The sequence below is a fragment of the Halocola ammonii genome, from assembly GCF_049334165.1.
Classification (GTDB): domain Bacteria; phylum Bacteroidota; class Bacteroidia; order Flavobacteriales_D; family Sanyastnellaceae; genus JBEGHD01.
On record NZ_JBEGHD010000007.1, the window covers coordinates 115,343 to 173,013 of the forward strand.

At 44.0% G+C, this 57,671-nt stretch carries 54 protein-coding genes (2 of these 54 running past the window's edge); 18 read left to right on the plus strand and 36 right to left on the minus strand.

The annotated features are described in order from the left end of the window. Together ABHV44_RS08795 and ABHV44_RS08800 are read right to left on the minus strand one after the other, a co-directional pair. Positions 1 to 506 carry the 5' end (the start) of a LysM peptidoglycan-binding domain-containing protein gene (locus ABHV44_RS08795; RefSeq protein WP_459074307.1) on the minus strand. The gene continues 943 nt to the left of window position 1, outside the view, so the window shows 506 of its 1,449 coding nt (coding positions 1–506); its start codon is at positions 504 to 506; its stop codon lies off the left edge, out of view. Positions 507 to 595: 89 nt separating this feature from the next. After that, positions 596 to 1,438, minus strand: a complete 843-nt coding sequence (locus ABHV44_RS08800) for a dienelactone hydrolase family protein (RefSeq protein WP_459074308.1) — start codon at positions 1,436 to 1,438, stop codon at positions 596 to 598. A gap of 170 nt (positions 1,439 to 1,608) precedes the next feature. Here ABHV44_RS08800 and ABHV44_RS08805 point away from each other — a divergent pair, with 170 nt between their 5' ends. Further along, complete coding sequence (locus tag ABHV44_RS08805; RefSeq protein WP_459074309.1) at positions 1,609 to 2,160, plus strand: RNA polymerase sigma factor; 552 nt, start codon at positions 1,609 to 1,611, stop codon at positions 2,158 to 2,160. 23 nt (positions 2,161 to 2,183) lie between these two features. Further along, on the plus strand, positions 2,184 to 3,014 hold the full coding sequence (locus ABHV44_RS08810; RefSeq protein ID WP_459074310.1) for an anti-sigma factor: 831 nt from the start codon (positions 2,184 to 2,186) through the stop codon (positions 3,012 to 3,014). 14 nt (positions 3,015 to 3,028) lie between these two features. Here ABHV44_RS08810 and ABHV44_RS08815 read toward each other — a convergent pair whose 3' ends face one another. The 3 genes from ABHV44_RS08815 to ABHV44_RS08825 form a co-directional block, all read right to left on the minus strand. Beyond that, entirely contained in the window at positions 3,029 to 3,502 is a 474-nt protein-coding gene (locus tag ABHV44_RS08815) for a ribonuclease H-like YkuK family protein (protein ID WP_459074311.1), read from the minus strand. A 137-nt stretch (positions 3,503 to 3,639) separates the two neighbouring features. Continuing rightward, on the minus strand, positions 3,640 to 5,046 hold the full coding sequence (locus ABHV44_RS08820; RefSeq protein WP_459074312.1) for a PP2C family protein-serine/threonine phosphatase: 1,407 nt from the start codon (positions 5,044 to 5,046) through the stop codon (positions 3,640 to 3,642). 99 nt (positions 5,047 to 5,145) lie between these two features. Continuing rightward, positions 5,146 to 5,586: a YqaA family protein gene (locus ABHV44_RS08825; protein ID WP_459074313.1), complete on the minus strand. Its 441-nt coding sequence runs from the start codon at positions 5,584 to 5,586 to the stop codon at positions 5,146 to 5,148. A 48-nt stretch (positions 5,587 to 5,634) separates the two neighbouring features. Here ABHV44_RS08825 and ABHV44_RS08830 point away from each other — a divergent pair, with 48 nt between their 5' ends. The 6 genes from ABHV44_RS08830 (at position 5,635) to ABHV44_RS08855 (ending at position 11,257) form a co-directional block, all read left to right on the plus strand. After that, complete coding sequence (locus ABHV44_RS08830; protein WP_459074314.1) at positions 5,635 to 5,889, plus strand: CBU_0592 family membrane protein; 255 nt, start codon at positions 5,635 to 5,637, stop codon at positions 5,887 to 5,889. 64 nt (positions 5,890 to 5,953) lie between these two features. Next, positions 5,954 to 6,622, plus strand: a complete 669-nt coding sequence (locus ABHV44_RS08835) for a Crp/Fnr family transcriptional regulator (protein ID WP_459074315.1) — start codon at positions 5,954 to 5,956, stop codon at positions 6,620 to 6,622. A 97-nt stretch (positions 6,623 to 6,719) separates the two neighbouring features. Next, positions 6,720 to 7,511: a sulfite exporter TauE/SafE family protein gene (locus tag ABHV44_RS08840; RefSeq protein WP_459074316.1), complete on the plus strand. Its 792-nt coding sequence runs from the start codon at positions 6,720 to 6,722 to the stop codon at positions 7,509 to 7,511. Positions 7,512 to 7,736: 225 nt separating this feature from the next. Further along, the gene (locus ABHV44_RS08845; RefSeq protein ID WP_459074317.1) at positions 7,737 to 9,143 is read left to right on the plus strand and encodes an MBL fold metallo-hydrolase; all 1,407 of its coding nucleotides are present in this window, start codon (positions 7,737 to 7,739) and stop codon (positions 9,141 to 9,143) included. A 232-nt stretch (positions 9,144 to 9,375) separates the two neighbouring features. Continuing rightward, a complete protein-coding gene (locus ABHV44_RS08850) occupies positions 9,376 to 10,461 on the plus strand; it encodes a 3-oxoacyl-ACP synthase III family protein (protein WP_459074318.1) in 1,086 nt (361 codons plus the stop codon). A 328-nt stretch (positions 10,462 to 10,789) separates the two neighbouring features. After that, a complete protein-coding gene (locus tag ABHV44_RS08855) occupies positions 10,790 to 11,257 on the plus strand; it encodes a DinB family protein (protein ID WP_459074319.1) in 468 nt (155 codons plus the stop codon). 113 nt (positions 11,258 to 11,370) lie between these two features. Here the strand turns inward: ABHV44_RS08855 and ABHV44_RS08860 are convergent, their stop codons facing one another. Genes ABHV44_RS08860 through folK form a run of 4 tightly spaced genes read right to left on the minus strand, consistent with a single transcriptional unit; the run spans position 11,371 to position 13,987 of the window. Continuing rightward, the gene (locus tag ABHV44_RS08860; RefSeq protein WP_459074320.1) at positions 11,371 to 12,336 is read right to left on the minus strand and encodes a phosphotransferase; all 966 of its coding nucleotides are present in this window, start codon (positions 12,334 to 12,336) and stop codon (positions 11,371 to 11,373) included. Continuing rightward, on the minus strand, positions 12,323 to 12,826 hold the full coding sequence (locus ABHV44_RS08865) for an AAA family ATPase (protein WP_459074321.1): 504 nt from the start codon (positions 12,824 to 12,826) through the stop codon (positions 12,323 to 12,325). Before ABHV44_RS08865 ends, ABHV44_RS08860 begins: the two co-directional genes overlap by 14 nt. Positions 12,827 to 12,873: 47 nt before the next feature. Then, entirely contained in the window at positions 12,874 to 13,506 is a 633-nt protein-coding gene (locus ABHV44_RS08870) for a deoxynucleoside kinase (protein WP_459074322.1), read from the minus strand. Then, a complete protein-coding gene (folK, locus tag ABHV44_RS08875; protein ID WP_459074323.1) occupies positions 13,496 to 13,987 on the minus strand; it encodes a 2-amino-4-hydroxy-6-hydroxymethyldihydropteridine diphosphokinase in 492 nt (163 codons plus the stop codon). The genes ABHV44_RS08870 and folK overlap by 11 nt, the downstream gene beginning before the upstream one ends. A 451-nt stretch (positions 13,988 to 14,438) precedes the next feature. Here folK and sppA point away from each other — a divergent pair, with 451 nt between their 5' ends. Together sppA and ABHV44_RS08885 are read left to right on the plus strand one after the other, a co-directional pair. After that, a complete protein-coding gene (gene sppA / locus ABHV44_RS08880) occupies positions 14,439 to 16,268 on the plus strand; it encodes a signal peptide peptidase SppA (RefSeq protein ID WP_459074324.1) in 1,830 nt (609 codons plus the stop codon). Between the two features lie 180 nt (positions 16,269 to 16,448). After that, complete coding sequence (locus ABHV44_RS08885) at positions 16,449 to 18,206, plus strand: lysophospholipid acyltransferase family protein (RefSeq protein WP_459074325.1); 1,758 nt, start codon at positions 16,449 to 16,451, stop codon at positions 18,204 to 18,206. On the opposite strand, the gene ABHV44_RS08890 is transcribed toward ABHV44_RS08885, so the two are convergent. The 16 genes from ABHV44_RS08890 to dnaK form a co-directional block, all read right to left on the minus strand. After that, a complete protein-coding gene (locus ABHV44_RS08890; RefSeq protein ID WP_459074326.1) occupies positions 18,193 to 19,233 on the minus strand; it encodes a glycosyltransferase family protein in 1,041 nt (346 codons plus the stop codon). The genes ABHV44_RS08885 and ABHV44_RS08890 overlap by 14 nt on opposite strands. A gap of 11 nt (positions 19,234 to 19,244) precedes the next feature. Then, entirely contained in the window at positions 19,245 to 20,042 is a 798-nt protein-coding gene (locus tag ABHV44_RS08895) for a UDP-2,3-diacylglucosamine diphosphatase (RefSeq protein WP_459074327.1), read from the minus strand. 207 nt (positions 20,043 to 20,249) lie between these two features. Beyond that, positions 20,250 to 21,254, minus strand: coding sequence for a geranylgeranylglycerol-phosphate geranylgeranyltransferase (locus tag ABHV44_RS08900; RefSeq protein WP_459074328.1), 1,005 nt, complete (start codon positions 21,252 to 21,254; stop codon positions 20,250 to 20,252). Positions 21,255 to 21,335: 81 nt separating this feature from the next. Then, entirely contained in the window at positions 21,336 to 21,782 is a 447-nt protein-coding gene (locus ABHV44_RS08905; RefSeq protein ID WP_459074329.1) for a GNAT family N-acetyltransferase, read from the minus strand. A gap of 8 nt (positions 21,783 to 21,790) precedes the next feature. Then, positions 21,791 to 22,903 carry a chorismate mutase gene (locus ABHV44_RS08910; protein ID WP_459074330.1) on the minus strand — a complete coding sequence of 371 codons (1,113 nt, stop codon included), beginning with the start codon at positions 22,901 to 22,903 and terminating at the stop codon, positions 21,791 to 21,793. Positions 22,904 to 23,528: 625 nt separating this feature from the next. Next, a complete protein-coding gene (locus ABHV44_RS08915; protein ID WP_459074331.1) occupies positions 23,529 to 24,629 on the minus strand; it encodes an imelysin family protein in 1,101 nt (366 codons plus the stop codon). After that, a complete protein-coding gene (locus ABHV44_RS08920) occupies positions 24,630 to 26,069 on the minus strand; it encodes a di-heme oxidoreductase family protein (RefSeq protein ID WP_459074332.1) in 1,440 nt (479 codons plus the stop codon). A gap of 23 nt (positions 26,070 to 26,092) precedes the next feature. Beyond that, positions 26,093 to 27,337, minus strand: coding sequence for an imelysin family protein (locus tag ABHV44_RS08925; RefSeq protein ID WP_459074333.1), 1,245 nt, complete (start codon positions 27,335 to 27,337; stop codon positions 26,093 to 26,095). A gap of 78 nt (positions 27,338 to 27,415) precedes the next feature. After that, positions 27,416 to 28,312 (minus strand): cation diffusion facilitator family transporter, encoded by an 897-nt coding sequence (locus ABHV44_RS08930; RefSeq protein ID WP_459074334.1) that lies wholly within the window; start codon positions 28,310 to 28,312, stop codon positions 27,416 to 27,418. After that, positions 28,313 to 28,603 (minus strand): hypothetical protein, encoded by a 291-nt coding sequence (locus tag ABHV44_RS08935; RefSeq protein ID WP_459074335.1) that lies wholly within the window; start codon positions 28,601 to 28,603, stop codon positions 28,313 to 28,315. A 104-nt stretch (positions 28,604 to 28,707) separates the two neighbouring features. Continuing rightward, positions 28,708 to 31,032, minus strand: a complete 2,325-nt coding sequence (locus ABHV44_RS08940) for an efflux RND transporter permease subunit (RefSeq protein ID WP_459074336.1) — start codon at positions 31,030 to 31,032, stop codon at positions 28,708 to 28,710. An 81-nt stretch (positions 31,033 to 31,113) separates the two neighbouring features. Then, positions 31,114 to 32,199, minus strand: coding sequence for an ArsO family NAD(P)H-dependent flavin-containing monooxygenase (locus tag ABHV44_RS08945; protein WP_459074337.1), 1,086 nt, complete (start codon positions 32,197 to 32,199; stop codon positions 31,114 to 31,116). Further along, positions 32,200 to 33,045, minus strand: a complete 846-nt coding sequence (locus ABHV44_RS08950) for a 5'-nucleotidase, lipoprotein e(P4) family (protein WP_459074338.1) — start codon at positions 33,043 to 33,045, stop codon at positions 32,200 to 32,202. Between the two features lie 130 nt (positions 33,046 to 33,175). Then, positions 33,176 to 34,000 (minus strand): mechanosensitive ion channel family protein, encoded by an 825-nt coding sequence (locus tag ABHV44_RS08955; RefSeq protein ID WP_459074339.1) that lies wholly within the window; start codon positions 33,998 to 34,000, stop codon positions 33,176 to 33,178. A 102-nt stretch (positions 34,001 to 34,102) separates the two neighbouring features. Continuing rightward, complete coding sequence (gene mscL / locus ABHV44_RS08960; RefSeq protein WP_459074340.1) at positions 34,103 to 34,522, minus strand: large-conductance mechanosensitive channel protein MscL; 420 nt, start codon at positions 34,520 to 34,522, stop codon at positions 34,103 to 34,105. Between the two features lie 127 nt (positions 34,523 to 34,649). Beyond that, positions 34,650 to 36,572, minus strand: coding sequence for a molecular chaperone DnaK (gene dnaK / locus ABHV44_RS08965; RefSeq protein WP_459074341.1), 1,923 nt, complete (start codon positions 36,570 to 36,572; stop codon positions 34,650 to 34,652). 248 nt (positions 36,573 to 36,820) lie between these two features. Here dnaK and ABHV44_RS08970 point away from each other — a divergent pair, with 248 nt between their 5' ends. From ABHV44_RS08970 to ABHV44_RS08995, 6 genes are all read left to right on the plus strand, one after another. Next, positions 36,821 to 37,840 (plus strand): ligase-associated DNA damage response exonuclease, encoded by a 1,020-nt coding sequence (locus tag ABHV44_RS08970; protein ID WP_459074342.1) that lies wholly within the window; start codon positions 36,821 to 36,823, stop codon positions 37,838 to 37,840. Continuing rightward, on the plus strand, positions 37,837 to 39,426 hold the full coding sequence (locus tag ABHV44_RS08975) for an ATP-dependent DNA ligase (RefSeq protein ID WP_459074343.1): 1,590 nt from the start codon (positions 37,837 to 37,839) through the stop codon (positions 39,424 to 39,426). Before ABHV44_RS08970 ends, ABHV44_RS08975 begins: the two co-directional genes overlap by 4 nt. A 20-nt stretch (positions 39,427 to 39,446) precedes the next feature. Beyond that, complete coding sequence (locus ABHV44_RS08980; protein ID WP_459074344.1) at positions 39,447 to 39,983, plus strand: hypothetical protein; 537 nt, start codon at positions 39,447 to 39,449, stop codon at positions 39,981 to 39,983. A gap of 63 nt (positions 39,984 to 40,046) precedes the next feature. After that, a complete protein-coding gene (locus ABHV44_RS08985) occupies positions 40,047 to 40,844 on the plus strand; it encodes a helical backbone metal receptor (RefSeq protein WP_459074345.1) in 798 nt (265 codons plus the stop codon). Positions 40,845 to 41,099: 255 nt separating this feature from the next. Beyond that, positions 41,100 to 43,352: a patatin-like phospholipase family protein gene (locus ABHV44_RS08990; RefSeq protein ID WP_459074346.1), complete on the plus strand. Its 2,253-nt coding sequence runs from the start codon at positions 41,100 to 41,102 to the stop codon at positions 43,350 to 43,352. 71 nt (positions 43,353 to 43,423) lie between these two features. Further along, on the plus strand, positions 43,424 to 44,485 hold the full coding sequence (locus tag ABHV44_RS08995; protein ID WP_459074347.1) for a Gfo/Idh/MocA family protein: 1,062 nt from the start codon (positions 43,424 to 43,426) through the stop codon (positions 44,483 to 44,485). Positions 44,486 to 44,494: 9 nt separating this feature from the next. Here the strand turns inward: ABHV44_RS08995 and ABHV44_RS09000 are convergent, their stop codons facing one another. From ABHV44_RS09000 to ABHV44_RS09020, 5 genes are read right to left on the minus strand one after another with little or no spacing between them, the layout of a single operon-like run. Next, complete coding sequence (locus ABHV44_RS09000) at positions 44,495 to 45,577, minus strand: glycosyltransferase (protein WP_459074348.1); 1,083 nt, start codon at positions 45,575 to 45,577, stop codon at positions 44,495 to 44,497. 32 nt (positions 45,578 to 45,609) lie between these two features. After that, a complete protein-coding gene (locus ABHV44_RS09005; protein ID WP_459074349.1) occupies positions 45,610 to 46,707 on the minus strand; it encodes a glycosyltransferase family protein in 1,098 nt (365 codons plus the stop codon). Next, entirely contained in the window at positions 46,700 to 47,623 is a 924-nt protein-coding gene (locus ABHV44_RS09010) for a hypothetical protein (protein ID WP_459074350.1), read from the minus strand. The genes ABHV44_RS09005 and ABHV44_RS09010 overlap by 8 nt, the downstream gene beginning before the upstream one ends. Continuing rightward, positions 47,602 to 48,192 (minus strand): acyltransferase, encoded by a 591-nt coding sequence (locus tag ABHV44_RS09015; protein WP_459074351.1) that lies wholly within the window; start codon positions 48,190 to 48,192, stop codon positions 47,602 to 47,604. Before ABHV44_RS09015 ends, ABHV44_RS09010 begins: the two co-directional genes overlap by 22 nt. A gap of 52 nt (positions 48,193 to 48,244) precedes the next feature. Beyond that, positions 48,245 to 49,495: a lipopolysaccharide biosynthesis protein gene (locus ABHV44_RS09020; RefSeq protein WP_459074352.1), complete on the minus strand. Its 1,251-nt coding sequence runs from the start codon at positions 49,493 to 49,495 to the stop codon at positions 48,245 to 48,247. A gap of 342 nt (positions 49,496 to 49,837) precedes the next feature. On the opposite strand from ABHV44_RS09020, the gene ABHV44_RS09025 reads away from it, so the two are divergent. Further along, positions 49,838 to 50,806 carry a peptidoglycan bridge formation glycyltransferase FemA/FemB family protein gene (locus tag ABHV44_RS09025; RefSeq protein ID WP_459074353.1) on the plus strand — a complete coding sequence of 323 codons (969 nt, stop codon included), beginning with the start codon at positions 49,838 to 49,840 and terminating at the stop codon, positions 50,804 to 50,806. Here ABHV44_RS09025 and ABHV44_RS09030 read toward each other — a convergent pair. The 6 genes from ABHV44_RS09030 to ABHV44_RS09055 form a co-directional block, all read right to left on the minus strand. Further along, positions 50,803 to 52,548: a SpoIIE family protein phosphatase gene (locus ABHV44_RS09030; protein ID WP_459074354.1), complete on the minus strand. Its 1,746-nt coding sequence runs from the start codon at positions 52,546 to 52,548 to the stop codon at positions 50,803 to 50,805. The genes ABHV44_RS09025 and ABHV44_RS09030 overlap by 4 nt on opposite strands. A 128-nt stretch (positions 52,549 to 52,676) precedes the next feature. Then, a complete protein-coding gene (locus ABHV44_RS09035; RefSeq protein ID WP_459074355.1) occupies positions 52,677 to 53,324 on the minus strand; it encodes a response regulator in 648 nt (215 codons plus the stop codon). Positions 53,325 to 53,463: 139 nt separating this feature from the next. Continuing rightward, positions 53,464 to 54,108 (minus strand): response regulator, encoded by a 645-nt coding sequence (locus ABHV44_RS09040; RefSeq protein WP_459074356.1) that lies wholly within the window; start codon positions 54,106 to 54,108, stop codon positions 53,464 to 53,466. A 5-nt stretch (positions 54,109 to 54,113) separates the two neighbouring features. Beyond that, positions 54,114 to 55,625, minus strand: coding sequence for a sensor histidine kinase (locus tag ABHV44_RS09045; protein WP_459074357.1), 1,512 nt, complete (start codon positions 55,623 to 55,625; stop codon positions 54,114 to 54,116). A gap of 2 nt (positions 55,626 to 55,627) precedes the next feature. Then, positions 55,628 to 56,062: a response regulator gene (locus ABHV44_RS09050; RefSeq protein WP_459074358.1), complete on the minus strand. Its 435-nt coding sequence runs from the start codon at positions 56,060 to 56,062 to the stop codon at positions 55,628 to 55,630. Positions 56,063 to 56,167: 105 nt separating this feature from the next. Continuing rightward, complete coding sequence (locus tag ABHV44_RS09055; RefSeq protein WP_459074359.1) at positions 56,168 to 56,899, minus strand: hypothetical protein; 732 nt, start codon at positions 56,897 to 56,899, stop codon at positions 56,168 to 56,170. 140 nt (positions 56,900 to 57,039) lie between these two features. Here ABHV44_RS09055 and ABHV44_RS09060 point away from each other — a divergent pair, with 140 nt between their 5' ends. Further along, positions 57,040 to 57,671, plus strand: the 5' portion of a protein-coding gene (locus ABHV44_RS09060) for a ligase-associated DNA damage response DEXH box helicase (RefSeq protein ID WP_459074360.1). It continues 1,795 nt past the right edge of the window; only the first 632 of its 2,427 coding nucleotides appear in the window; it begins with the start codon at positions 57,040 to 57,042; its stop codon lies beyond the right edge, outside the window.

Sequence of the window (57,671 nt, forward strand, 5' to 3'; positions counted from 1 at the left end):
CGCTCGTCAAAGTCTTTGTTGACCACCAAACCGTATTTGCGGGCTGTGATGAAATCGAGCTTCCAGGCACCGGCTTCGCTGTAATTAGTTTCAAATTGGTTGTTGAATCCAGTTAAGATCAACGGTAAAAAGCGATACTCGGTGCTGAGTCCAGCTGCGGAGAGCTTTTCTGAAATCTGAGGAAAGTAGTAATCGGCAAGCGCATCGAGAAGGATGAAACGGTCACAGTCGTTGCGCATCAAAATGTTGAGCGACTTCTTGGAGTAATCTTCGGTATCTTCGATTGCAAACTCGAGCTCCGATTTTTTGGTGGCTGTTCGTTGAAAAGAGGGCGGACAATTGTCGTTCTCAAAAAACTCAGGAAATTCTCTTTTGAAGTCTGTAGTCAACCGTGTCTTCATGGCATCTTCCATGATCGCTTCGCGGCCCTCAAGCCACTGCGACTGGCCGCAGAGTTGCGCCACGCAAAAAACAAAACAAACGATTAGGATCACCCGATTTTTCATGTTGGCCCAAAAATAAAAGAAGCACCCCGCAGGATGCTTCTCTCAGTTCAAAAGATATGAACGTGTCTTTGTAAAAGGAATTGCAATGCCTATTCAAATTGCGATTGCAAAAATGAAATGCTGAGGTCGTAGGCTTCCTCTGTTGCTTCCTTGTCGTAAACAGGATTGCTCGGGTTGGCAAATGCGTGATCGGCATCAAAAAAGTGAACGGTGAGCGATTTCCCGGCTTCCTCCATTTTTTCTTCGAAGTTGCCAACAACCTCCGGAGTGATCCAGCCGTCTTTTTTTGCGAAAATTCCCAGAACCTCTGTTTCAATTTCTTCGATTCTGCTCATGTCTTTTTCGGGCATTCCGTAGTACACCACGCAGCCGGCAGCTTGCTCCTCGAGAATGATGGTAGCCTGTAATGACCAGCCTCCTCCAAAGCACCAGCCGAGCGTGGCAACTTCGGCATCTGCGCCAACGTGATCAATTGCTCCTTCAATGATCGTTCTGATTCTTTTCTCGTCCGCGTTTTGCATCAGTTCACCGGCCTTTTCGCGGTCGGTGGTAGTTTTGCCATCATACAAGTCGAGGCACATCACGTTCACGTTGTCCAGGTCCTTGTAATATTTTTCAGCTTTTTCCCTGATGTGGTCGTTGAGTCCCCACCACTCCTGAAATACAAAAAGATATTTGTCAGATGGTTCCTCAGACTCGATGAAGTAAGCCATTCCGTCTTTTCCATCTGCACATTCGAAAGTGATGTCTTCGCCCATTCGATCCTGGAGAACGAAGTCTTCTGGTTCGAGGTGACTGGTCTTGAACGAATCGTCATCTGATAAAGCTGCGAATTGACTCGTAGCGCTCATATCGCAGCAGGATTGAGCCCCGGCTGAAAGCGATATCGCGAAGCAGCAAGTAACTGTGAATAGGTAAAGTAAATTCTTCATGATTTTTGGGTATTGATTATTCACTTTACAATCCAAACAGTGCCAGTGTTTATCGGCCATGAAGTAAAAGTTATTAGCAGCCGATTTATTGCTCTTTCAGTTAGTCATTAAACATTCTTTCGAGATGATAGCTTGTAAGCCAGTTACAATTTTTATTTACATTCGACCCATTGACGAAAGCCACAGAAATAGAAGAATCGGAACTTGTCTCAAGACTTCAAAATGGAGATAAGGCTGCAATTGAGTATTTGTACGACAACTATTCTGCGGCATTATTTGGGATCATTCACCGAATTTTAACAGACCGGGACCTGGCTGAGGACACTCTTCAGGAAGTGTTCGTGAGGATTTGGAACAATGCTGAAAAGTACAAGACCAATAAGGGACGACTTTTTACCTGGATGGCAAACATTGCGCGCAACGCTGCAATTGATGTCACACGCTCAAAATCTTTTAAGAAGTCATCGAAAGTCCAAAGCCTCGACAATAACGTATATCAAACTGAAGACAAGTCGAGGCAAACGCGTCCAGAATTAATCGGACTCAAGGAAAAGGTGAAAAACCTGGATGCGAAGCACGTAGAAATTATCGAAATCATATACTACAGAGGATTTACTCAGTCGGAGGCAGCCGAGGAATTGGAGATGCCTTTGGGAACGGTGAAGTCGCGGGTGAAAATTGCCTTGCGAGAATTGAAAAAACTAATGACAATTTTATTTTGAATTAACTTTTTGACCAAACTCTCGTGGATACAAAGGAATACATATCGTCTGGTATTTTAGAGGAATACGTGATGGGCACTGCTTCTGAGCAAGAGCGACAGGAAGTGGAATGTCTCAGCTCGATCTATCCGGAGATTAGCGAAGAGTTGAATGCTCTGGAAAGTTCGCTTGAGCAATTTGCCCAACTCAAGGCGATCGAACCTTCGGAGGGAATGCGGGAAAAAGTATTGGTCAAAGTCGATGCTCAGCCTCGCAAGTTGGTAAAGATGGCAGAAAGAGGAGAGCACCGAAAAACTGAGGAGATAACCAGAAGCACTAACAACAATTGGAAAGTGGCGGCTGCGGCTGCTGCAGTTCTGCTTGTAGCTGTTTCCGTCTGGCTTTTCGCTAAGCAGGGTCAAATTTCCGATGTGATTGCAGAAAATCAGAGTTTGCAAGACCAGGTGGATGAGTTGCGTGGGGAGCAAATTCAAAATCAGGAGCAGCTGGCTGCAGTGGAGCAGCAGCTCAAAGTTATTTCCAATCCTACTACTCAATCTATCGAGCTCACGGGTACGGACCTTGAGCCAGGTGCGCGTTCACTTGTTTACTGGAATAAAAACTCTCAGGAAACATTTGTGAGAGTAGAGAGTTTACCAAAACCTCCTTCAGACAAGCAGTATCAACTTTGGGCGTTGAAAGACGGCAAACCGATTGATGCCGGAGTCTTTGAGGTGGACGGATCCACTGCCACTTTACAAAACGTGAAAGCTGTTGCAGCTGCAGATGCATTTGCGGTAACGCTGGAAAAACGCGGTGGTAGTGAGTCGCCAAATCTGGAGGCGATGTATCTGATGGGAAAAATAAAATCCTGAGAACTTTCTGAGATTTAATGACACAAAACGTTGGCGGCCCAGGCGGCCATCAGCAAATTGGGTTTTGCTTTCGACTGAAAACCAAATGAGTTGATGTATCCTGTAGATGCACTGAGAAGTTTGTGAGATGGGTAGGAAGGATCGGTGTTAAAATCCAGGTCAATTTGCTTAATGTCAATTCCGGTTCGCGTGGCAATCTGATCAGCAAACTCCACAGAGCGCTCCGTTTCACCCCATAGTTTGGTCCACAAATCAGTGATTTTATCGATCTTCTCTTTTCTGTAAATAACGTGAGCTCCCTGGCCGGGAAACCGGAAAACAGCCGTGGTAACGTAAACCGTGTGGTACTTGTAGTTCTGACTGTCGCAGCCAATGTGCAGTTCGCATTCCGGATGCTGATCCATCATTTCCTGAACATAGGCATACACGTCCACCCGTTCTCCGGAATGCATAATTCTAAATGGAATGGAAGGCTTGGAAGTGCTCACTGTTCACTGATTAAAAACTTTGATGCGTAATTTAAAACGGAAGAGGCCCGGAATGGATTTTCCCGGAGTTAAGTTTTAAACAAGTTATTCAATTTTAGTGAGATCCGAAAGTGGATCCGATGGAGAAGAAATGATTGTTAGGCCTCAAATCCGAAGACGAGAATATCGTCTGTCTGCTCTTTGTCAATGGACCAATCCCTCAATGTGTTTTCAAACATCTTGCATGTCTGTTCCATAGAACTACCGGATGATGAACTGATCATTTCCTTAAATCTGCTCCTTGAGAATTTCTTATTCTTTGGGCCTCCAAACTGATCGCTAAATCCATCAGTTGCAAGGAAAATACGATCGCCTGGCTCAAGTTCTATCGAGTGTGTAGTGAATCTTTGATCTTTGCCACTGAGCGCACCACCTACATGACTGCTGTTCATTCGGAATCGCAATACCGTATTTTCCAGCTTCGAATAATGGTAGACACTTCCGCCAGCTGTGGCAAAATGCATTTTGTTAGTCTGTGGGTCCAAAGCAATAACAGACATTTCCATGCCGTCCTTGTTGCCGGTATCTTTCTGATTGAGTCTTTCAAAAACAATGCGATTCACCTGGTCGAGTAGGCTGCCAGGGTCAGTTATCTTTTGCTCGTGAACCAGACTGTTGATGATGCAAGCTCCCATCATCGCCAACAAACCACCTGAAATGCCATGACCTGTGCAATCGACACAAGTGGCAATTCTCAATCCACTTGCTTCTGTAACCCAAAGAAAGTCTCCACTGACGTGGTCCTTTGGTTTGTGCATCAAAAAAGAATTTGGAAAATGTGTGGTAACCTTTTCTCTGGATGGATTGATTGCATTTTGGATGGTTTGGGCGTATTCGAGGCCCTGAATGAGTTCGGTGTTTTTCAGTGAAAGTCCGTTGTTGGCGGCTTGAAGTTTTCCATTGGTTTTGGCCAGCTTCTTCTTCACGTTTTCGGAGGTGCTGACGAAATAAAGCCCGATAAAAAATATGGCAGTACCACTCAATGTCCCATTGATAGCAAAAAACCACTTTGACGAAATATCAATTGGATTTCGAAAATTGGCTGCAGCCCAATCATCAAGAGCTATTGATCCACAAATGAGTACCAGGGTGAGAGCCAGCCACCAATACATCATGTTTCCTCTTGCAAAGGTGAGCACTCCGCACAAAGCTGTAATCGACCAGATCATTACCATTCCGCTACTGGCTAGTCCGCCCATAGTTATTTGAAAGATAAATGGGAAGAGGATGCTGATGAAAATTTGAAAATTGCAACCGAAGTTTTGCCGATTTCCGGATCGACAAATGGCAGCGTTTATAATTGTGAGCCCGATGTACAAAAGAGGAATTGAAGATAATTGACCTTTATCTGCAGCAATTACAACAACCGTCCAAACAAGTGCACCGAAACACATCAGTAGCGAAAGCTGAAGGAGCAGTCCTCTCTGGTAGTTTTCTTCAGAGGGATTCAGGATCAGGTTTTTGAAATACCTAATCGGAGATAAAAAAATTATGGCTTCACTCATTAGTTTTCCAATAGATTGGAATAAATCTAATTACGGATGAAGTCAGTGAAAGTTCCAGTTGGCAAGGCTTGTAGGTGTAACTCGCTCGTTTTCAGTGTCTCAAATTGAGCTAGTGACGATCCAGATGATAACTGCAAACCGACCGGCTTTTCCAACTAGCATGAGCAGTGATGTTATCCAAAATGGCGACCTTACAAAACCCAGAGCTATGGCGAGCACATCTCCCAAAAATGGCAGCCAGGTGAGTAGAGCTGCCCACTTTCCCCAACGTTGCAACCGATCCATCTGCTTTTCCACTTTAGAGCGTTTCACTCCAAACCATTTTTCGATCCATTCCCATTTGCCGAGGTAACCCATCCAGTAGGTGAGGAGCCCGCCAAGAAAATTTCCTGAGGTTGCTGCCAGAAATAGCAAAAGCGGATCCCAGTCACCTGTGAGCATTATTCCAAGCAAAACATCAGAACTGAATGGTATCACTGTGGCAGCCAGAAATGCCGCAAGAAAAAGTCCCCAGTAACCGAGTTCAATCCAATCTGCCATGGAGCAAAAATAGAAGCTTTACTTTCGCCCGAAGAAAAACAGAATACTATGACCTACGAAAATTGGGTAAACACAGCAGGAGTTTTTTTCATTCTCCTCGCTTTTTTCCTGTCTACTTTCGGAATCATCTCAGCGAAGAGCAAGATCTACTTTATTATCAATGTCATTGGCGGAGGCGTAGCTCTCTATGGCTGCATTCTCATAGAGGCGATTCCTTTTGCAGTTCTGGAAGCAGTGTGGACCCTCGTTGCCCTCATCGGGTTGATTAAATCACTGTTGAAGCCTGGTTCAACTCAAGCTTGAATTGCCAACTAATTCGAACAAATGACTCGAAAATACATTTTCGAGTTTCTGAATTAAATTACTTTTGAAGTCAATTTTTTATCAGCGTCAGATCATGGAAGAAGCTCTAGTAAAAAAGCAATTTGAGTTTTTATTTGAAGAAGATCTCATCAACGAGATTTTAGAGTTGGGTCAGCAAAGAGAGTATGAAGCCGGAGACGAGCTCATGGATATCGACCAGGAGATCACTCATTTTCCTTTGGTGCTCAATGGGTCGCTCAAAGTAATGACCGAAAATGACGAAGGAAACGAGCTTTTGCTCTATTACCTGGAAATGGGCGACACTTGCGCGATGACGCTGCAGTGCTGTCTCAAAAATTCTCGCAGTAAAATCCGCGTGACTGCGGAAGGCAAGACTTCAGTGATCATGATTCCTGTTAACAAGATGGAAGAATGGATTGTGAAATACGCTAGCTGGAGACGCTTTGTTTTCGATAGTTACAACAATCGCCTCAATGAAATGCTGGATGCCATCGACAGTCTTGCTTTTCAAAATTTGGAAGAAAGACTTTACAAGTACCTCAAAGACAAAGTGATGGTAAATGGTTCTTCCGAATTGAAAATCACTCACCAGCAAATTGCCATAGACCTGAACTCATCCAGAGTTGTCATCAGCAGGTTGATGAAAAAGCTAGAACAGCAAAACCAGATCAAACAAGATCGCAACAGAATAGAATTTACCGAGTTTAGTTAACTCTCCATCAGCTCACTCCTGATTCTTTTTATTAGCTTCGGCACATTCCGTAACTCTTGTCACACTTTGAGCTGAAGTGAATACGGACCTTTGCCAAATGGAAATACTCGGATTTGCACTCGCTATTGTAATGGGATTCACACTCGGACTACTGGGTGGTGGTGGATCAATTCTCACAGTTCCCATTTTAGTTTATGTCCTCATGGTCGACCCCGTTTTGGCTACGGCATACTCGCTTTTCGTAGTGGGTTCCACTGCAGTTGTGGGAGGATGGAGAAAGCACGTGGAAGGACTTGTTGAATGGAAAACTGGAATTGTATTCGCCATTCCTTCCCTGATAGCCGTTTTTCTAACGCGATATTATTTGGTGCCATCTCTCCCTGCAAGCCTCTTCACGGTTGGCGGTTTTGAAGTGACAAAAGACCTCGGAATCATGATTTTCTTTGCCATCGTTATGCTGTTGGCTTCTTATTCCATGATTCGAGAAAAGAAGGAAGTGAAGGAAGTAAAACCAAAGCCCTTTAACTTTCCGCTTATTCTCACCGAAGGCCTGGTGGTAGGAGTAATCACAGGACTGGTTGGAGCGGGAGGTGGCTTTTTGATCGTTCCGGCTCTTGTCATCCTGGTGGGAATGCCTATTAAAAAAGCTGTGGGGACCTCTCTGGTCATTATTGCAATCAAAAGTTTGATAGGCTTTTTGGGAGATATCGGTTCTGGCCAGGACATCGACTGGATGTTCTTATTGATCTTCACCTTATTTTCCATCGTTGGAATGTTCCTCGGGATTTACGTTACCCGATTTGTCAATGCCGACAAACTCAAAAAAGGTTTTGGATGGTTCGTTCTGGTGATGGGCATCTACATTATTCTGCTTGAAACAGTTTTGTGAAGTTCTTCAAAATAAAATTATCACCGTCCTCTTTGTCTCGACTCCGCTCGACAACCGGCAATCGCGCGTTGGCCGATTCTCGAGCGTAGTCGAGAGATTTGGGAAAGGAATTATCCAAACCATAAAAAAATTGAGCTACGTCATTTTCTTAGGTAACATGAGTAGCTTTTTAAACCAAATGAACCTGCGATATTTGCAAAAGAATTCAACGAAAAAAGTATACAAATGAAAATAGAACAGATTTATACCGGATGCCTCGCCCAGGGAGCTTACTATATAGAAAGTAAGGGTGAGGTTGCCATCATCGATCCACTGAGAGAAGTGGAACCTTACATCAAAAAGGCCAAAGAGGATAACGCGAAAATCAAGTACATTTTCGAAACGCACTTCCATGCCGACTTCGTGAGTGGTCACGTTACACTGGCTGAAAAAACCGGAGGAACAATCGTTTACGGTCCTAAAGCTGAGCCAACTTTCGATGCTCACATCGCCAAAGACAACGAAGAGTTTGAATTGGGTGACATAACTATCGTTGCTCTGCACACTCCTGGTCATACCATGGAAAGCACCACTTATCTTTTGAGAGATGAGAACGGAAAAGATGTGGCCATTTTCACTGGAGATACGCTCTTCCTCGGAGACGTGGGCCGTCCCGATCTCGCTCAAAAGGCAAACGAAATCACCCAGGAAGATCTCGCTGGATGGCTCTTCGATAGTCTTCGCGAAAAAATTATGCCTCTGGCTGATGACGTAACAGTTTACCCAGCTCATGGAGCAGGATCTGCATGTGGAAAAAACATGATGAAAGAAACGGTAGATACCCTCGGTAATCAGAAAAAGATGAACTACGCACTTCGCGCTGACATGACTCGTGAAGAATTTATCGAAGAAGTGACCGATGGATTGCTGCCGCCTCCGAAGTATTTCCCGCTCAATGTGAAAATGAATAAGGAAGGCTACGACAGCATCGACAGCGTTTTGGAGAAAGGAATGAAAGAGCTTTCGCCTAATGCCTTTGAAGTGGCTGCCAACGAAACAGGTGCCATTGTTTTGGACGTTCGCAACGAGCACGATTTTGTAAAAGGGTTTGTTCCAAACTCAATTTTCATCGGGCTCAATGGCAGTTTTGCCCCATGGGTAGGTGCCATGATCAGTGATGTGAAACAACCGCTTTTGCTTGTTACTCCTGAAGGTAAAGAGGAAGAAGCTGTGACAAGACTCGCCAGGGTTGGATTCGACAATGTGTTGGGCATTTTAAAAGGCGGAATCGAAGCCTGGAAAGGTGCTGGCAAAGAAGTGGACACCATGGAGTCTATTTCGGCAGAAGAATTGAAAACCCGTTTCGACAAAGGAGCGACAGTGATAGATGTCAGGAAGCCTGGCGAATACCAGTCTGAGCACCTTGAAAATGTTGAAAATATTCCGCTCGACTTCATCAACGAGAACATGGAGAAATTTCCAAAAGACAAAAAATTTCACCTGCATTGCGCAGGAGGATATCGCTCGGTAATTGCCGGATCGATTTTAAAATCTCGCGGATATCATGATCTTGTGAACGTAGAAGGTGGCTTTAAGGCCTTAAAAGAGACAGATTTAAAGATGTCTGACTACGTTTGTCCAAGCGAATTGTAATTTTGTAAAAATGCTTATGTCACGGCACGACCGTGGTAAAAGTGAAATAGGATAGATTAACAGAAACCCCTGTGACTGAATGCCGCAGGGGTTTTTGCTTACCCTGTGAAAGGTTGGAAAATGAGGATCGATAAAAAATCGCAGGAATAGGGTACAACTTTTAGCCTGCGAATTGGTTAACTTTGCCCTTGTAGGAGTCCTATTTTTACTACGAAGAAAGCGAGATCTAAGAATGGAAAATACAATCTACAGCGTAATTTCAGCTACTGGCTGCTACATTCCCAGGCGAAGAGTGACCAACGAGGATTTCCTCGACAATGAATTCTACGATTCAGAAGGAAACAAAATCGAGAAGTCCAATCAGGAGATTATTAAGAAATTTGGTGAGATCACCACGATCACCGAAAGACGCTACGTCACAGACGATCTCGTAACATCTGATATCGCTTTTTTCGCTGCTGAAGATGCGTTGAAATCCGCCAACATCAAAAAAGAGGAGCTCGATTACATTATTGTAGCACACAACTTTGGTGATGTGAAAGCAGACAACAAACGATCTGATATCGTTCCCAGCCTTGCTGCAAGGGTGAAATACAAACTCGGAATTGAAAATCCGGGAACCGTTGCTTTCGACTTGCCATTTGGTTGTCCCGGCTGGCTGCAGGGAATGATCCAGGCAGACTACTACATCCGCTCGGGCGATGCCAAAAGAGTGATGGTGATTGGCTCTGAAGTGCTTTCGAGAGTAATTGATCCGCACGATCGCGACAGCATGATCTATGCCGATGGAGCCGGAGCTACCATTCTCGAAGCTCGTGAAAGCGACTCACCAATTGGTATCCTCAAACACAGCTCTCGTTCGGATACATTTCGTTTTGCGAAAATGCTCTACATGGACCAGAGCTACCACAAGGCTGGAGACACCGGAAGCGACATCTTTCTGAAAATGAACGGGCGAAAGCTCTATCAGTACGCCCTGGAAACGGTTCCTCAAGCCATAAAAGACTGTCTCGATAAAGCCGGAGTGCCCATCACCGATGTCAACAAAGTGCTTATCCACCAGGCCAATGGAAAAATGGACGATGCCATTTTGAAAAGACTCTACGCACTTTACGGATTGGATGAAAGTCCGGAAGACATCATGCCGATGACCATCTCGTGGCTCGGTAATTCTTCTGTGGCCACGTTGCCAACACTTCTCGACTTGATTCTAAAGGGAGAAATGGAAGACTACAAAATTGAAAGTGGCGATACGCTAGTTTTCGCTTCAGTCGGTGCCGGCATGAACATCAACGCGATGATTTATAAAGTGCCATAGCGTTATGGCGCCACTGTAATTTTCAAAGGATCTTTTTCACAGCTTTTAGTGATGACCTTATAACAAAGCCAGGCCGATAGTCTGGCTTTTTCATTCCCACTAACGGGCTTTCGTTTTTGCTATATTTGAGCAGAACAACCAACCAAATACTACTATGATACCTAATTGTTTTGCCACAAAATCCAGTACCCAATTGGTTATGATTCAAGTCTTAATAAACTAAATGATAGTAACTTACACAACAAATAGACATTGTTAGATAAAGATAATACTTCCTTTATTGACACGTTGCCTGTAATGCAAACCGACATTCTCGAAAACAAAGAAAATGACTCAATCTGAACTCATCATTTTAAACTTTACAGAAATAAGGAGGAGAAGCATAAAACTTTGGAAAGGACTTCCAGAAAGCTATTACAATTGGAAACCTGATGAAAAGGCAATGACTGCCATAGAAATGATTAGACACGTTTTGGAAGCCGACTATGGATGGAACATAATAATCAATAATGGGAGCATGACAAATTATCAAACGCCCTGGAAAAATCGACCATTTATTGGCGTTGCTGACGAACTTGAATTTGCTGAAGCCTATCGGAATACATTCATTGAAAGCGTTCGCCAATTTTCGGATAGAGAGTTAAAAGAAACGAAAATCATTCACCCCGGAAATGGAGACCAAAAAAACCTTGGAAAATATTTATTACGGATTGGGTATCATGAATCTGTTCATGCGGGACAATTCCTTTCATATTTAAGAGCAATGAAAATTGATCGTCCAGAGATTTGGGACTGAAATTAAAAACACTACAGCCAACAGTACTGCCTCCTATGTAAATCCCTTAGCTAAACCAAAAACCTTCCTTTTCAGAAAGTTGTCTTTTTCGTGGTCTAGACCAAAAGAGCTTTTCACAAAAGCTCTCTAATCAAATCCAAAAACATTTTTGCTGATTGCCAGTCTTCGTTGAGAGCACTGACCTTGGCTCGTACGTTGGCGCGGTAAATTTTATAGAACCGATGAATCGATTTTTCCTCATCCCCAAACTTCAGAGGGCTGTTCTCGAAGTATACTTTTAGAAAGTGATCACTGAGATTGTTCCTGGAATTGGCCTCCAGGTCCATGCAGAAAAATGCCAGCTCATCGAGCACATCGACCTGACGGAGGCGGTCGTCAAACTCAATGCAGTCAAATATTGCCGGAGGATCGGTTAGGAAAATATTGCCGGAGTGGAAGTCTCCGTGGAGGTCGCGTATCATCCCGGCTTCAGCTCTGGAGATGAAAACAGCCTGGTTTTCTTTTATAAAACCTCGGGCAAAGTCATTGGCTTCATCGATCAGCTTGCTGTACTTTTCACCAAGTTGCTCTCTTGCCTTAGATTGAATTGACTCCAGGTCGCAAAAATCTTCTTCGAGTTTGTCGGTGTCAAAGCCAGATTTTATGACTTCGGCCTGTTGGTGAAAGCGGTTCATGATTTCCGCCAGTTGCTCCATGTGATGTTCTGTCACTGAATCGTTTTCTAGCATCGTAGACATTTCCTTGTCACTGTCGAGCCGGTCCATCTTCACCGCCCAGTCAATCACTTTTCCAAAACCTTTTCCAATTGAAAACTTTCCGTCCATCTCCCGAACAGGTTCTACGCTATGGTAAATCTCACACAAACGCGAGTTGAGTTTCACTTCGCGCTCGCATAGATTTTTACGCTTTTCGATGGTAGAAAAATCCAGAAAAGAAAATTTTACCGGCTTCTTAATTTTAAAAGCCAGCTCCTCATTTAGAATCACCCACGCACCGTGAGTTTCTACAATCTCACCACTGAGGGAACTGCCTTCAAAAGTTCCTTTCGTTGCCAGTTGGTCAATTTCAGTCTGTTTCATCGGGCAGGTGTTTTAGGTGATCGTGAGCGGTCTTCAGCATTTCGGAAATATTGTCGTTCGTGGACTCCAAAACCAAATGCGCTTGCGTGAAAGGCTCTGACTCGTCTTTGATTTTGAGGTAGACTTCGAAGTCGGCATCGCTGTAGTCTCGATCTCTGGATGTGCGCTCTTTTACGATTTTTTCATCGGCTTTCACTTCGATGAACACAATCCTGGCCACAGCAGACAGGGCTGCAATCTGCGCTCTCCTCTCAGCTTTATGGAAAGTGGCATCAACCACAATGGTGTCGCCATTTCCTGCCAGGTCCTTCACCATTTCAAAAAGCGTTTTGTAGACCAACTTTTTTTCTTCCGGTGTATGTCGAGGCACTTCGATCAGAGACTTGCGGAGCTTGTCGCTGCTCAGGTAGGCCGCATTCAAATCGCCTGCAAGTCGCTTGGCGAAAAAGCTTTTCCCACTTCCGGGAAGTCCACAAACTGCTATGATCATCGCTTTGGAATTTGGCACTAAGGTAACAAGCAGAACCGAATTTGGACTCAGGCTTTCAATCTGTGTACTCCTTTTGAGTAGTCCTTTTCGAGAAGAGAAATCATCCGCTGGTAATCTTCGTGACTATTCACAAAATCGACATCGTTGGTGTCGATGATCAGCACCGGCATGTGTTGCTGTTGGCGGATGAACTCAAAGTAGCTTTTTTGAATTCCCGCCAGGTATTCTTCCTCGATGTTTTGTTCGTAAGGGCGGCCGCGTTTCTGGATATTTTCCTTGAGCTTGTCGTAGTCCAGGTAGAGGTAAACCAGCAGGTCGGGGTGCGGCAGGCTGCTGTGCATGATATGATAAGTTTTTACAAAAAGGTCGTACTCATCCGGGTCGAGGTTGGCTTTCGAGAAAATGATGGACTTGCTCAAAAAGTAGTCGGAAACCACACGCTCGTGGAAAAGGTCCTGGTTAGTGAGCTCTTTTTTGAGCTGCGAAAATCGCTCAGCCAAAAATGACAGCTCCACAGGAAAAGCGTACCGTTCGGGGTTTTCGTAGAACTTTGGCAAAAAAGGATTGTCGGCAAACTCTTCGAGTATCAACTTTCCGTTGAAATCCGAAGCAATTTGCGTGGCCAGAGAAGTTTTCCCCGCCCCGATGTTTCCTTCTATGGCAATGTATTTATGCTTCATCCAGTCGTTTGATTGTGCCTTCGTCACTACAAGATTTCAGCAGTTGAACAGCCGTTTTGTGCAGTTTTGGATGTTTCCACTCGGGTGCTACTTCGGCCAGTGGAACAAGCACAAACAACCTCTCGTGGAGTCTGGGATGCGGCACCGTAAGTGTTTCCGAATCAATCTCTTCATCATCAAAAGCCAACAGGTCGATATCTAGCTTTCTCGAAAGATACTCGTCTGGCGATCGCTCGCGCCCAAGCTTGCCTTCAATGCGGTGGCAATGGTCGATTAATTCCTCTGCTGATTGCTTTGTAGAAACCACCAAAACCTGATTGTAAAAGTCGGGCGCATTGTCCATACCCCAGGCTGCAGTTTGGTAAATGGCTGAAGCTCTGGTAATCGTTCCAATTTCGGTACTGATCCACTTTCTGCCAAGCTCCAGATTGCTGAGCCTGTCGCCAAGATTTCCGCCTATGCCTAAGATTGCTGTGTGCATGAGCCGGCAAAATAACTTCATTCCGGGGCCAAATCAAAGTGGATATTGGGTAATTGAGGTAAGTAGGTGATTGGGGAAATTAAGGTTGATAGCTGCCCGAGATACTTTCTCGATAATCCGCTTTGGTAACGATGTGGCTGGCAATTGAGATAAAGTTGAAAAGGATCGTGGCGAGGTTTGGTGGTTAGGCGTTGAGGTTTATAGGTCGAGGGATTTGAGGTAAAGTAGATACAAAGTTGATATAAAATTGTAGCAACACGTGGACAGAGCACGCGTGGAACCTGTGTTTTGGGATTTGTTTTTTGCTTTTTGGAATTTTCACCCAGAGGCAGTTGCTCAAACTCACCTGCACTACCACTGCCCACCAAAATCATCCATTAATGGAATTCTCAAAGTCTACTGAGTGAAACCCACTACATTTGTTTCATACAAAACTGCAAATACCTATCAAATGAAAGAGTTTTTTAGAAATTTACTAGCGTCAATTCTCGGTTCGGGAATCGCCTTTATCGTTGTCGGATTCATTCTGATATTCGCCTTTGTAGGCATTTTCACGGCCAGTATCACGAGCGCTTTTGAAGACATGGAGTTTGGTCAAACCAAAACCGTGCAGGTGAAAGACCAGTCAGTGCTCAACGTAGAGCTTAACGGCCCTGTGGTGGAACGCATGAGCAACGATGGTTTCAATTTCAATTTCAACACTTTCGAACCGTTGGAAGTAATGGGGTTGAATGAAATTCTGAATAGCTTTGAGAAAGCGAAAAATGACGACAAAATCGAAGGGGTTTTTCTCGATCTGACTACCGTTTCAGTTCGTGCTTCTTCACTGCTCGATATTCGCGATGCCATTCTCGATTTTAAAGATTCAGGTAAATGGGTTGTAGCCTATGCCGAAAACTATTCTCAAGCCACTTACTACCTGGCTTCTGCTGCCGATGAAGTTTATATCTATCCAGAAGGATCTTTGGACTGGCGAGGACTCAACGCTGAAATTGCGTTTTTCAAAAACATGCTCGACCGTCTAGACATCGAAGTGCAGGTGTTTCGTGGAGAAGGTAACAAGTTTAAAAGCGCTGTAGAGCCTTTTATCATGGAGAAAATGAGCGAGGCTAATAAGGAACAAACGCGCGCTTTCCTCTCTGACATGTGGGCGATCTACACAGAAGATATTTCTCGCGAGCGCGGAATTTCTGTGGAGCGACTAAACGAACTTGCGGATTCGCTTTCTATTCGCTCTGCTGCTGATGCCGCTGAATACGGTTTGGTAGACAAAACCATGTATCGCGATGAGGTGCTCGATCACTTGCGCGAGAAAATGGGGATTGAAGACGAAGACGAAGGCATTGCCAAAGTCGACCTTTACGACTACCGTGACAAGAAGAAAAAGCGCAAGAAAAAAGATGACGAAGGCGATAAAGGTCGCGTAGCTGTTGTTTACGCTGTCGGTGAAATCCGCAGTGGGCAAGGCGGTGACGGTGTGATGGGCTCGGAAAGAGTTGCCAAGGCACTTCGCGATGCTCGCAAAGACGAAGATGTAAAAGCCATTGTTCTTCGCGTGAATTCTCCCGGAGGAAGCGCTCTTGCATCAGATGTGATTTGGAGAGAAACTCAACTCATCAAAGAAGAAGGAAAACCTTTTGTGGTTAGCATGAGCGACTTGGCTGCTTCTGGTGGTTACTACATCGCTGCCGGTGCAGATCAGATCTTCGCCAACCCGAATACCATTACCGGTTCGATCGGAGTGTTTGGACTCATTCCTAACCTTGGACAGTTTATGGAAAACAAACTAGGAATCACTTTCGATAACGTAAAAACAAACGAACACGCTGACCTGGCTACAGGAACAAAAAGCCTCGACCCATTGGAATACGAAGCCATTCAGGAAAGTGTGAATGACGTGTACCAAACATTCTTGCAGCGCGTAGCTGACGGTAGAGGAATGACAAAAGAGCAAGTTGACGAAATCGCCCAGGGCCGTGTTTGGTCTGGAAAGCAAGCGCTGGAACTTGGCCTTGTTGACGAACTTGGAAACCTCGAAGCCGCTGTTGAGCACGCTGCAGAAATGGCACAGCTCGATGATTATGAAATCAAAGAGCTTCCGGAACTGGAAGATCCTTTTGAGAAGTTCTTCAAGAGCCTCAGCGGAGGAATGAAAGAGAGCATGACTCGCGATGCCATGGGAGACTACTACGAAGCGTACATGGAGTTGCAGCGTTTGAGAAATCTCTCAACCATGAACGGTGTGCAGGCCAGACTGCCCTTTATAATGGAAATGGAATAATCATCTCGGTTATCACTTAGAATAGAAACCCTGAAGGAGAAGTATTCCTTCAGGGTTTTTTTATGCATTTACTTTTTGCGATTGCTTATCTTTAGTTAAGTCTTAGTTGGCCAAGTCTTTATGCTCTGGTAACTTATCCTTCATTTGGAAAAGAGACTTTTGAAAACAAATCGTACTGTCATGAAAAAGCTGATCAACGATGCCGATCTTGCGGCTGTCACACATCTCAAGGAAAACAATCCACTCATCCAAATTCTCGCTGCCGTCACAGGCGTGCGAAAAGTGAATAAACTCTACGATGAAATTGCTCAGTATCGCGATCTTGAGTTTATCGACCAACTTTTGGATCACCTGGGGATTGAGGTGGAAATCAATGAAAAAGATTTGGAGAACATTCCCAAAGAGGGATCATTCATTTCGGTTTCGAACCACCCTTTTGGTGCGCTAGATGGATTGGTTTTGCTCAAGGCGTTGAAAGGAGTGCGACCTGATTACAAGGTGATGGCCAACTTTCTGCTTCAGCATGTGGAGCCAATTAAAGATCACTTCATTGCCGTAAATCCTTTTGAAAATCACAAGTCGAGGTTCAATAGTGTGAGTGGCCTGAAGCAAGCCAAGTCTCACCTGGCAGAAGGCAAGCCTCTGGGGATTTTTCCGGCAGGGGAAGTCAGTGCTTATAATCTGGAAAGTCGGATGATCGCGGACCGACAGTGGCAGACTTCTGCTTTGAAGTTGGTTTCGAATGCTGAGGTGCCAGTGTTGCCAGTTTATTTTGATGGCTCAAACAGCTACATCTTTCATCTTTTGGGAATGATTCACCCGCAGCTGCGCACCATGATTTTGCCCAGCGAGCTGATGAAGAAGAAAGGCAAAAAGATTCGACTTCGCATCGGCAAACCGATTCCGGCAAAAGATATTTCGGCTTTTGCCAGTCCAGATCAACTGGGCCGATACCTCAGAGCTAAGACTTATGCTCTGGGAACAGGACTTCATGTGCGCAAGGACTACTTTAAGTTATTTAAGTTTCCCAGGAAAGAAGAGGAAATTATTGAACCAGTTGACAGTGCAATCATCGAAAAGGAAATTGAAGCACTCGAGCCTTTTAAAATTTTCGAATACGAAGAGTTCGATTGTTTCATCACCGAGAGTTCTAACATTCCGAAGCTGTTGCGAGAAATTGGCCGGCTTCGTGAAATCACGTATCGGGAGGTGGGCGAAGGCACCAACAAATCAGTCGATCTAGATGAGTACGATCTTTACTACCGCCACCTGATTCTCTGGGATCGCAAAAACAAAAAATTCGTGGGCGCTTACCGCATCGGTCAGGGAATGGAAATCATGAGCCGCTATGGCAGAAAAGGTTTTTATACCAACAGCCTTTTCAGAATGGAGCCACAGTTGGACGAGATCCTGCGTCAGTCTTTTGAGCTGGGCCGATCATTCATTGTGAAGGAATATCAAAAGCACCGACTACCACTTTTTCTTTTGTGGAAGGGAATTCTCTTTCACCTGATCAGCCATCCCGAGTATCGCTACATCATCGGGCCAGTGAGCATCAGCGGAAGTTTTCAGGAGTTTAGTCGCGGACTCATCATGGAGTTTGTCAAAAAACACTACTACAACGAAGAGCTTGCTCAGTGGGTGCATCCGAGGAATGAGTTCATCGTGAAATCGAACAAGGTTGATCGTGAAGCACTGCTCGAAGTCACTCAAAACGACCTGAAGAAAATGGATCGTATCATTTCTGAAATCGAACCTTCGTCATTTACAATGCCAGTCTTGCTGAAGAAATATTTGCACCAAAACGCTCAGATCATTGGGTTCAACTACGATCCTAAATTCAATGGAGCGCTAGATGGATTGATGATTCTAGATCTCTTGAATCTCCCGGAGGAAACTGTGGTTAACCTAAAGAGAGAAATGGTTAAAACAAGTTGAAGTTCCAGCTCAAACTGCCCTGACGATTGAGGTCTTCAGAAATATAATCCTCAAAAATCTTGTGGGTCACCCTCGGTAGTTCTTCAGGAAAAGAGAGAGGAGCCACAGCACTGCTCACCAGCCATCTGCTAATGGTCAATTTGGCATTGGTGGTATTGAAGTTTTCAATCACATCGACTCCGAGTTGACTGAGAGCCTCGGCATTGCATTGCTGCTCGTACTGGCCTTTAATTGGAATCACCAGTAATTTCTTTCTGAGATAAAGCGCTTCAGAAGGAGTTTCGAACCCGGCATTGCAAAGCACGCCCCGGCAAGTTCTCATGCTTTCTAAAAACCGCGAGCCGCACACCGGAAAGAAGTGAACGTTACCGCAGACTTCTTCCTCGTTTACCTGGGCAGTAAATACCTGCCAGTTGGTTTCTGTGTATTCGCCTAAAATTTCGTTGATTTTTTCTTTCGAAAAAGCCGGGAGGTAAACAGTGTAGTGATCGCCATTTTCCGGTTCCATCATTTTCACCGCATTTCTCACCAGCGGACTGTAAATTCCATCTGCATAGCTCATGAAATGGAAGCCATAGTGGCGAGCCGTGGGAGCAAAGTTTCGAAGGATAAATTCGCCAACGCGCGACTTTCTGGAAGGTCTCGGTGCATCTTCAGAATGAAAGGCAGCCTGATGGCTCAGTGCCACACAAGGAACGTCTCGGAGCTTACAGGCCCATGCAGAAACGGGCTCGAAGTCTGAGATCACCAGATCGTAATCTTTAACCGGCAGTGTGGCGACTTCTTTAAGAAAAAGACCGAAGCTATTTTCCCGGAAAGTTTTTGTGAGGCTGAGTTTTCCGTTTTGGTCGTAAGAAAGTGTCAGGGATTTCACGCGGTGATCGACCTTGTAGCCGAGGTCGAGCTCGTAGCGACTTCCTCCAATCAAAATGTCGAAGTCACAGAACTTTTCGAGTTCCGGAATAACTTCTCGGGCACGTGCCATGTGACCGTTTCCCGTTCCCTGAATTGCATAGAGTATTTTCATCTTTGGTTGGGTTAAGCACTTTTTCGGTTGAGGTGTACAATGAGTTTTTCTTTCATCTCTTGCTCGGCAAACTGAGCTGCATCGTAGTGATACATCGACCAGCTTCCATTTTTGTATTCCAGGGCAGTAAGGTTTTCTATCCAGTCTCCGGAATTTAGGTACTTCACGCTTCCCCTTTTTGTGTGAATGGTTTTCATTGCAGGCTGATGAATGTGACCGCACACCACGTAATCGTAATGATTCTCAATGGCAATCGTTCCGGCAGTTTCTTCAAAGTCGCTGATGTAACTCACCGCTTTTTTCACGCGGTTTTTTATTCTTTTAGAAAAAGACATGCGCTCGCGTCCCAGACTTTCGAGAATCCAGTTCACTACCGTGTTGGTCCAGATAAGCGTGTCGTAACCGATGGCACCGAGCTTCGCCAGCCACCTCGCGTTTTTCATGGCTGTGTCAAAAATGTCTCCGTGAAAAATCCAATAGCGATCACCGTCAATTTCCAGCTCCAGCTTGTCCACCAGCTTGAGATTGCCGAGGTGGAAATCGGAATATTTCCGAAGCGCTTCATCGTGGTTTCCGGTGATGTAGTAAACCGGCACTTTGCTGGCTATTTTGATCAGCTGCTTGATGACGCGCATGTGGTGATCGGGCCAGTAGCGCTTTTTGAACTGCCACATGTCAATAATGTCTCCGTTGAGGATCACCATCTCCGGATCGATTGATCTAAGGTATCGGTTGAGCTCTCTGGCTCTGCAGCCAAAAGATCCGAGGTGGAGGTCGGAAAGCAGAAGAATTTCAATTTTCCTTTTCATAAGCCCCGGGGTTTAGTTAGAACTAGCTCACTGTTTTTACATAAGGTTTGTTTCACTCTCATGCTTTCCAAAGTAAGAGCACAAATGCAAAGATCGAGTTACCTCAACTTGGTGTTTCGGTTAGCCAGAAATCAATAGAACTTTATGAAAGCCAGTTAAAACGGCAGCTTACTTAAACTGCAGGTAAAGAGAGTGTGAATGAAAGCTCTAAGGAAGGATGTGGGTGAGAATGGCAAAGCGGAAAAAGAGAGCAAATGCAATTCCCCCGGCCATGGCGATTTTCGAAAGTTTGCTGGCTCTATGAAATGCCGGTCGGTCTTTTGCGCGGGTTGTTGTGAAAAACCCGAAGAGCAGAGGTAATGCTATTAGCACTGTGAAAGGACCGTGATAGAGTAGTTGTTCTTCGATGTCGATCACAGGTTTAAAAACATACACTTGAAGGTTGATTGCCACGATGAGAGTGAGGATCAAAAGCCCAGCCGTGATGGCCTTTGTCTTTTTAATGCCCAGGACGATGGGCATGGTGCGGAATCCTTGCTCGCGATCACCGGCCAGATCTTCCATATCCTTTTGGATTTCACGAATAAAAGTAAGTGCAAATGCAAATGCAGCATAGCCGATTAAAAACTTCCACATCACTGTTGTAACCTGTTGGCCGGTAGAAAGCGTTTCCCTCCCCAATGTTGCAAGTTCAGCCTGAATGGTTGGAATTTCAACCAATCCAGCCCAAAGCGGTACGATGGCAACCAATATGGCAACCGTCAAATTGCCAATGATAAACTGTTTTTTGAATGTCAGCGAGTAGAACCAGAGCATTGCACCCATAACTATGGGAATGATTGAAAGTTCCCACTGACGAAATCTCCAACCCAGATAGAGAGCCAGGACCGTTGCTAGAGCGTTTAGTACATGATGAGCGGCCATTGCCACTCTTCGTTTGATTGTGTATCCAACCACCACTTTTCGTGGTTTGTTGATACGATCGACCTTAACATCAAAGTAATCGTTGATAATGTTGCCAGCAGCCCCTAACAACACAATGATGAGTACAGCTATCGCAAAATGAAAATCATCTGTTGGAAAATCGGCACCTTCAACAGCACGATTCAGGAGTGGGTGAATAATCAACCAGCGCATGGCATACATCGTCAAAACGATGATCAAGAGATTAAGAGGCCTGATGAGCCGGAAAAATGCACCGATCGATTTCATGTGCGGAAAATAGTGATTTATACTGATTTTGCTAAGCTTGGAGCAAAAGATGACCGGATTTTGAATCGTGCTGAAGATCCTTTAGGCAGGCATTTCCATTAGGTAAAGGTCGTAACCGTCAGCCCAAAAATCTTCTTCAACTGATTTAACTGAGAAACCGCCTCGCTGGTAAAATGGATAGGAAAGTTGAGTAGTGCGAACCACTATTTTCTGAAGCTCCGGAAGCTTTTTGAGCTTTTCAATTCGATAGTTGAGTAGCTCGCTGCCAATTCCCTTCCCCCGATAATTGGGGTGTATTAGATCCCATGAGATTCGGGCCGCAGATCCATCGTCAAATCCACGATTGAAGCCACCTCCGCCAATCACCTTGTCCCGATCAACCACTACAAAATATTGGTCCAACTCGTAATCCAGATAGTTAATGAAATCTTCTTCTTCGGAAGGGTCAAAAAATTCTGGTGAGTGCAGCTTCAAGATTTCGAGAAGTGCTGTTTTGTCGGTTGGTTGATATGGGCGAATCTTAGCCACTTTCAGGTTTATGACTTTTGCTCCGACTCGGCATTTTTCTTTTGCTCATTCATCACTGTTACCTGGTGGTTGATGCTTTCCTGGTGGATAGCATTGAAATATTTTTGGATGAAATCTTCGCTTAGACCCTTTTCTTTTGACTTGCGCAAGGCGCGTTGCAAAATTTCATTCCAGCGATCAGTCTGCAAAATGGTCATGTTGTGCTGACCTTTGTAGCGACCGATTTCTTCAGCAACGTTCATCCGGGTGCTGAGCAATTCGAGCAAGTTATCGTCTATAGAGTCGATTTTTTCTCTGAGCTCCTCGAGATTGTGAACGAGCAGAGGATCTGCAACTCCAGAAATCCGAGTGGTTAGTGATTCAAAAATCTCAGCGAGAGCATCGGGAGTCACTTGCTGCTCACGGTCGCTCCAGGCTTCATCCGGATTGATGTGCGATTCAATCATCAAGCCACTGTAGTTGAGGTCTAGCGCCTTTTGAGAAATTTCTTCTATCATGTTTCGCTTTCCACCGATGTGGCTCGGGTCGCAGATCAAACTAACCTGAGGGATGAGTCGCTTCAATTCGATGGGGATTTCCCACTGCGGCACGTTGCGATATTTCGATTCAGAGTATTGAGAAAACCCTCTGTGCACAGCGGCCATCTTGTGAATTCCAGATTTGTAAACCCTTTCGATAGCTCCAATCCAAAGCCCCAGATCTGGATTTATCGGGTTTTTCACCATCACTGGAATGTCCACGCCTCTGAGCGCATCGGCAATTTCCTGAACCGAAAAAGGGTTGACCGTTGTGCGAGCGCCAATCCAAAGAATATCGATTCCGTGACTCAAAGCAGCCTCAACGTGCTTGCCGTTAGCCACTTCCACGGCAGTTTTTAGTCCAGTCTCCTTTTTGGCTTTTTCGAGCCACTTTAGTCCTTGCTCTCCAACTCCCTCGAAAGTATTTGGGCGAGTTCGCGGTTTCCAGATTCCAGCTCTGAGGGCGTGAACTCTGCCAGTTTGCGCAAGCAGGTGCGCTGTCTTCAGCACCTGTTCTTCAGTTTCGGCACTACACGGCCCAGAGATGATCGCTGGTTTGCCATCTGTCTCGAGCCAATCGGATATGGAAGTTAGGTCAAACAATATTCTCTTTACTAATTAATTAGCGGCATTCAAAACACGATGAGAAGCCAACTTTAAAATAAATCTGGCGGCAGAATGTTCGCCTTTTCACACTAAATTTGCAACATCAAAATCGCCCGGAAATCACCGATTGATCAGAAACGCCTCGCAAATTTAATTTCTGCAAGTTAGTAGCAATTGGCAAAATCAGAAAAAAGTTCTTCAGCTCTTCAGGTAAAACCCAAAAAGGTTAAGAGCAAGAAGAAGAAAAAGGATAAGGTGAAGAAAAAGTGCTGCAGGAAATTCGAAAAGAAGCACCACTGCAAGCGCTGTCCTTTGATTTGTAATTGAGGGGTAATGTAATCTGGAAGTATTAATTTCTCTGTTCGCTGAATCGATGCCAGGGGCGGGTTGATGACGGTAGGAATTGAGATAAAGTAGAATGCGGTCGTAGTTTTGGGTTGGTGCTCGGGGTTCGAATTTCAGTACTCTTGGAATTCGAGATAAAGTTGTGGACTTAATTCAGTTTGAGGAATGCCACCTTAGATTTTGACGCCAGAATAATCAAAGTCCCAGCGGGACGACACTTTGGTAGAATCGAATTCTCGATTAAGCATCACCGAGAAAATGTTTCATAGAGACCAAATCAATCCCCGTCCATGTCGTTGAATGTGATCGTCACGCCCAAAGTGCTGGTGACTTCGGTTTTGAAAAGAACAATCAAATCCTGTACGGTTTCGTGCAGCTGACGAACTTTATCCGGTTGTTCGACAACCGCCTGAGAAAGAGGGATGTCAAAGCCGTCTGTGATGTCACGAGCTTCATCAAACTTACTGTTTATCCTCGATACCAGTTTGGTACCCTGGTCTTTGGAATTGACCATTTGAGCCAGTGAAGGTCCATTTTTGTCCGTATTAAAAAGAAAACTGGTTCCGGCCAGCTCATTTCGAATCATCAAAATTCCAGATTCACTTTCGTAGCCTTTTATCAATGTTGGCGCAGGCTCTCCACCGAGGCTCAAACCCATAGGTTTGGCAAGGCTTTCATTTTTGATTCTTTCTAGTTCAGACGTGATACGATTGATCACCAGACTAAACGGTTCATTGGTTCCGCTTCCCTCGTTCTTTGAAAAGGACGGTCTGTAATCGGTCCACAGTTGTTCCAAAACTTTCAGGCGGTCTCTTAAATAATCTACCTGAGCTTCCACGAAGGAAAATCTTTGCGCGCCATTAGGACCAGCAAACTCGTTAATTAATTCCATCTGGCTTTTTTCCTTGTCGAATAGAAGATCTTCCAAAGCCCAAACTCCTTTGATGCTGTTGCCTGCCTTGGCCATGAATTCCGAGTCCAGTTGATCATTGCCGGTTAGAACCTGGTCAATCTTCACGCTGTTGACAGGCCAATAGTTGATGGGAAGGAAACCGTACTTTGTTTTTATGGGACCAACATTTAAGAAAGATGATTGCTGAACAGTTATTGTCAGATTCTTCCACTCGGTTTGAAGAGCTTCGAGGTTTTCTACGGTAGGCTCATTCTGAAAGCTGTCGACTTCGATTTCGAATCGGTCCAGATCAGTCTGCATTTTCTGGATCATCTCTTCGAAGAGTTTTCCAAAATGCTCAGTGACATCTTTTTTAGAAACACCAGATTTCGCTTCTATCTCCGCCTTCTCACTGCTGTTCTCTCCGCAGGTAAGCAATAGAAAAGAAATAAAAACTATTGAAACTATTCTAAGAGCTTCTTTCATTTACAGGGAGTTCAAAAATTCAATTAAAAATTGTCTTTCGTTTTCCGTCAGCTCTTTGAAAGCTTCTTTTGATTTTTCACCTTCTCCACCGTGCCACAGAATCGCTTCTTCAAGATTGCGCGCTCTTCCATCGTGAAGGAAAAAAGTGTGATTATTCACCGTGCTTATCAGTCCGATTCCCCAGAGCGGAGCTGTGCGCCATTCGCTTCCAGAAGCTTGATGATCTGGTCGGCCATCGGCTAGTCCCGGGCCCATATCGTGCAGGAGTAAATCGGTAAACGGGCGGATCGTTTTATTTCCGAGTTCCGGAATTTCAGGATGGTCTCCGGTTTCAAACTTAGGGCGGTGGCAATCAGCACAACCTATCTCGTGGAAAAGCGCTTTGCCTTTCAGTACGTTTGGATCTTTTGCATTCCTTCGGACTGGCACTCCCAATGAGGCAGAATAAATTGTGATGTGATCAAAATTATCTTCTTGCAACTCGGGTGTTCCTCCATCAACAGCATTCATGGCTTCTGGCTGACTTTTGGTTGATTCGTCCTTTGGGAAAAGACTTGAAGTGATACCAATATCGTGATTGAAGGCCATGGCTACCTGTTCTCGAATGGTTGGAACATTCGCCTTCCAGCCGTATCGGCCAGGTGATTTCTTCTCATTCACGGAATCCCACACGTAGTTGATCCTTCCGGATATTCCGTCACCGTCCTCATCGTTTGGATCTACAATGCTTTTCAGAGTGTCTTCGGGAATGGCTTCGAGTAGCCCGAGCCCAATCATTTGGGTGCCAACTCTGGGAGACGTGAGCACATCAGGTCCGAGCGCTCCATACTGCAAATTGACAAACTCGTAAGTCGGCTTTCGAAGTTCGTAGGGAGTGCCATCGGCATACTTGCCTTCAATCGTCTCGTATTTGATTTGCACTTCACCTTCGTGAGGAATGCCCATCAGAGCAGAGCCCTGAAGTTGTCCTCCATAGATAGGGTGGGGAAGAGGTCCTCCGTGCTGACTTTCGCCTGGGATACTTAGTCTCATCAAGAATCCAGCGGAAACATCACCTGTTTCGAATTGAGGTTTGCCACGACCGTCTCGTGTGTGACAGTTGTCGCAGGCTCTGGCATTGAAAAGTGGTCCGAGTCCATCGCGGGCAGTTGTGGACGATGGTGCTGTGACCCAGGATTGATTGAAAAGAGAGTTTCCTACGAAAAATATGTTTTTGTTCTTTCCTTTTAGGGTAGGTACAGGAAGTCCGAATGCATTCTGTGAAGCGTCAAAAACTGTAGCTTCACCGGCAGAAAGTTCTTCACCTTCCTCGTAAACTCCGATATGGTTTTCATCATTCAGACAGCCGGTGATCAAGGCAATTGCTATAATTGAACCACCGATAACCCACTTACCTGTTTTATTTCTCTTTTTGCTGCTCGCCATTTTTCTCGAAGTCATTAACAAAGCTTTGGCGGGATTGATCACTCTGGAAGTGCAGTAGAAATTGTCAGTCCCAATACAGCTGCTGACTCACTTAGTTTATCGCCTTGCTGTTGCAAAACTTCTACCGCTTCCATAATCGGACCTGGGTTTTCCAGAGTTTCTTTGGTAATGGCGATGTCGAAAGGAGCTGGAATAGCCGCCACTCTGGTCATCGAAGCTTCAGAAAGCTGTTCGAGTTCTTCCGCGAGCTCTTTATCTTCCTCTTCGATTAAATCTAAAAGCGAGGCTCCATCAATGGTGGTCCCATCCGGTCGTTGGTAGTGACCAGTCAAAACGTTTCTTATTCCAAGCGCATTGTTGACAATGTCCCGGTCGGTGTTGTCTGAAAAGCAGCTGTGCTCGTCTTCCTGTCCGTTGGCCACTGGGGTGATCATTCTCTCACCGGACAATTCGGCTTTACTTAATATTCCTATCCCGCTCAGCATGTTTTTGATCGCCTGCTGAGGAGGGAGATTGAGAAATTCTGATCTGTAGTTGTTTTCAACTTTTGGGTCCCAGTCAGCTTCGAGTTGTTCGAGATATTTTACAATCAGGTCTGCACTTATAGAGAGGTACTTTGCTCTGCGCTCTTGATTTTGGTGACCACCTCTAGAACCGGAAACATAATCTGTGAAAGGGCGCTGACCTGGCTTTCCGTTGGATGGATCGGCAAAGTCCTGCCCCCAAAGCAAAAACTCAACAGCGTGAAAGCCGACAGTCACGTTGGCTTCGTTTCCCTGATACTCGTGCATTTGCAGAAGAGCCGTTTCGGTGATTTCGGGAAAACCAGCCGTATCGTTAATGATGTTGATGCCTTGATTTTGACTGGCTCCCCCGGTACCAGGACGAACATAGTCAATCAATGCTTCGTCAAGCGGCCAGGCATTGAGCAATGGCTCTGGTCCGCCCTTGCTGTCGATGGGGCCATTGGAAAAACGAAAGGCCTCGGTTTGACCATACGGTTCCCTGGCAGCCAACCACGCTAGCTTCGCTTTCTCGAAATTTTCTTTGGTGGGTTCAGTTACAAAAGTGTCGATGGATTCTTCGAGGTTTTCTGCTGCTTTTCTAGCGTCCTGATAATTTGCAAAGACAATTTCAGCATAGTTTTCTGCTACCGAACTCATCAATTCTTCTTGCTCTGGAGATAACTTGTTTTCTGATTTGTCAGTATCTCCGCAAGCGAACAAAAACAAGAGTGACGAAAAAAGTAAAGCGCAGCGAGAGAATGAATCTATTCCTTTCATGAACACCGAAATTTTGTTGCTGCAAAAGTAGTGATAGCAAGCATTTCAAGCAATCGCACAAAGGTGGTATTGCACTGATTATTCGCTCTTGTGAATGCTTGGATGAACATCCGGCTCACCCTTGTATTCGACCTCCACAGTGGTGTGATGGATCGGCAGGTCAAGGAGTTTCTCGCGAAGCTTCATTTTTAGCTCACTCATCTCTTCGTAGCTCGTGCCGGGCTCTGTGGCAATGTGCACGCTCAAAACGTTGTACTCTCCATCCATCGACCAAACATGAAAATCGTGGTAGTCTTCAATACCTGGAAGGTCTTGAAGAATTTTTTCTATCTCACGAATATCAACGTCTTTTGGAGTTCCCTGAAGAATGATTTTGAAGCTTTCCTTTAGGTTTTTGAAAACATTGAAAAGGATATAAACCACAATGAGAAGCGAAAGTGCCGGATCGAGCCAGGCAATGTATTTGAACTGAAGCACGATGCTGACGATCAAAACGGCTACCCAGCCGAGCACATCCTCAATGAGATGAAGAGCAACGGCTTTTTCATTTAAGGTGTGTCCTTTTCTAAGACGAAGTGCTGCAGCACCGTTTACCACAACTCCCAAAATCGCGAGCCACATCATTCCCTGGGCATTTACCTCGTGCTCACCAGTTAGTGCCGGCACTGCGCGGATGATGATGAAAATAGCTCCGACAATGAGAACGACAGAATTTACAATGGCTCCCAAAAGGGTAAACCGCTGATAGCCAAAGGTGAAATTGTGATCGCGTTTTCTGTGGCTTAAGTTTTGAAAATACCAGCTAAGTCCCAAGCTTAGACTGTCTCCCAGATCGTGGACAGCATCGGAGATAACAGCAATACTCCCAGTCCAAATCCCTCCAATAATTTCGATAATGGTAAAGCCAGTGTTGAGAAAAAAAGCAACTTTCAGATTGCCTGTTTCTGCCGGCTTGTACTCCTTAGAATGACCCATTTATCTCTTCTTCTTTTTCTTTCCTCGTTCGAGGTCTTTTCCTTGCCGAATAACATAAGTGTAAAACCACATGATCAAGAAGCTCGGAACAATATCAGTTCCCGGAAGTGCTTCTTCTATGAGCGTGATGATACTACCAACTGCGCCTGAACTCTTTTCATACATTTTGTAGACCAACCAGGCTGCAAATGGTGCCCAAACCACGTCTCCTGTTTCTCCGAGAACAGGCAGGGCATAAGTGACCATTCCTACGCCATCAAGCAAGATGCTGAGAAATAAATCACGCCACATTCTTTTTTTGGTGCTCGCTTCCATCAGTTAGTTTGGATTGGAGTCAAAATTTAGTGATAATTTGAAAATGCGTGCTCTCTCTATCGCGAATTTGTTTTGTGATTCTACAAAGTTGCCGCTTTATGATCGGATTTTGATTTTTCCTCTTCTTCCGAGGTGGGAGCTAGGTTTCTTGAGTCTTTGTAAAACAATAGAAGTAGCACCGGTAGCAAGAACAAGTCGGCTAAAACTGCGAAGAGCAATGTCAAACTGATGAGAAGTCCAACGTAGAAAGTTCCCAGGAAGTCGGAAATAATAAGTGTAAAGAATCCCCCGCAGAGAATTATTGATGTGACGATAATCGCTTTTCCTGTAGACAAGTAAGTCCGCTTGAGGGCATAAATTAAAGAACGACCCTTGCCAAGCTGCAGCCTCAGCTTGCTCATGAAGTGAATGGTGTCGTCAACGGCAATTCCAAAAGCGATTGTGAAAATAATGGCTGTCGAGACTTTAAGATAAATTCCGAAGTAGCCGAGAATTCCGGCTATTAGCAATAGGGGAATCATGTTGGGAATCAGTGCGATGATGATCATGCGAAGCGACTTAAACATAAGCCCGACCACAAGAGCGATAACTGCGAATGCTATGAGTAACCCAATAATCATTTCATTTGCGAGGCTCCTGTTGTTGCTGTCGATGAGAGTAGCGGTACCGGTAATTTTGATATCAAAATATTCGGTGTCGACTTCATTTTCAAAATAGTCTCTCAGCTTTTTGTTTTTCTCGAAGAAAACGATGCTTCCCAGGTCACCCACTTTTCCATTTACTCGCGCCCAGCCTTTTTCCTCGGCATCCACGTAAAGTTCGAGCATTCCTTCGCGATCAAATTTTTCGATGTTGCGGATTAGGCGATCAATTTCCTCCTGACTTTCGGGGATTTTGTAATACTCTTTGTTGCCGCCTTTCATCGAGCGGTAGGCGGTTTTCACAATTACTGCAGGAGAAATAAGAGTTCCAACTCCGTATTCTTCTAACAGATATTGATCGAGGCTGTCGATATCGACCAGGATTTCTCGTTGCCAGGGATCAGTAATGGTGTCATCGTAGAGTATGGCCATTTCAAAAGGCCTGGCCCCGGAGTATTTATTCTCCATAAAGGCAAATTCCTTTTTGAGAGGATTGTCATCTTTTAGATCTTCCAGAATGAAATTGTTGACCTCAATCTTCGATATTCCATAAATGCTGATGGCTATGAGAATGCCTCCCGTGATAAGCATCAATCGCTGGTTTCGAATGGTCCATCTGAAAGCTTGAGAAAGTTGCCGGGTCCAGAAAAACCCACTTCTTTTTTTGATGGCGGCTTTTGGGACCTTACTCAACACCAGAACGGAAGGCAGCAGAGTGAAAGCCAAAGTGAAGGCCACAAAAACTCCGATGGCTGTGTAGATTCCAAAATCTTGAATGGGTGCAATGGAAGAGGTGAGGAGGGTTAAAAATCCTATGGCTGTTGTCAATGAAGTGAGAAACGTAGCCAGTCCAACTTCTTTGAAAGCGATTTTTATGGCTTCCATCTTTGGGTGACCGTTTCGCAGCTCCTCAAAATAGCGCGAGAGAATATGGACCACATCACTCATTCCCACCACAAAGATGATGGTCGGAAGAATGGTGAGCATCAGGTCGATGGGTTTGCCCGTGAGTTTCATGATTCCCAGGATCCACACTACTGACAGAAGCACCACAGTGATAGGCACCCAAACGCCCCAAAACGATCTGAAAGCGATGATCAGAAAGATGATGATTAATAAAATGGAAAGGCTCACAAAAACGAGCAGCTCAGTTTGCATCATCCCTACGTAGTATTGTTGGCCTAGCACCCGACCTACTACCAGTGACTTGTCAAAAGGTACGGGGTCAACAACTTTGCTCAGCGCAGTGGCAAGCGTGTCGCTGGCTTTTTTAGACAAAAACTGCGTGTGTGAAATATTGATCGCCAGCGACTTTCCATTTTCCGAGAAGAAAGTTCCAATTAATTCAGGTCGGCTAAAAATTCGGGCGGAGTCAGTAGCGTATTTTGATGGATCGTCTATCCGTATGAGCGGTTTTTTGAAAATAGTTCCTATGAGAGGATCTCTCAGCGGTTCCACCATTTGGGTTGGTGACTGCACATCTTTTACGTGACGGATTTTCTTCAATTCGTCAGTGAGACTATCTACGCGCTGAAGAAACTCTTGCTCAAAAATTCCTTCTTCGTTTACGAGGGCTACCACAACCCAGTCATTGTCCGATTGAAAATGGTAACGAAAATCGTTGTAGAACTCTGTCTGTGGGTCGTCCTGAGGAAAGAAATTTTCGAAGTTGTAGTCGAACCCAAGTTGAGAACCCAGGTAGGCAAAAACGATGGTAAGAATTCCTAACAGCCAGAGAGTGGCCTTGCTCAGCCTTTTATACATTCACCTTAAATTGTGCATTCGCGCTTTCTAACATCTGCTGGCTAAGATAGTTTTCAGTGAACTCGAATTATCACGACTTTTTCAAATGTCGTGTCCAGAGTCATTCTGCTCTGCTTTTTTTAGAAAATCCTGAACTTCACCAATGGTTTTTTTAGCAGACCGGCCTACACCGATGATAGTGGCTGAGGCAAAGCCTGTCCAGCCACCGTAGCCTACTAGCCAAAGCCCTGGTATTTCTTTCGATCGGGTTCCGTCAGTTTTTATTTTTCCTCTTAAGTCGGTTTCCACCAGATTTTTAAGGTGAGCTGTGGCGTAGCCAAAACCAGTGCACCAAATCACAACTTCAAATTCTTCTTCAGTGCCATCTGGCCAAACCACTCCCGACTCGGTCATTTCTGCGAAAGTTCTTCTAGAGCCCAGAACCTTTCTATCCCGGGCTTCTTTCACCGTTGGCACCATCACGATATGGCCCAAGTTATATTTCGAAGGATCGAACTTTTCACCTTTTTTCTCAGCGTAATACTTTGCAGAGGCCACATCAAAAAGCACCCGGCCGTCTACATCGTCTGGCAAAAAATCAGGCTCTTCACGAGTCGCCCAAACCGTGTTTGCGTGTTCAGAGACTTCTGCCAAAATCTGGGCACCGCTATTTCCCTCGCCTACGACTAGCACTTTCTTGTTCTTCAAAAAGTCAGGATTCCTGTATTCAGAAGAATGAATTTGAACTCCGTTAAAACGCTCTTTTCCTTTCACCTCTGGAATAAACGGTTTTCCCCAAGTCCCAGTTGCTGAGATCAATGCTTTAGATCGCATCGTTCCCGAAGAAGTACGGAGTTCGAATAAATCGCCTTGTTTGACAGCAGAAAAAACTTCGACTGGCCTTTGAATCTGAATATTGTAGCGCTGTTCGTATTTGCACAGGTAGTCGATCACTTCCTCTTTAGTGGGGAAGTCATGAGACGAAGAGGGCATAAGCCAACCAGGGAGGGAGCTGTGTTCGGCCGGGGAGAAAAGCGTGAGAGAATCCCAAGCGCTTTGCCATGAACCACCGCAACTTTCACTTTTGTCGAGTATTGTGTAGTCGATGTCGGTTCTGCGCAAGTAGTAAGCGCAGGCCAGGGCGCTCTGTCCGCCACCAATGATGATGAGGTCGTGCGTTTTATTCAATCAGTTTTCCTTTTTGTACCCTCTGAGCTTCGACCTTCTCACAGAATCTTTCTGAGCTTCGGTGTAGCTGTAGTTCGATTCGAAGAGGCCTTCGGTTTCCCAGTCCCCGTACATCACGTTGGGCAAAACAATGAACCTGTTGCCAAATTCATTTTTCAAACTATCCACAAGAGCACTCCGTTCTTCTGAAGAACGATCGTCAAAAGCAGAAGAAAAGTCGGCCAGGTTGTCGCCCAGGAGCATCACAATTTTGTGAGTCTCCTGCGCAATTTCTCTTCTCGGACCTTTAGCGCTGGTGGTGTCTTTGGTCATCACTCTGGAATTATCTGAAATTGGGAAGCCGAGCTTTTTCATATTGTCGATGGTGGCTTGCCTCAGCGTGTCGTAGCGGTTGGTGATATAAAAAATCTCAACTCCCTGCTCGTTGGCATAATTGAAAAACTCAAGTGCTCCCGGCATTGGTGTGGCGTCTCTTTTTTCGCTCCATTCAATCCACGTTTCGCGGTTGTAATTTTCATCATCCAAAACCAACTGAGCGTTATATGGACTGTTGTCTAAAACGGTTTCATCTACATCAGTGACGATTGCCAGTGGCTTTTCAGAATCGCCGTGAGCTTCAATCATTTCGCCAAGTCTGTATTTGGCAACATTGAAAGCCTGGTGGGAAAGGGCTTCAAACTCAGCTGCATTCTGTGTCCACAAAACCGACTGCATCATGTGCAGTGACTTCGAGGATGGAGGATTTTGTGAACCACTTTGGTTGTTTGGATCCTTTTCGTTCAAGGTGATGCAAGACTGCAAAACAAGCGCAGTTAGAAGGACGAACGAGGCGTGAAGACTTTTCATTTTTGAGTTTCTGAATTTTGCGTGCAAAGTAAAAGAATCCACATCAATCAACGGTCAATTGGAGCAGATCAAAAAAATAGCCCCATCAAATGTGATGGAGCTATTGGTGCAATTGCTTTAAAAGAGATCATTAATTCTCTTTGTGAAGGTGAACGTCCATTTGTGGAAAGGGAATGTTCAGGCCTTCTTCGTTGAATTTCTTGTAGACTTTACCTTGCATATCGAAGTTCACTGGCCAGAAATCTCCGGAAGCCGTCCAGCAGCGAACAGCAATGTTTACCGAGCTGTCAGCTAGTTCTTTCACAGCGAAGAAAGGTTCTGGATCCTTCTGGATTCTGTCGTCCTCTTCCACTAATTGCTTGAGTACTGCAATCGCTTTTTCTGTGTCATCACCATAGCCGATGCCAAATGTCCAGTCGTGACGCCTTGTTGGCTCAGTGCTGTAGTTGGTTATCGAACCTGTAGAAACCGGGCCGTTTGGCAAGAAGATGGTCACATTGTTAGGTGTCTTCAAAATAGTATTGAAGATCTGAATTTCATGAACTGTACCTGAGTGCCCTTGTGCTTCAATGAAATCACCAACTTTAATCGGCTTAATAATTAGAATAATCACGCCACCAGCAAAATTTTGTAGTGTCCCGCTAAGTGCCAACCCAATTGCGAGTCCTGCCGCACCGAGCACTGCGATGAAAGAAGTTGCCGGTACGCCAACCAGGCTGATCACTGATAGAACAACCATTATTTTGAGTATGGCCCCAATTATGCCTGTTAGAAATGGAATCAGAGACGGGTCCATTTTTCTTTTCTCAAGACCTTTACGAGTCATGTTGGTCAGCTTCTTGGCGAGCCAGAGTCCTATGATGAGGACGATAATCGCCAGAAGCACTTTTGGAGCGTACTCTAATATCATTTCGTACGCCAAATTGAGGTAATAATTGATGTCTGTATTTTCCATAAGTAGATTGATTTGGTTGCAATAATACAATCTCTCACAACAGGTCAGTGTTGTAAAAGTTGAGTTTTAGTCGAAATCCACGGCAGAATTTGAGAACTGATCTTACTTTTTCTCCCGCAGAATATCGCGAATTTCTTCGAGGAGCATTTCCTGTTTTGAAGGAGCATACTGTGGTTGTGCCTTGTCGTTTTCCTTTTTGCGTCTCAAAAAGTTGTTGTAAGCTCTTACAATGAGGAATACAGAAAAAGCCACGAGTATAAAAGTCAATATGTGATTGATAAAAAGTCCGTAGCGGATGGCGATTTCAGGGACGATGATTTCAGTTCCGGACATCTCTGCCTCACTGATGACCAGTTTTAAATTCTGAAAACTCACACCACTGATTAGTTTGCCAATAGGTGGCATTATGATGTCGTCAACTAATGATTTGACTATTGCTCCGAAATATGTAGCGAGGATTAAACCTACGGCTAGCTCAAGCACATTTCCGCGACTGATAAACTCTTTGAATTCTTTTAGCATGGTCTTAATTCATTTTAATTCGTGAGATATGAATTTAGAATATTCCTGCAAAGGAAACTTTTGAAAACAAAAAAAAAGGCGAGCCGGATGGCTCGCCTTTTTCAATTTATAGTGTCGCTCAAGAAGTTTATGACTTCTTATCGTCTTCCACTTCTTCGAAGTCAACATCGGTTACTTCTTCGTCTTCACCTTGAGCTTGTCCACCTTGCGCTCCGGCACCGGCTGCGCCTTCAGCACCGCCTTGTTCTTGTTGCGCCTGGTACATCTCCTGTGAAGCTGCCTGGAAAACTTCGTTGAGTTTATCCATTGAAGCTTTCATTCCTTCAATGTCTTTTTTCTCGTAGTTTTCCTTCAACTCTGCCAATGCGTCTTCGATTGGTTTTTTCTTGTCTTCAGGAATTTTGTCTCCGTACTCCTTCATCTGCTTCTCAGTCTGGAAGATCAAGCTGTCAGCTTTGTTCACTGTTTCAGCTTCTTCTTTTGCTTTCTGGTCAGCAGCTTCGTTTTCCTGAGCTTCGCGCTTCATTTTTTCGATTTCATCTTCGCTCAATCCAGAGGAAGCCTCAATTCGAATAGATTGCTCTTTGTTAGTCGCTTTATCCTTAGCCGAAACATTAATGATACCGTTGGCATCAATGTCGAAAGTTACTTCTACCTGTGGCACTCCGCGTGGCGCTGGTGGAATTCCATCGAGGTGGAATCTACCAATCGAGCGGTTATCTTTTGCCATTGGGCGCTCGCCCTGCAGCACATGAATCTCAACTGATGGCTGATTGTCAGATGCTGTCGAGAACGTCTCCGACTTGTTTGTCGGGATCGTAGTGTTCGCATCGATCAATTTGGTCATCACACCACCCATGGTTTCAATACCAAGTGATAGTGGAGTCACATCGAGAAGAAGAACGTCTTTCACATCTCCTGACATTACACCACCCTGAATGGCAGCACCAACAGCAACAACCTCATCTGGATTTACTCCTTTTGAAGGCTCTTTTCCGAAGTACTTTTTCACACCTTCCTGAACAGCTGGGATTCTTGTAGAACCACCAACCAAAATCACTTCATCAATGTCGCTCTTGCTGAGGCCTGCGCTTTTCAGTGCAGATTCGCATGGGTCGATTGTTTTCTTAATCAATTCATCGGCAAGTTGCTCAAATTTTGAGCGGCTCAATGAACGTACAAGGTGCTTTGGCACTCCGTCAACCGGCATGATGTAAGGCAAGTTGATTTCTGTTTGAGAAGAACTGGAAAGCTCAATTTTCGCTTTCTCAGCAGCTTCTTTCAAACGCTGCATCGCCATTGGGTCTTGCTTGAGGTCAATTCCGTTTTCGTCTTTGAATTCGGCAGCCAACCAGTCGATGATCACCTGGTCAAAGTCGTCACCACCGAGGTGAGTGTCACCGTCAGTAGAAAGTACTTCAAAAACACCGTCACCTAGCTCGAGAATGGAAACGTCATGCGTACCACCACCGAGGTCGAATACTACCACTTTCATGTCTTGCGACTTTTTATCAAGTCCATAGGCAAGAGCAGCAGCAGTTGGCTCATTGATAATTCTTTTCACTTTAAGTCCAGCAATTTCACCGGCTTCTTTAGTAGCCTGACGCTGCGAGTCATTAAAGTAAGCAGGAACAGTAATCACTGCCTCTGTAACTCCCTGACCGAGATAGTCTTCAGCAGTTTTCTTCATTTTTTGAAGAATCATTGCCGAGATCTCTTGAGGAGTGTATTGTCTGTCATCTATTTGAACACGTGGCGTGTTGTTGTCACCTTTTACAACTTTATAAGGAACGCGGCCAACTTCTTTTTCTACTTCTGAAAAAGAGTTACCCATAAAGCGTTTGATAGAAGAAATTGTCTTCTCTGGGTTGGTGATAGCCTGACGTTTTGCAGGGTCACCGATTTTTCTTTCACCACCCTCTACGAAAGCCACCATCGAGGGAGTGGTTCGTTTTCCTTCACTATTTTGGATAACGACCGGCTCATTTCCCTCCATTACAGCTACGCAGGAGTTAGTAGTACCTAAGTCAATTCCGATAATTTTACTCATGATATGTTTCGTTTTAAAGGTATTCGTTCTTGATTTCGACTCTCTTTGGTCAATCTCTGTGCCACCGGTCAGAAAAATCTTTCAAATGAAATATTGACACAATTTGACTGACACAGCCTGAAATTGGGCATTGATAAAATGACATTTTGTCGAGACCACTGCGATTTATCCTGCGACTACCCGGATTTGACAGACGCCTTTAACCTGGCAATTCAAAAACATTTCTTGTTTCTTGTGGTTGATGTCACATGTCGCTTTTACGCTTTACTAACAAGGGAATCTACTGTCCGCAGGCAAAAGTTTACATCGATCCGTGGAAGCCGGTCAACAAAGCAATTATTACACACGCTCATGCCGATCACTCCCGCTGGGGAATGAAAAATTATTTAGCTCATAACCTCAGTGTGCCGGTGATGAAATACCGCCTGGGCAGCGACATCAATGTGGAAGGTGTTGATTTCAACGAACCGCGAACCATCAACGGAGTTAAGTTTTCGCTTCATCCTGCTGGTCACATTTATGGATCTGCGCAGGTGCGCGTGGAATACAAAGGTGAAGTGTGGGTGGTTTCTGGCGACTACAAAACCGAAAACGACAAATGCTGCACGCCATTCGAACCGGTGAAATGTCATTCGTTTATCACTGAATCAACTTTTGGACTTCCAGTATACCGATGGGAAAATCAGGAATCGGTTTTTGAGGACATCAACAGCTGGTGGAGAAAAAATAAAGAGCAGGGAAAAACCACAATTCTCTGTGGTTACTCGCTCGGGAAGGCTCAGCGAATAATTCAAAACCTCGACTCTTCAATCGGAAAGATTTACACTCATGGAGCTGTGGAAAACACCAACGAGGTGCTAAGAGAAGCCGGAATAGTCATTCAGGAGACAACGCAAATCACTCAGGAAACTCCCAAAAAAGCAACTCTGGGAAATATCGTGATAGCCCCACCTTCTGCTTTAGGAACTCCCTGGGCACGTAAACTGAAGCCTTACTCTACGGGAGTGGCCAGTGGCTGGATGATGGTGCGGGGAATGCGCAGAAGAAGAAATGCCGACAGAGGGTTTGTTCTGTCGGATCACGCAGATTGGCAAGGATTGAACGAGTCGGTAAAAGCCACTGGGGCTGAAAACATTTACGTCACTCACGGTTACTCCACCATTTTTGCGAACTGGCTGAAAGAGCAAGGCTACAACGCGAGCGTAGTAGATACCGAATACGAAGGTGAAAACATGGACGAGAAAGAGGAGAAGGGAGACGAAGAATGAAGCGATTTGCCGAGCTGTTCATGAAACTCGATCAGACCACAAAGACCACGGTGAAGATTGATGTCCTGGCTGACTACTTTCGAGAAGCGCCCGATTCCGACAAGGTTTGGTGTATCGCTCTGCTTTCTGGCAAACGGCCAAAGCGTCCGGTAAAAACTACTTTTCTCAGGCAATGGGCAGCTGAGCTGGCCGGGCTTCCCGATTGGCTTTTCGAAGAATCTTACCATGTTGTGGGCGACCTTGGGGAAACTGTGGCGCTGGTGCTACCGGATCCGGAATCTACGGAGGAGCGGTCGCTGACAGAAATCATGGAGCTGATTATCGAGCTCCGGGAAAAAACAGACGAGGAAAAGAAAAAGTGGGTGCAGTCGGAATGGATGAAGCAGTCGCGAAACGAACGTTTTGTGTTCAACAAACTGATGACCGGTATTTCCAGGATTGGCGTGTCGCAGAAAAACATGGTGAAAGCTCTTGCCAAATACACCGAGCGGGATGAAAGTGTTTTGGCTCACAGGCTGATGGGAAACTGGACGCCAACAGAGTACACTTTCTCAAGACTGATACTGGAAGAAAGGAAAGAAGACGACTTGTCGCGTCCTTATCCATTTTATTTGGCATATCCGCTTGAAGAAAAACCCGAGGAGCTGGGAGATCCTAGCGATTGGCAGGTGGAGTGGAAGTGGGACGGAATCCGCGGGCAGGTTGTGATTCGCGAAGGACAAATTTTCGTTTGGAGCCGTGGGGAAGAACTGGTGACTGATAAGTTTCCGGAACTTCATTCCCTGAAAGATACCGTGCCTGACGGTACAGTAATCGATGGAGAAATAATTTGCCACGATGGTGAACAGCCATTGCCGTTTCACCTTTTGCAGACCCGAATCGGACGCAAAAATGTTTCTGCCAAAACGATGAAAAAAGCCCCGGTGAAAATCATTGCTTACGACCTTTTGGAACACCAGAATGAAGACGTGCGAGAAGTAGAGCTCGGGAAAAGAAGAGCCTGGCTCGAGCAAATTGTGGAAAAGGCCAGTGTCGATGAGTTGCTGATTTCTAAAGTTTTGGAAGAAAAGGACTGGAGCTCATTGGCAGAGAAAAGGGAAGGCTCCCGGGAAATGCGCAGCGAGGGGTTGATGATCAAAAAGAAAGACTCTAACTACAAGGTCGGGAGAAAGCGTGGCGACTGGTGGAAGTGGAAAGTCGATCCGCTGACAATCGATGCGGTTTTGATCTACGCCATGCGCGGCCACGGGCGCAGAGCCAATTTGTACACCGATTACACTTTTGCGGTATGGGATGGTGATGAGCTTGTTCCTGTTACCAAGGCCTACTCCGGTTTGACCGACAAGGAGTTCAACCAGGTTGATCGTTTTGTAAAAAAGAATACAGTCGATCGATTCGGGCCCGTGAGGTCCGTTAAGCCAGAGTTGGTTTTCGAGATCGCTTTTGAAGGAATTGCCGAATCGAATCGTCACAAAAGTGGCGTGGCACTAAGGTTCCCTCGAATGCATCGCTGGAGAACCGACAAACCGGCCGAAGAAGCCAACACCAAAGCAGACCTTCTCAAACTTTTGGATAAATTCGGCTGACGAAAAAAGACGCAAGTATTGTGAAGCCAGAATCTCTTACCATTCTCAAAAAGGAACTTAAAAAATGCTCACCCGAGGAAACTCAGGAAATTGTACTGCGACTTGCTCGCGCAAAGAAGGAAAACAAAGAGCTCCTCACTTACCTGTTGAGCTACGCTGAAGACGCAGCCGAGTATGCTGACGACATGCAGGAGCATCTAGATCTGGCTTTTGAAGATCTGAGTCACCGACCTTACTTTGCTGCAAAAACACTGAGGAAAGTACTTCGGGAAATCACAAAATTTAAGCGATTCACAAAAAGTGACCGTTACATGGTGCAACTCTTGTTGCACTTTTGCGAGCGAACTGTCGATCACTTTGGTTCATCTCTCCGCCATCAGCCAACGCAGGGAATCATTTTTCGCACCATGCTAAAAATCCGAAAGGCGCTCGACAAGATGCACGAAGATCTTCAGGCCGACTTCAGGCCGCATTTTGAAGAAATCGTGAAGACGATCGATTCCAAATTCACGTATTGGAATGCTATCCGCTATAACATCAGGGAATTGACTGAATAGTTTTTTTCGGGTTTCGGGATTCAATACATTTGCCCGCACAAATTCTCAATTCTAACCGAACGCATGCCAAATTATACCGATCAAATGGGCAGAAAGGTGCAGCTTTTTGCACCGCCAGAAAGGATTATCTCTCTTGTTCCATCTCAAACAGAGTTGCTTCATGCCATAGGGCTTGGAGAAGAAGTAGTGGGAATCACGAAATTTTGTGTCCACCCCAAAGCCTGGTGGAAGTCAAAGGAAAGAATTGGTGGAACTAAAAAACTAAATCTCGATAAAATACGGGAGCTCGATCCGGACTTAATCATTGGCAACAAGGAAGAAAACACCAAAGAGGATATCGAGGAGTTAGAAAAAGAATTTCCAGTTTGGATGAGCAATGTGGACACCCTTGATGATGCTTACGAAATGATTGTGGAAGTCGGCCGCATTTGCGATCACGAGAAAGAGGCTGTGCAATTGGCAAAAGAAATTGAGGAGAAATTTAAAAGCCTTCCTGTTACCGAGAGTCCAGAAGCCTCAGTGGCCTATTTTATTTGGGAAAACCCGAAAATGGTGGTTTCTAACGACACTTTTGTCGACCATCTGCTAAATCGTTGCGGCTTCAAAAACGTTTTCTCGAATCACCCAAAGTTTGAAGGAGAGCGTTACCCCGAAGTCACCAAAGAAGATCTGAAAGCTGCCAATCCCGATTTTGTTTTTCTTTCGTCAGAACCTTTTCCGTTTAAGGATGAGCACAAAAATGAATTTAGAGAAATCCTGCCGCAGTCTCGCATCGAAATTGTAGATGGTGAAATGTTTAGTTGGTATGGCTCTCGTCTGTTGCAGGCGGTGGACTATCTGAAGGAAGTTAAAAACTCCTGATTTAGCGTCAGTTGTTCACTTTGTTTTTTTGACATTTTAGCATTTGCGTGCGCATTTCTGCAACCGAATGAAATATATTTGGCCCAGTTTCGTATTTCAATCCGGAACTAAACCAAACACCGCGCGTCTAACTTGAAAATTGAGCGATTATACAATCTTCATTTTGGTCATTCTGGCCAAATTAACCTGTTGCTTTTTCTAAAGCGGTGTCTGATTCCCAGTTTTAAAAAATATCTGCTAGTCATCTGTTTTCTAGTGGCTGCAGTGGTCACTTCTAACGCTCAACAAAAAGTGGGAGTGGTGCTGAGTGGAGGAGGAGCCTCAGGCCTGGCCCATGTTGGATTTTTGAAAGCTCTGGAGGAGAACAACATTCCTATAGATTACATTACCGGAACATCTATGGGGGCTATCATTGGCGCGATGTATGCCTCGGGAATGTCGGTAGAAGAGATTGAGGACTTCGTAAAATCCGAACAGTTTGCCTTGATGGCCAGCGGTGGCCTCAGAGAGGAATACCAGTTCTTTTTCAAAAAGTTTGACCCTGATGCTTCTCTGGCTACTCTCAAGTTTAGTAAGGCATCACTCATTGAAGGTAGCATTCCAACTAACCTGATTGATCCGGTTTTGATGGATTACGAATTTCTCGAACTTTTCAGCCAGGCTGCAGCGGCTGCGGATTATGACTTCGATAATCTCTTTGTACCCTTTCGCTGTGTAGCTTCCGATGTGGAGGCAAAAGAGAGCGTAGTCTTTCGATCGGGACATTTGAGTCAGGCTGTGCGGGCGTCCTCAACTTATCCTTTTTACCTAAAGCCCATAGAAATTGATGGCAAGTTGCTTTTCGATGGAGGGCTCTACAACAATTTTCCTTCAGACGTCATGTACAGCGATTTTATGCCTGATGTCATTATTGGCTGCAACGTATCCGAAAACCAGGTGAGCCCATCGATGGATAGTTTTATGTCGCAGATTCGCAGCATGATTCAGTATAAATCGAATTTCGAGAGTCTGTGCGATCACATGCATATCGTAGAACCGGAAACAGATGTGGGAACTTTTGAATTCGATGAGGCGGCCGAAGCAGTTTTGCAAGGCTATCAGTCTACTGTTTTGGAGTTGGACACAATCACCGGCATGATTGAAAGGCGAGAAACCCTCGAATCGAAAAATAAGAGAAGAGCTGCTTTCAAATCGCAGTTCGAACCGCTTGTCTTTGACGAGATCAACATCGAAGGATTGGATAAATCGCAAAAGAGCTATGTCCGTAAAATACTTGGAAAGAATCGTGATACGATTTCGATCCGTGAAATTGAATCGCGTTACTTCCGCATTTTTTCCGATGACAAAATCAAGTACATCTACCCTGTCGCTCACTACAAGCCTGAGTCTGGTTTTTATTCACTCAGCCTGAATGTGAAGAAAGAGAAAGATATCCTTGTCTCTTTTGGTGGGGTGTTTTCGTCCCGACCTATTAATACCGGGTTTGTGGGAGTTCGCTACAATCTGTTCGGTCGAACTTCTGCAACACTCAACGCCAATTCGTACTTCGGTAAATTCTACAGCTCAGTTCATGCCAGCTCGCGCTTCGATTTTTCTGCGCAGATTCCATTTTCCATAGAGCCTGGCCTCACTTTCAACCGATGGGATTACTTCAAGAGTTTCACCACTTTCTTTGAAGAAACTCAACCGTCTTTTATCATTCATACCGAGCAGTTTGGCGGTGCCAAGTTTAAAATTCCTGTTGGCTCAAAAGGCCGACTGACCTTCGAGCCAAATTATTTTGATATCAGTGACGAATACTATCAAACAAATGATTTTTCCTCGGCTGATACGGTTGATAACACTTCGTTTAGAGGCCTCACTGCTGCACTTTTCTATGAGAGAAGCACTCTTAATCGAAAGCAATTCGCGACAGATGGTACGTTTTTAAACATTCGAGGAAGGTTTGTAAGCGGTGATGAGCTCACCGACCTGGGGTCCACAGCCTCTGTTCCGGGTTCTGTGCCTTACAAAAATTACCATGAGTGGTGGTCTCTAAAAGGAGAATATACCAACTATTTCGACCGCTGGGGTCCGATCACTGTGGGTTTCGATCTAGAGGCCGTTGCTTCTAACCAGCCGTTTTTTGCCAATTATCGGGCAACACTAATTGAGGCTCCAGCCTACCGACCTATTCCAGAGAGCTACACCTTTTTCCTCGATCATTTTAGAGCGCACAACTACGCAGCAGGTGGTGTGAAACTAATCGGACACATCAATAAGAATATTCACTTGAGGGCAGAGGGTTATGCTTTTAAACCGTTTGGAAGAATTGCCGGCAACGAAGACAAAAGCCCTTACTATTTCTATGACGACACTTTCAATTACATCGGGTCTGGTTCATTGGTCTACCAATCACCCATCGGACCGCTAAGTCTGAGTCTCAATTATTACGATCAGAAGGAAGATCCCTGGAGCTTCATCTTCAGCTTTGGCTACACCTTGTTCAACCGAAGAGCTTTTGAGTAACGGTGAAAGCCTTTTGCTTAAGGAAGCCATCAGCGCATTATTTCTAACTTTGCCCGAAATTTAATGGAGGAATGAAAACGATCAAGTTTGCAGTAATCGGTGCTGGACACATTGGCAAGAGACATGCTGAGATGGTGCAGCGAAATGAAGAGTCGGAATTAGTTGCTATGTGCGACATCCGATCGAAGGAAGAGTGTGGAGTGGAATTCGATATTCCATTTTTTTCGACTCCCGAAGAAATGCTTGCAGCCGACCTGGAAATTGATGCCGTTTGCATTTGTACACCCAACGGACTGCATGCTAAGCACGGACTTCTGGCGCTCGACCACAACAAGCATATTGTGATTGAAAAGCCTATGGCGCTGACCAAGTCCGATTGTGAAAAGATGATTTTCAATGCGCTCCACCACAGCAAACAAGTTTTCTGTGTAATGCAAAACCGTTACTCTCCTCCTTCGGCCTGGCTCAAGGAAGTTGTGTCTCAGGGCAAACTCGGAGAAATCTACATGGTGCAAACCGACTGCTACTGGAATCGCGATGATCGCTATTACGGAAAAGTGAAGTGGAAAGGCACCAAAGATCTGGACGGTGGAACGATCTTCACGCAGTTTTCTCACTTCATCGACATCATGTATTGGCTCTTCGGAGATATCGAAAATATTCAGGCGAAGTTTGCGGATTTTAAACACGCTGAGACAACCGATTTTGAAGACTCCGGTTTTGTGAGCTTTGATTTCACCAATGGAGGAATTGGAAGTTTTAACTTCAGCACTGCCGTTAATAATCAAAATTTCGAGAGCAGCATGACCATCATTGGTGAGAAAGGCACGGTGAAAGTCGGAGGTCAGTACATGAATGAGGTTGTTTATTGCGATATCGAAAATTACGAAATGCCAGAGCTGCCTCCTTCAAATCCGGCCAATGACTACGGTGCTTACAAGGGGTCTGCTGCCAATCACGTTTACATTATTGAGAACGTGGTCGACACGTTGCTCGGCAGAACAAAAATCACCACCAATGCACTCGAGGGGTTAAAGGTTGTGGAGATTATTGAGCGGATGTATCAGGCAGGAAATTTTGATAAGAAAAGAGCTGCAACTGCTGAGAAAAAGGCCGTTGAGAGCGAAAGCTAAACCTTCGGCTTATTTTAACGAGAGCTCATCATAAATATCATTCATGATTTTGACGCTATTCGACCAATTGTAGTTGGACTCAACGAACTTCCGTCCGTTTCTACCTAATGTTTGGCGTTCTTCTTTATTCTTTGCTAGATGCAGTAATTTCTCTGCTACCAGTTCATGGTCTTCGGCATCCACAATTTGGCCAGTAATACTATTTTTAACGACTTCTGTTAGACCGCCAATATTATTTACCATTACGGGTAATCCGCAAGAAGATGCCTCCAGAATGGCTACTCCAAAACTTTCCTCTCTGGAAAAAGCGCAGAAAATGTCAAAAGTATTTAGTGCGTTAGCTACCTTTTCATGGTCCACAAATCCCTTAAAAAAAACTGAATCTTGTACGCCTAGCTTTTGAGCGAGCGACCTTAACTCATCTAGCTGCGATCCTTTTCCGTAAATATGACATTCAGAGCTGGGGAAATCTTTGTGGAAGATGGAGAAGGCTTTGATCAGATGATCAATACCGTAAACCACTTCGAGACTTTTTACTGTTCCAAGTATGAATTTGTCTTTGTTGACAGGGGCTGGAGTGAACTTATCAACCCGAATTCCAAAAGGAGTAACTCGGACATTCTTGTTCGTGTAATTCTGAATTTCTTCAACCATAACATCGCTTGTACTCAAGATCACTTTTGCTTTTCGAAAAACAAATTTTAAAAGTGCTCGATGAAGTAGGGACCTTTTGGGGAAGTCGTAAACATCAGAACCCCAGGCAGAAACTAAATAATTCGAAGCGTTTAACTGGGCGCCAAAGAAGCCATAACTAGATGCATAATGGGCATGTACTATGTCTGGTTGAAAGGATCGATAAGCTGATGTTAATAAGTTAAATCTTAATAAGTAACTGATTTTGCTTTTCCTGGGCTTTTCGGGAGTGAAAATGACTACCCCGGCATCCTTGTATTCCTTTAGCCAGCTTTTATTATCTACAGGGTTGAAAGAGAACACTCCTAACTCATGTTGCTTGCTCAGCTCTAAAATCCATTTTTTCAAATGAATGGAATTGATGTCTCCCAGAAGTAAAATGCGTTTTTTACTATTCATTTCATTGCTGCCTTAGCGGACCGTGTTTTCTATCATCCATTTGCACTGAGTTCTTTAATTAACTCAACTAATTTTTCCATTTGTCTACCTCGAGAATACTTATTTACAAATTCTTCATCCGGCTCTGTATATCTATGCTCCTTAATTTTTACTAATGTTTTTTCAATTTCCAATTGGTTGTTTTCCGACCAAAATACGTTGGGGTATCCCTTCAATTCATCGTGGATTGACCCACGATTCATGTGTTTGTCGGATATTATCAAAATGGGTTTCTTGCAGCGTATGTAATCAAAGAGTTTCGTTGTCGACTGAAAATCTTCTCCATAAGTTTGAACAACACCCACGTCCGACTTTGCAATTGCACGGATGGATTCCTTATAGGTCACGAGACCATAATCTTTCACCTCTTTGTCGCAATTTGAAAGTTGCGCACCATCAGCTCCATAGTAATTCAGAACACTACTATGATTATGGACTGCCTTACATAAGTGAATAGGATCAAAATAAAATTTACCTGTGTAGATCAGATTGAGTTTATCTGACAAATCAGGCTTTTTTAAATCTATTTCGACTTTCTCATCAAAACCATTTTGAATGATAGCGTTCCTTTTTTTATCAAAATCTTCAATGAGTTCAGAACAGTAGCGGTTCACAGTAATTAATGCATCTGCCTGCTTGTTAAACCTTTTCTCAAAGAATTTCTTAACAGCTATGATTGGTCGCTTATTCTGAAATCCAGGATTGTTGGCAAAGGGGTCTCTGTAGTCGAGGATTACGTTACAATCGAACTTTTCTTTTAACCAACTTGTAATGCCGAAATGCATAAATGGCCCACCTGTTATGATCACAGTGTCTGGAATGAATCCTCTTTCCTCGTTTAAAAAGGACTTTAAATTTTCTTTCCAGAGTAAACCTTCATCTTTTATAAACCTGGAAATCTTCGGCTTTTGGTTTGTCGGTACATAGTGAACTTGGTCAGTCTTCGTATCGGGGTTAGCTGTCAATACTTCAACATTACAATTCATTTGAGAAGGAAGGTTTTGAAACCAGTAGGTTGCACGTAGAGCTCCCACTCGTTTATCTGGAGAAAAGTAATAGGCGATAAGCAGAATGTTTGACTTCTTACTCAATTATAGAATGTATTTCATTAATTAATTTCGAAAACACATAATCTGAGTTAAACTCTTTCTCTATAAACAGCTTCCCTTTTTGGTTAAACTCATACTTTCCTTTTTTAAAATCGGCATTCATTTCTGTCAATGCGTTTTCTAGCTCATCTTGACCAGAACAGTAGATGCAGTTTGGATAAGGATGATTGTATAGAACTTGCTTACCTCTGGCGAGGCTTTCTAGTACAAAATTAGATAATCCATCATGTTGAGGAACTCTTATAGTCGCGTGACAGTTGTCAAACTGAAAATCCATGTCATCAACCCAACCTAAGGCTTCCAAATTCTCTGGTAAAGGTTGATACTTTTTTGCTGTTGCTCCTACAATGGTAAAGTCGATTTCGGGAAAGTTTTTAGCTAAATCAATTACTTTCGGTAGGCCATAAAATTCAGAGCGATTTTCGGGCATGTAACTCAAGATTCTTAGCCTATTGCTATCTGGAGCAGTTAAGGCATAGCTTCTATCAAAAGAGGCGAAATTAACGATCCTGGCATCAATTTCTATTTGTTTTAACTCGTCCTGGATCCAATTGACTTCGCAAAAATGATTGACTTTATCTAAATAATCCTCTTTATAGATGCCACTTTGATAGGCTTCCGTAGATTTTAGGACATCCGTTCCTACCCAATGCATAATACAATTCACATTGTTTTTTAAGGCAATATCAAAAACTCTACTTTTACTCAGTGTACCGTTGATTGAGTAGATTACATCTGCTTTAGGTATCAGGAACAAGCCTTTTAATTGATCCTTGCGACTGGTATATGTGTCCAGGTGAATGACATTCCAACTCTCCATCCTTGGCTTGAGTGCTTCTGCCAATCTTTTAGCAAACAGTGGTAATCCGACTATTATTATTCTTCGCTTTTTGCCCATTGAGAGTAAGTCTTTTTCAGGATGTCATGTGCCTCTAAAAATTTTTGATCTAAATCTCTTGTATCTCCAATTCTTACAGCAGGATTTCCGGCTATTATTGAGAAATCAGGGTAAGTCCCTTTCACCAAAGAGTGGCTTTGAACGAGTGAGCCCTTTCCGATAAACGTATCAGGCATAATGGTGGAATGCGGTCCAATAAAACTATACTCTTCGATAACGACTTTTCCTTTTTTATAGCCCACCAGGTTAGATTCATTTCTATAGTTCTCACGATACAACCGAATTGAAACGTGGCTACTGTGGGTCAAAATGGATATATAGTTTGTGATTTGAGTGCCCTTTTTTATCTCTATTCCATTTGAGGCTTCAATGAAATTGAAATGACCAATAAAAACATCATCATCTAAGGTGAGATTAGCTTCAGAGTTTATCGTTGATGAAGTGCTAATCCGAGTATTGACTAGCTTTTTGCCTTGATTTATAACGCCATAGACCATTTTAGGCTGACAAGCCTTATATCTTTTCCAGGCACGCTTAAATAAAAAGTTCCTATAAATTCTTCTGAGCACTGAAATAATATTTAAAGGTTTTCAATTATCACTAATCATTTGAGTTCAAGCTTCAGTTCTCAACTGCTTGATTGCGGTCATAATTTAAAGTTAGACGAAATTTAATAATGGTTACAATCACAAGGTAAAAGGTCATTGACAGACTTATGATGTAGAACATCGAAATGATGTCAAAATATCCTTTCAACTGAAGAATAGGAAGGATTCCAAATCCAATTACCTGAATAATTGTGCTGACTAAGCCTAGCCAGAAAAACAGAACTTGCTTTTTAAATACCAGCGGTAACGTTGATATAGGAGACGTTACAAGATTGATCATGAGCCAGGGTGCCAGGATTTCTGCAATTTGACCGGCAAGCACCCAGTTATCACCGAAAACAAATACAAAAATTGGTTCACCAAAGAAAAAGACAATTGAAAAAGGAATTAAGGAAAGAGCAGACAGTAATGCTACAGTTTTCTTAAGAGTTGGATACATTTTCCTTTTCTCAGCATACATCTTAGAAGCTTTCTGAAAGAAGACCTGGCCAATTGATGTTCCTATCAGCATCAAGGGAAGTCTTAGCATTCTGAATGACAAGTCATAGGATCCAAAAACACTTTCAGTGAAAAATTCAATCATAAAGAATGCAATGAGTAATTCTCTGCCATGGTCTAGAAGTGAATGAGGAAGATTTACTCTGGGAAATTCACGATACTGCCTTGATAAAACCTTCATTTTGGCTCCCGATCGATTGTTCTCTTCAGACCTCGAAACGTTGAAGAAATTCTTTAGGAATGAAGTACACGATACTATTACGCCAATTACTGTCGCAATGATGAGACCAATCGCCCCGAAATTTAACAGACCTGCGACCAGTTTTAAGCCATTGGCGGTCGATGAGTGAAGGATTTTAGAATATGAAATGACTTTGAAATTCTCCTTGCGAATAGCCCAATTGCTAGCGATGTTCCTGAAAATCATGAAAGCAGAGCCGGCTATAATCAAGAGCAAATAGAAAAGTGTATCAGTTTTTACACCACTAAATACCCAATAGATGGCACCTATGAGAATGGTTGCAACAATTGTCCAAAAGGCTATTCTTAAGGATAGCCAAAATAATTGAAATGCATGACTGTCTTTTTTTTCTAACGGAATAGTCAACTCGTATCTAGCTGTCGCTATTACAGTGATAAAGGCTGTGATTCTAATGTACATGGCCAGCTCGCCAAAGTCTTCTGGTGTATAAAAGAACTGCGTTAAAAGAGGAGTGACAGCATAACTTATGGCCTGTGCTATTACGGTCCCAGAAGTGAGGACCATAACAGATCTAATGAAGCTTGATTTTAGATTTAAGTCTTGAAACATTCTCTTCTACAATCGAATGCTAAATTAGAATATCCTTGGAAGGTTCCCCGTGAAATAAGTATTTAAAGTTGATGCTTTCCAAAGGCACTGCGCTCTATGTGACAAAGGCATTCATTTGATTTTTAATGATCCGAAACCTGTTGGGTGGTTTTTAGAATTTACGTTGTAGCATTTTACCTTGAGGAAGCGATTTGGAAACCACCAGGGGTCAGTAAATTACATAGGGAAAATGAACAAAAAAGGCATGGAGGAGCTAATGTGTTTCACTTTTCCAAAACACGCTTATCTTTACCCGCAATGAAGGTTAAAGAAATTTCCACTCAATCTTTTGCTGAATTTGCCAGAAGCAACAATGATTCTCAGAGTGTCTTTAATACCGAAAAGTGGATGAACCTTTTTGGTGATCAGCTGAGTTGCTTTGGAATTCTGGATCCTCAGGGAAAAACGATAGCTGGCTTTTACCTTTTTCGAGATAAGATCAAAGGATTTACCTTTTATCGCAATCCACCTTTTACACCTCACAATGGTTTTGTCTTTGTAAACTCCGGCACCAACCCGGCAAAGCGGTTAGGTAAAGAAAAGAAAGTGGTGCGGGCAATGGCCGACAAACTTGCTGAGCTTGCCCGAAAAAATATCGTAACAGTTTCACTTCCACAAAGCTTGCAGGATTTGCAGCCTTTTAGCTGGAATGACTTTAAAATCGTGCCGCAGTACACTTATATTCACGACCTGGAAAGGAGTGAAGAGGAACTGTTTGATTGCTTTTCACCAGAAACCCGAAATAGCATCCGCAAAGCGCAAAAAGACGGTGTGGAAATTGACCAGTCGCACGATCCTGAATTGGCTAAAAAGATAATCGTTGAAAATCTGGAGAGGAAAGCTGCAAAAATTGAAAAGTACTGGCTCGACAAAATTTTCTCGGATTTTCTCACCCCGGAAAACAGCTTCATGACCTTTACTCAGAAAAGGGAACAAACACTGGGAGTAGCCGTCTGTGTTTTTGATCAACAAGCAGCATATTACATACTCGGAGGAGTCGACCAAAAGATTGAAAACATAGGTGCCGGCCCTCTGGGCATCTGGAGTTCGATGCTGCGAGCTAAGTCTTTAGGGCTAAAAATATTTGACTTTGAAGGCTCAATGATTCCTGAAGTAGAGCGTTTCTTTCGCTCCTTTGGACCGCAGCAAAAAACTTACTTCTCGGTCAATAAAGCCTCTTTTTGGAAAGAAGTTCTACTCAAGAAAGGCCGGAGGTCGAAGTTTTAAATTTCCACTCCCATCACCAAAATGTCATCTACCTGAGCGTAGGTTCCTTTCCAGTCCTGAAGGCTGTTTTTGATGCTCGACTCCTGGTCAAAGAAGCTGCAACCCTGAATATCTGCCAGTAGTTGCTTGAATCTTTTTCTTGTAAACTTCTTGTTCTTGGGGCCGCCAAATTGATCTGTGAAACCATCGGTGTGCAAATAAATCCTGTCTCCTTTAGCTAGTGGGCGAACGTGTTCAGTGAATTTTTTATGCTCAACTTTAAAAGTTCCGCCTATTGAAAGCCTGTCTCCACGCAGTTCTTCAATTTCGCCATCTCTGACAAAGTATGCCGTTTGAAGAGCTCCGCTGTGACGCATCTCCATTTCGTCAAAATCAAACAGGCAAAGAGAAATATCCATTCCCATACTCACCTGAGTTTCGGTATCGTGTTGTTTGAGCTCAGTAATCACGTAATTGTCGAGTGCCTGTAGGATCTCTGCCGGACTCTCCATTTCTTCTTCCTTAATCACCTGATTGAGGATTTTGGAACTTACCATGCTCATAAATGCTCCTGGAACTCCGTGGCCTGTGCAATCTACTGCTGCTATCCAGCACTTATTTCCTTTTTTGTGGAACCAGTAAAAATCTCCGCTAACGATGTCAAGTGGTCTCAGGTAGACAAATGCATCACCAAAACCTGAGGCAATTTGAGACTCTGATGGAAGCATCAACTGCTGGATACGTTTTGCAGCGATAATCCCTTCGGTCATGTGAATGTAGTTGTCGCGAAGCTGGTCAGAGATCAATTGTCGCGATTTGGCCTCTGCCTTCAGTTTTTCATTAACCCGGCTCAATTCATTAGTCCTTATCTCAACAGTCTGCTCCAATTGGTTCATAACGCGGTGCAGCCGATCTTCCGAGCGCTTAATCGCTGTCATATCGATGAAGCTCACCGTTAAAAGACTGTCGCTTGGATGTGATCGATTGACTTTGACTTTGAGTCTGAGGTTCTTTTCTTTTAGGGTTAGAAAGTCTGCCTCGAGAGATATTTGCTCGCTACTCTGACCATCGTAAAGTCCTGCAATGGCTTTCATAAATGGCAAGCTATCCTCTTCCAGGGTTTTATCGAAATTGGCAACGAGATCAGATTTACTTTGAGCTTCAAAAAGCTGAATAGCCTCGTTGTTACACTCGGTTAATCTCAGGCGGTAAAGTTCCTTTGTGCTGCCCTGAGAGTCTGAGGAGTTCATTTTGAAAACGCAAATACCTACACCAGCGTTGTTGAAAATAGCTGCGTATCTCGCTTCGCTTTGAGCAATCTCTTCCTGAAATTTTGCTCGTTGAATTTCGTAACGTTTCTTCTCCAGAGCCTGAGAAACCACCATTCCGAGTCTTGTAAGTGACTTCTTGATGACGTAATTGTCAATTCCGGCTTTTATACAATCTATTGCCGCCTCTTCATCCAGCTCGCCAGTCACCAAAATAAATGGAATAGACAATCCGAGATCTTTCATTTTGGCGTACGCCTCAAGTGCGTTGTATTGAGGCAAAACAAAGTCTGAAAGGATTACATCGGGCTTGTCTCTTTCAAGTGCTTCCTCAAAAGATTCTTTATTGGAGACGTGGTTTATATTGAAGTTGGGAAATCCTTTTTTAAGCTGAGTACTCACAAGTTCGGCATCGAGCAGGTAGTCTTCAAGCAGAAGAATATTCACTTGTTGATTCTGTGTAGCAAGGTCAACTCCGTTAGTAAAAGTGTTCACTGTCGGGATAAATTAGGTTATAAATTAGTTTTTAGTTTTAATCAAAATTATCGTCAAATAATTTTGCGCGTGTCAGCTCACAAACGTGAGACTTGTAGGATAAAAATTATAAAAGCGTAGTCACTCACCTACACTTCAGAAATCGGTGCCAGATTGTGCATCAAAATATACTTGATGAGGTCGGAATTGTTGTCCATTCCCATTTTCATCAGTACGCGCGATCTGTATGTGCTAATAGTTTTTGCACTCAATTTTAGCTGGTCTGCAATCTTGTTGTTGGCCTTTCCTTCGCCAATTGCGAGCATCACCTCATATTCTCTATCGGATAGATTTTTGTGAGGGAGGTCCTGATTTTGATTGTTCACTTCTCTGTAAAGCAACTTTGTAATCTGCGGACTCAGGTATTCTCCACCGTTTTGGATCGTGCGAATGGCTTCAATCAACATCTCAGGTTCGGTATCCTTATGGAGATATCCGTTTGCTCCGGCTTTCAACATTCGGATTGCAAACTGGTCTTCCGGGTACATGCTCAGTACGAGCACTTTCATATCTGGATAAAATATTTTGATCTGCTTGAGAACTTCCAGTCCGCTACGCCCAGGAAGGGACACGTCTAGAATTACAAGATCCGGTGTTTCCTTTCTAAGTCTTTGAAGGAGTTCTTCACCACTGGCAATGTCGTCAGCCAAAATTTGGATATCATCAAAATTGCTGATGATCTGTCTTAATCCTTCTCTCACGATTTTATGATCGTCACATATTACAACTTTTATCATGGCTCTTTAAGTTTGTTTTAACACTCTTAAGGTTTGCCATACAAATGTAGATAGGTGATTCACGAAAGGTTATAGGATTGCGTCTTCATGGTGTGTCAGATAAATCCTACACCAGGAAATGGACTTAAAATCATGAACGTTAAGAACCTACAGCCAGGTCGTGGAGCATGATGTACTTCACAAGATCTGAGTTGTTGTCGAGATTCATTTTGTCCAAAATTCTGGTTCGATAAGTGCTGATAGTTTTCACGTTGAGCGAAAGCTGAGCCGCAATTTCACTTATCGTTTTTCCTTCACCGATGTAAAGCAAAACTTCGTACTCCCGATCTGAAAGTGTTTTGTGTGGTAGGTCGGTGTGGTCGTTGCTCATCTCTCTGTAGAGCAATTTCGTAATCTGCGGGCTCAGGTATTCACCTCCATCGCGGATAGTGCGAAGAGCTGTTATCAAAACCTCTGGAGCACTGTCTTTATGCAAGTAGCCGTTGGCACCTGCTTTCAGCATTCTAATAGCAAATTGATCTTCCGGATACATGCTGAGCACCAAAACTTTTATTTCAGGATGCATCGACTTTAGTTGCTTTAGCACTTCAAGTCCACTGCGGCCTGGCAGCGAAATGTCTAAAACCACAATGTCTGGCACTTCCTTGCGCAGAGAACCAATCAATGCTTCACCGGATGCAATGTCATCGGCAATGATGTCAAATTCATTGAAAGAACTGATGATTTGCTTTAGTCCTTCGCGAACTATTTTATGGTCATCACAAATTACTACTTTGGTTTGCATAGCTTTTATTTGAGGTTTTCTATTTCGAAACTTATATGAATTTGAGTGCCATCCTCATGACCACTCTCAATGTGGATGTCACCATCCCATTTTTTTATTCTTTCACGGATACCGAATAGTCCCATGCTCTTTGATTTTCGAGCTTTCTCGAGATCCATTCCCTGTCCGTCATCTTCTATTTCAAGGTGGAGTTTGTCGGCTGTTTTATAAAACTTAATATAAGCATTTTCTGCTTTCGCGTGTCGAGCTATATTGGTAAGAGCCTCTTGGGTCACCCTGTAGATGGCCGTAGAGAAATCCTTTCCAAATGTCATGTCCCCCGTATCTATTCGAAGGTGGCAATTGATCTCATGGGACTTTTTGTAGTTCTCCACGTGCCATTCGAGAGCCGGAATCAATCCAATGTCATCGAGAACCACGGGTCTAAGTTCGTGTGCAATTCTTCTGACGGTCGATATGGTTTGCGTGCTCAAATTGATGAGGTATTCGATCTTTTCCTGGAGCTGATCATAGTCAGCCTCTTCCAGGCCTTTTTGTTTGAGATGTTGTTGCATCCAGTAGAGACCAAGCTTGGTACCAGTAAGTTCCTGGCCTAGCTGGTCGTGGATTTCCATCGCAATTTTTTTCTTTTCCTCGTCTCGCACGGTTTCGAGGTGCTGCGTTAGGTTATGCAACCGCTCGTTCAGATCGCGCAAATCCAGTTCGGCTCTTTTCCTCTGAGTGATGTTTGCCGGGATAAAAACAACAGCGTCTACTTTGCCATCTTTCAGCACAGGTCCGATACTGCACATGTACCACTTCGATTCGGGATCATCTTCTTCTCCCTCTATTTCGATCTTTTGTTTTTGCGCTGTTTCGAAACAGGTCTCAATGCTGGTTTTCAGTCTGTCGTGATTTTTCTCGATGATAAAATCATAAATCTTACGACCCTTCAACTGTTCGCGACTGACGTTGGAGAGTTTGCGATTGGCATAGAGAATAACCCCATTGCTATTCAGTTTGTAAATCTGTTCTGGAGCACTTTCTGCCAATGCTTTAAAGTCTTCTTCGCTCTTCTTGAGTTCATACGAAGCGCGTTCTTTGAGGACGAGTGTCTTTTTATTTTCCAGTGCATTTTCAATGGCAGAAGGAAGACGACCCATCGAGTCTTTCAGCACGTAATCATCGGCTCCGGCTTTCATGCAGGCCACTGCCGTTTCTTCATTAAGTGAGCCGGTGCAAATTATGAAAGGAACGTAGGAGTTGATGCTTTTAAGGTCTTGCAGAGCTTCCATTCCGGTGTATTGCGGAAGTGTGTAGTCCGAAAGTATTATGTGTGGCTTGAAGGTAGCCAAAGCATGTAAATACTCATCTTTGTCTTTAACATGCTCAATCTCTTTTTCGACCTGAAGTTTGCGAAGTTGGAGCTTTATCAATTCAGCATCAGTACTGAGGTCTTCGAGCAGCAAGACTCTCAGTGGAGCGTTTTCCTCGTCCACAAACAAAAAACTATGAGTAGCTGAACTAATTTCTGTCATTTCTAATTTAACGTGTTATTCACTTTTAACCAGTAATGAGCAGCTTCGATTACCGCTCTTCGATGGGCTGTGAACTCTATAGGTTTTACGATATAACTATTGGCACCCAGGCGATAGGCTTTCTCAATGTCGCTGTCTACTGCAGATGAGGTGAGGACAACAATTGGAATCGTGCTGAGTGATTTATCAGTCTTGATCTTCTCCAGGACTTCAAAGCCATTGAGCTTGGGTAACTTCAAATCGAGAAACACGAGTTTCAACCGACTAAGCCTTGTGGCCCTGTTATCAGTATTTCCGGTGAGATACTCTATGGCCTCAACACCATTCTTAACCACGGTAATGTGGTCACCGAGACTTTCCTTTCTCAATGCCAGGAGCGTCAGCTCGGCATCCTGAGGGTTGTCTTCCACAAGTAATATTTCAGAAGATGGTGTCAACTTTCGATTATATAGATTGGCTAATTACAAAAATAAAAGTAAGGCGTAAGAGCGCACAAAAAAAGGGGCCGAAGCCCCTTTATCAACTATTTTCATTGGAAAAACTTAACCTACGATTGTATTGTAGGTCACCATGTATTCCTTATCGTCTTCAAAGTACTCTTTTCCAAGAGTCAATAGATCTTCGGCCTGAGATCTCATGCCCTCGCTATCCATGTATTCAGAATAAACGATAAGAGCATATTTGAGAAAATCCTTTTGTTCGTGACCAAGGTGATCAATTCCTTTTTCCTGCATTAGCTTTTTGGCCATGGCTTCCGACTCTTCAGCATCTCTCTTGGATCTGGATTTGCGAAGTGTGTAAGCCATCATCAGGTGAGCTCCAATGTCTTCTTCATCAATATCTACGAGATATTTGTAAAACATCTTTGCTTGAATAAACTTTTCCTGGTCGAGCAGAGCATTGGTTTCTACGATTGCCACTTCGCGAAGCTGCGACATATAGCGTGAAAACTCTCCCATGTATTCGTTGTCGCGGTCTTTTCTGCGGAAACGAGCTGCATACTTTAGCGCGTCTTTAAATGCTTTTGGATATTCTTCTGAATATTCCGGCTTTTTAGACATGTGGAAATAAGCCATACTCATGTAGATGTAAGGAACAGGATCTTTCCTGGTGTCATCATCCATCTGGTAGTTTTCGCATTTTCTCAATGCCTTTTCAAAATCTTCATCTACAATGAGCTTAAGGAGCTCATCGTACTCAGGTCGTTGTGCATCCACTTTTTGGATACTTCCGATCATTAATAAAATTGAAAAGGCCAGTAATACTTTTTTCATGGTTATCTATTTTCTGATTTCACGCCAATTATTCAAATTCAATGCCTAAAATTACGATGATTCAAACTGTAAATCAAATTAGCCGCTGGAAACATCGCCTAAATCACTTTGTTGACAGTCGATTGAAAGGTTATTGAAATTTGAAAAAGATTTTAGATTCTGCTGAAAATTGGTTTGAAAGTCGGGGGTGGAAGCCTTTTCCATTTCAGACCGAAACCTGGGATGCTTACCTCAATGGTTGGGATGGCATCGTGAATGCGCCAACTGGAAGTGGAAAAACCTATTCATTATTGGTTCCCATAGTTTTGAAGGCCGAACGGAAGAAGTTGAAAGGTGTTAGAGCTATATGGATAACGCCAATCAGAGCCCTGGCTAAAGAGATTAAGACAAGTGCAGATCGTTTTTTAAAGGAAAATGAAATTCCATGGAGAGTGGCCATTCGCACTGGAGATACGCCTCAGGCTGAAAAGGCAAAACAGAAAAGGTCGCCACCTGAACTTTTAATCACTACCCCCGAAAGTCTTCACCTGCTTTTGGCTCAAAAGAAATACGACTCTTATTTTAAGAATTTGGATGCGGTGGTGGTTGACGAGTGGCACGAACTAATCGGCTCCAAGCGCGGTGTGCAGATGGAATTAGCGCTGTCCAGACTAAAAAAAGTTTGTAATCAACTTCGGATTTGGGGGATTTCGGCAACTATTGGAAATCTCGATGAAGCCAGAAATGTCTTGCTTGGCACAGACCGGTCGAAGGAAGGAAAATTCATCAAAGC

Excerpts from the sequence above, each read along its gene's own strand:
- ABHV44_RS08800 (WP_459074308.1), bottom strand. The coding sequence starts at position 1,438 with ATGAAGAATTTACTTTACCTATTCACAGTTACTTGCTGCTTCGCGATA.
- ABHV44_RS08820 (WP_459074312.1), bottom strand. The coding sequence starts at position 5,046 with ATGAGTGAAGCCATAATTTTTTTATCTCCGATTAGGTATTTCAAAAAC.
- ABHV44_RS08825 (WP_459074313.1), bottom strand. The coding sequence starts at position 5,586 with ATGGCAGATTGGATTGAACTCGGTTACTGGGGACTTTTTCTTGCGGCA.
- ABHV44_RS08830 (WP_459074314.1), top strand. The coding sequence starts at position 5,635 with ATGACCTACGAAAATTGGGTAAACACAGCAGGAGTTTTTTTCATTCTC.
- ABHV44_RS08840 (WP_459074316.1), top strand. The coding sequence starts at position 6,720 with ATGGAAATACTCGGATTTGCACTCGCTATTGTAATGGGATTCACACTC.
- ABHV44_RS08845 (WP_459074317.1), top strand. The coding sequence starts at position 7,737 with ATGAAAATAGAACAGATTTATACCGGATGCCTCGCCCAGGGAGCTTAC.
- ABHV44_RS08850 (WP_459074318.1), top strand. The coding sequence starts at position 9,376 with ATGGAAAATACAATCTACAGCGTAATTTCAGCTACTGGCTGCTACATT.
- ABHV44_RS08855 (WP_459074319.1), top strand. The coding sequence starts at position 10,790 with ATGACTCAATCTGAACTCATCATTTTAAACTTTACAGAAATAAGGAGG.
- ABHV44_RS08860 (WP_459074320.1), bottom strand. The coding sequence starts at position 12,336 with ATGAAACAGACTGAAATTGACCAACTGGCAACGAAAGGAACTTTTGAA.
- ABHV44_RS08865 (WP_459074321.1), bottom strand. The coding sequence starts at position 12,826 with ATGATCATAGCAGTTTGTGGACTTCCCGGAAGTGGGAAAAGCTTTTTC.
- ABHV44_RS08870 (WP_459074322.1), bottom strand. The coding sequence starts at position 13,506 with ATGAAGCATAAATACATTGCCATAGAAGGAAACATCGGGGCGGGGAAA.
- folK (WP_459074323.1), bottom strand. The coding sequence starts at position 13,987 with ATGCACACAGCAATCTTAGGCATAGGCGGAAATCTTGGCGACAGGCTC.
- sppA (WP_459074324.1), top strand. The coding sequence starts at position 14,439 with ATGAAAGAGTTTTTTAGAAATTTACTAGCGTCAATTCTCGGTTCGGGA.
- ABHV44_RS08885 (WP_459074325.1), top strand. The coding sequence starts at position 16,449 with ATGAAAAAGCTGATCAACGATGCCGATCTTGCGGCTGTCACACATCTC.
- ABHV44_RS08890 (WP_459074326.1), bottom strand. The coding sequence starts at position 19,233 with ATGAAAATACTCTATGCAATTCAGGGAACGGGAAACGGTCACATGGCA.
- ABHV44_RS08895 (WP_459074327.1), bottom strand. The coding sequence starts at position 20,042 with ATGAAAAGGAAAATTGAAATTCTTCTGCTTTCCGACCTCCACCTCGGA.
- ABHV44_RS08900 (WP_459074328.1), bottom strand. The coding sequence starts at position 21,254 with ATGAAATCGATCGGTGCATTTTTCCGGCTCATCAGGCCTCTTAATCTC.
- ABHV44_RS08915 (WP_459074331.1), bottom strand. The coding sequence starts at position 24,629 with ATGAAAGAAGCTCTTAGAATAGTTTCAATAGTTTTTATTTCTTTTCTA.
- ABHV44_RS08920 (WP_459074332.1), bottom strand. The coding sequence starts at position 26,069 with ATGACTTCGAGAAAAATGGCGAGCAGCAAAAAGAGAAATAAAACAGGT.
- ABHV44_RS08925 (WP_459074333.1), bottom strand. The coding sequence starts at position 27,337 with ATGAAAGGAATAGATTCATTCTCTCGCTGCGCTTTACTTTTTTCGTCA.
- ABHV44_RS08930 (WP_459074334.1), bottom strand. The coding sequence starts at position 28,312 with ATGGGTCATTCTAAGGAGTACAAGCCGGCAGAAACAGGCAATCTGAAA.
- ABHV44_RS08935 (WP_459074335.1), bottom strand. The coding sequence starts at position 28,603 with ATGTGGCGTGATTTATTTCTCAGCATCTTGCTTGATGGCGTAGGAATG.
- ABHV44_RS08940 (WP_459074336.1), bottom strand. The coding sequence starts at position 31,032 with ATGTATAAAAGGCTGAGCAAGGCCACTCTCTGGCTGTTAGGAATTCTT.
- ABHV44_RS08950 (WP_459074338.1), bottom strand. The coding sequence starts at position 33,045 with ATGAAAAGTCTTCACGCCTCGTTCGTCCTTCTAACTGCGCTTGTTTTG.
- ABHV44_RS08955 (WP_459074339.1), bottom strand. The coding sequence starts at position 34,000 with ATGGAAAATACAGACATCAATTATTACCTCAATTTGGCGTACGAAATG.
- mscL (WP_459074340.1), bottom strand. The coding sequence starts at position 34,522 with ATGCTAAAAGAATTCAAAGAGTTTATCAGTCGCGGAAATGTGCTTGAG.
- dnaK (WP_459074341.1), bottom strand. The coding sequence starts at position 36,572 with ATGAGTAAAATTATCGGAATTGACTTAGGTACTACTAACTCCTGCGTA.
- ABHV44_RS08970 (WP_459074342.1), top strand. The coding sequence starts at position 36,821 with ATGTCGCTTTTACGCTTTACTAACAAGGGAATCTACTGTCCGCAGGCA.
- ABHV44_RS08975 (WP_459074343.1), top strand. The coding sequence starts at position 37,837 with ATGAAGCGATTTGCCGAGCTGTTCATGAAACTCGATCAGACCACAAAG.
- ABHV44_RS08985 (WP_459074345.1), top strand. The coding sequence starts at position 40,047 with ATGCCAAATTATACCGATCAAATGGGCAGAAAGGTGCAGCTTTTTGCA.
- ABHV44_RS08995 (WP_459074347.1), top strand. The coding sequence starts at position 43,424 with ATGAAAACGATCAAGTTTGCAGTAATCGGTGCTGGACACATTGGCAAG.
- ABHV44_RS09000 (WP_459074348.1), bottom strand. The coding sequence starts at position 45,577 with ATGAATAGTAAAAAACGCATTTTACTTCTGGGAGACATCAATTCCATT.
- ABHV44_RS09010 (WP_459074350.1), bottom strand. The coding sequence starts at position 47,623 with ATGGGCAAAAAGCGAAGAATAATAATAGTCGGATTACCACTGTTTGCT.
- ABHV44_RS09020 (WP_459074352.1), bottom strand. The coding sequence starts at position 49,495 with ATGGTCCTCACTTCTGGGACCGTAATAGCACAGGCCATAAGTTATGCT.
- ABHV44_RS09025 (WP_459074353.1), top strand. The coding sequence starts at position 49,838 with ATGAAGGTTAAAGAAATTTCCACTCAATCTTTTGCTGAATTTGCCAGA.
- ABHV44_RS09035 (WP_459074355.1), bottom strand. The coding sequence starts at position 53,324 with ATGATAAAAGTTGTAATATGTGACGATCATAAAATCGTGAGAGAAGGA.
- ABHV44_RS09040 (WP_459074356.1), bottom strand. The coding sequence starts at position 54,108 with ATGCAAACCAAAGTAGTAATTTGTGATGACCATAAAATAGTTCGCGAA.
- ABHV44_RS09045 (WP_459074357.1), bottom strand. The coding sequence starts at position 55,625 with ATGACAGAAATTAGTTCAGCTACTCATAGTTTTTTGTTTGTGGACGAG.
- ABHV44_RS09055 (WP_459074359.1), bottom strand. The coding sequence starts at position 56,899 with ATGAAAAAAGTATTACTGGCCTTTTCAATTTTATTAATGATCGGAAGT.